At 60.2% G+C, this 56,916-nt stretch carries 54 protein-coding genes, 1 tRNA gene and 1 pseudogene (2 of these 56 running past the window's edge); 26 read left to right on the top strand and 30 right to left on the bottom strand.

Translation table 11 applies throughout. The features are described 5' to 3' along the window. From C8D92_RS12900 to C8D92_RS12880, 5 genes are all read right to left on the bottom strand, one after another. A protein-coding gene (locus tag C8D92_RS12900) for a helix-turn-helix domain-containing protein (protein ID WP_116919581.1) crosses the window boundary here: on the bottom strand, positions 1–381 show its 5' portion. The gene continues 39 nt to the left of window position 1, outside the view; 381 of the gene's 420 nt are visible here — the first part of the coding sequence; the start codon lies at positions 379–381; its stop codon lies beyond the left edge, outside the window. A 136-nt stretch (positions 382–517) separates the two neighbouring features. Further along, a tRNA-Thr gene (locus tag C8D92_RS12895) sits at positions 518–593 on the bottom strand. Between the two features lie 46 nt (positions 594–639). Next, positions 640–1,077: a pilin gene (locus C8D92_RS12890; protein WP_116919580.1), complete on the bottom strand. Its 438-nt coding sequence runs from the start codon at positions 1,075–1,077 to the stop codon at positions 640–642. Positions 1,078–1,151: 74 nt separating this feature from the next. Next, a complete protein-coding gene (locus C8D92_RS12885) occupies positions 1,152–2,363 on the bottom strand; it encodes a serine hydrolase domain-containing protein (RefSeq protein ID WP_116919579.1) in 1,212 nt (403 codons plus the stop codon). Between the two features lie 109 nt (positions 2,364–2,472). Continuing rightward, on the bottom strand, positions 2,473–2,982 hold the full coding sequence (locus C8D92_RS12880; RefSeq protein WP_116919620.1) for a pilin: 510 nt from the start codon (positions 2,980–2,982) through the stop codon (positions 2,473–2,475). 571 nt (positions 2,983–3,553) lie between these two features. Between C8D92_RS12880 and pilB the strand changes: the two genes are divergently transcribed. From pilB to C8D92_RS12840, 8 genes are all read left to right on the top strand, one after another. Continuing rightward, positions 3,554–5,272 (top strand): type IV-A pilus assembly ATPase PilB, encoded by a 1,719-nt coding sequence (pilB, locus tag C8D92_RS12875; RefSeq protein WP_116919578.1) that lies wholly within the window; start codon positions 3,554–3,556, stop codon positions 5,270–5,272. A gap of 5 nt (positions 5,273–5,277) precedes the next feature. Continuing rightward, complete coding sequence (locus C8D92_RS12870) at positions 5,278–6,501, top strand: type II secretion system F family protein (RefSeq protein WP_116919577.1); 1,224 nt, start codon at positions 5,278–5,280, stop codon at positions 6,499–6,501. Between the two features lie 218 nt (positions 6,502–6,719). Continuing rightward, a complete protein-coding gene (locus C8D92_RS12865) occupies positions 6,720–7,598 on the top strand; it encodes a prepilin peptidase (protein WP_116919576.1) in 879 nt (292 codons plus the stop codon). A gap of 191 nt (positions 7,599–7,789) precedes the next feature. Beyond that, a complete protein-coding gene (coaE, locus tag C8D92_RS12860; protein ID WP_116919575.1) occupies positions 7,790–8,407 on the top strand; it encodes a dephospho-CoA kinase in 618 nt (205 codons plus the stop codon). A gap of 225 nt (positions 8,408–8,632) precedes the next feature. Beyond that, on the top strand, positions 8,633–9,682 hold the full coding sequence (locus C8D92_RS12855; protein ID WP_243402443.1) for a hypothetical protein: 1,050 nt from the start codon (positions 8,633–8,635) through the stop codon (positions 9,680–9,682). Further along, positions 9,679–10,404, top strand: a complete 726-nt coding sequence (gene tsaA / locus C8D92_RS12850; RefSeq protein ID WP_116919574.1) for a tRNA (N6-threonylcarbamoyladenosine(37)-N6)-methyltransferase TrmO — start codon at positions 9,679–9,681, stop codon at positions 10,402–10,404. Before C8D92_RS12855 ends, tsaA begins: the two co-directional genes overlap by 4 nt. A gap of 171 nt (positions 10,405–10,575) precedes the next feature. Continuing rightward, positions 10,576–12,426, top strand: coding sequence for a response regulator (locus C8D92_RS12845; RefSeq protein WP_095610868.1), 1,851 nt, complete (start codon positions 10,576–10,578; stop codon positions 12,424–12,426). 63 nt (positions 12,427–12,489) lie between these two features. Next, positions 12,490–12,705 carry a DNA gyrase inhibitor YacG gene (locus C8D92_RS12840; RefSeq protein WP_095610869.1) on the top strand — a complete coding sequence of 72 codons (216 nt, stop codon included), beginning with the start codon at positions 12,490–12,492 and terminating at the stop codon, positions 12,703–12,705. Positions 12,706–13,129: 424 nt separating this feature from the next. Here C8D92_RS12840 and C8D92_RS12835 read toward each other — a convergent pair whose 3' ends face one another. Then, positions 13,130–13,684 (bottom strand): YfaZ family outer membrane protein, encoded by a 555-nt coding sequence (locus C8D92_RS12835; RefSeq protein ID WP_116919573.1) that lies wholly within the window; start codon positions 13,682–13,684, stop codon positions 13,130–13,132. A 356-nt stretch (positions 13,685–14,040) separates the two neighbouring features. On the opposite strand from C8D92_RS12835, the gene C8D92_RS12830 reads away from it, so the two are divergent. From C8D92_RS12830 to C8D92_RS12820, 3 genes are all read left to right on the top strand, one after another. Beyond that, entirely contained in the window at positions 14,041–16,257 is a 2,217-nt protein-coding gene (locus C8D92_RS12830) for a hypothetical protein (protein WP_116919572.1), read from the top strand. 263 nt (positions 16,258–16,520) lie between these two features. Further along, a complete protein-coding gene (locus tag C8D92_RS12825) occupies positions 16,521–17,432 on the top strand; it encodes a glucosaminidase domain-containing protein (protein ID WP_116919571.1) in 912 nt (303 codons plus the stop codon). 264 nt (positions 17,433–17,696) lie between these two features. Beyond that, positions 17,697–18,614: an acyltransferase gene (locus C8D92_RS12820; RefSeq protein WP_116919570.1), complete on the top strand. Its 918-nt coding sequence runs from the start codon at positions 17,697–17,699 to the stop codon at positions 18,612–18,614. Here the strand turns inward: C8D92_RS12820 and C8D92_RS15875 are convergent. From C8D92_RS15875 to zapE, 5 genes and pseudogenes are all read right to left on the bottom strand, one after another. Next, positions 18,604–18,807: pseudogene (locus tag C8D92_RS15875) on the bottom strand (response regulator transcription factor); the annotation flags it as partial. The gene C8D92_RS12820 and the pseudogene C8D92_RS15875 overlap by 11 nt on opposite strands. 1,116 nt (positions 18,808–19,923) lie before the next feature. After that, entirely contained in the window at positions 19,924–21,285 is a 1,362-nt protein-coding gene (locus C8D92_RS12810) for a DUF1329 domain-containing protein (RefSeq protein WP_116919569.1), read from the bottom strand. 34 nt (positions 21,286–21,319) lie between these two features. Further along, positions 21,320–23,170 carry a DUF1302 domain-containing protein gene (locus C8D92_RS12805; RefSeq protein WP_116919568.1) on the bottom strand — a complete coding sequence of 617 codons (1,851 nt, stop codon included), beginning with the start codon at positions 23,168–23,170 and terminating at the stop codon, positions 21,320–21,322. 407 nt (positions 23,171–23,577) lie between these two features. After that, positions 23,578–24,771, bottom strand: coding sequence for a thiolase family protein (locus C8D92_RS12800; protein ID WP_116919567.1), 1,194 nt, complete (start codon positions 24,769–24,771; stop codon positions 23,578–23,580). A 169-nt stretch (positions 24,772–24,940) separates the two neighbouring features. Then, positions 24,941–26,038, bottom strand: coding sequence for a cell division protein ZapE (gene zapE, locus C8D92_RS12795; protein WP_116919566.1), 1,098 nt, complete (start codon positions 26,036–26,038; stop codon positions 24,941–24,943). 233 nt (positions 26,039–26,271) lie between these two features. Between zapE and C8D92_RS12790 the strand changes: the two genes are divergently transcribed. Continuing rightward, complete coding sequence (locus tag C8D92_RS12790) at positions 26,272–26,733, top strand: Z-ring associated ZapG family protein (protein ID WP_116919617.1); 462 nt, start codon at positions 26,272–26,274, stop codon at positions 26,731–26,733. 3 nt (positions 26,734–26,736) lie between these two features. After that, positions 26,737–27,486 carry a Nif3-like dinuclear metal center hexameric protein gene (locus tag C8D92_RS12785; protein ID WP_116919565.1) on the top strand — a complete coding sequence of 250 codons (750 nt, stop codon included), beginning with the start codon at positions 26,737–26,739 and terminating at the stop codon, positions 27,484–27,486. Between the two features lie 264 nt (positions 27,487–27,750). On the opposite strand, the gene hisC is transcribed toward C8D92_RS12785, so the two are convergent. The 10 genes from hisC to C8D92_RS12735 all read right to left on the bottom strand — a co-directional run bounded on the left by hisC (position 27,751) and on the right by C8D92_RS12735 (position 35,499). Continuing rightward, positions 27,751–28,830 (bottom strand): histidinol-phosphate transaminase, encoded by a 1,080-nt coding sequence (gene hisC, locus C8D92_RS12780; RefSeq protein WP_095611595.1) that lies wholly within the window; start codon positions 28,828–28,830, stop codon positions 27,751–27,753. Next, positions 28,827–30,155: a histidinol dehydrogenase gene (gene hisD, locus C8D92_RS12775; protein ID WP_095611596.1), complete on the bottom strand. Its 1,329-nt coding sequence runs from the start codon at positions 30,153–30,155 to the stop codon at positions 28,827–28,829. The genes hisC and hisD overlap by 4 nt, the downstream gene beginning before the upstream one ends. Positions 30,156–30,192: 37 nt before the next feature. After that, positions 30,193–30,831, bottom strand: coding sequence for an ATP phosphoribosyltransferase (hisG, locus tag C8D92_RS12770; protein WP_095611597.1), 639 nt, complete (start codon positions 30,829–30,831; stop codon positions 30,193–30,195). Positions 30,832–30,843: 12 nt separating this feature from the next. Next, positions 30,844–32,106, bottom strand: a complete 1,263-nt coding sequence (gene murA, locus C8D92_RS12765; RefSeq protein ID WP_095611598.1) for a UDP-N-acetylglucosamine 1-carboxyvinyltransferase — start codon at positions 32,104–32,106, stop codon at positions 30,844–30,846. A 15-nt stretch (positions 32,107–32,121) separates the two neighbouring features. Next, positions 32,122–32,361: a BolA family protein gene (locus C8D92_RS12760; RefSeq protein WP_095611599.1), complete on the bottom strand. Its 240-nt coding sequence runs from the start codon at positions 32,359–32,361 to the stop codon at positions 32,122–32,124. An 80-nt stretch (positions 32,362–32,441) separates the two neighbouring features. Then, positions 32,442–32,771, bottom strand: a complete 330-nt coding sequence (locus C8D92_RS12755; protein ID WP_095611600.1) for an STAS domain-containing protein — start codon at positions 32,769–32,771, stop codon at positions 32,442–32,444. Next, positions 32,768–33,421 carry an MlaC/ttg2D family ABC transporter substrate-binding protein gene (locus tag C8D92_RS12750; RefSeq protein WP_116919564.1) on the bottom strand — a complete coding sequence of 218 codons (654 nt, stop codon included), beginning with the start codon at positions 33,419–33,421 and terminating at the stop codon, positions 32,768–32,770. Before C8D92_RS12750 ends, C8D92_RS12755 begins: the two co-directional genes overlap by 4 nt. A gap of 37 nt (positions 33,422–33,458) precedes the next feature. Then, positions 33,459–33,908, bottom strand: a complete 450-nt coding sequence (gene mlaD, locus C8D92_RS12745) for an outer membrane lipid asymmetry maintenance protein MlaD (RefSeq protein WP_095611602.1) — start codon at positions 33,906–33,908, stop codon at positions 33,459–33,461. Further along, complete coding sequence (gene mlaE, locus C8D92_RS12740) at positions 33,908–34,690, bottom strand: lipid asymmetry maintenance ABC transporter permease subunit MlaE (protein WP_095611603.1); 783 nt, start codon at positions 34,688–34,690, stop codon at positions 33,908–33,910. The genes mlaD and mlaE overlap by 1 nt, the downstream gene beginning before the upstream one ends. Beyond that, entirely contained in the window at positions 34,687–35,499 is an 813-nt protein-coding gene (locus tag C8D92_RS12735; RefSeq protein WP_095611604.1) for an ABC transporter ATP-binding protein, read from the bottom strand. The genes mlaE and C8D92_RS12735 overlap by 4 nt, the downstream gene beginning before the upstream one ends. A 263-nt stretch (positions 35,500–35,762) precedes the next feature. On the opposite strand from C8D92_RS12735, the gene C8D92_RS12730 reads away from it, so the two are divergent. The 11 genes from C8D92_RS12730 (at position 35,763) to C8D92_RS12680 (ending at position 43,966) form a co-directional block, all read left to right on the top strand. Continuing rightward, positions 35,763–36,731 (top strand): calcium/sodium antiporter, encoded by a 969-nt coding sequence (locus tag C8D92_RS12730; RefSeq protein ID WP_095611605.1) that lies wholly within the window; start codon positions 35,763–35,765, stop codon positions 36,729–36,731. A gap of 6 nt (positions 36,732–36,737) precedes the next feature. Further along, positions 36,738–37,712 (top strand): KpsF/GutQ family sugar-phosphate isomerase, encoded by a 975-nt coding sequence (locus tag C8D92_RS12725; protein WP_095611606.1) that lies wholly within the window; start codon positions 36,738–36,740, stop codon positions 37,710–37,712. 31 nt (positions 37,713–37,743) lie between these two features. Further along, the gene (locus C8D92_RS12720; RefSeq protein WP_116919563.1) at positions 37,744–38,289 is read left to right on the top strand and encodes a KdsC family phosphatase; all 546 of its coding nucleotides are present in this window, start codon (positions 37,744–37,746) and stop codon (positions 38,287–38,289) included. Positions 38,290–38,299: 10 nt separating this feature from the next. Further along, entirely contained in the window at positions 38,300–38,893 is a 594-nt protein-coding gene (lptC, locus tag C8D92_RS12715; protein WP_165819276.1) for an LPS export ABC transporter periplasmic protein LptC, read from the top strand. Beyond that, positions 38,868–39,416, top strand: a complete 549-nt coding sequence (gene lptA / locus C8D92_RS12710; protein WP_243402442.1) for a lipopolysaccharide transport periplasmic protein LptA — start codon at positions 38,868–38,870, stop codon at positions 39,414–39,416. Before lptC ends, lptA begins: the two co-directional genes overlap by 26 nt. Continuing rightward, complete coding sequence (gene lptB, locus C8D92_RS12705; RefSeq protein WP_116919561.1) at positions 39,416–40,141, top strand: LPS export ABC transporter ATP-binding protein; 726 nt, start codon at positions 39,416–39,418, stop codon at positions 40,139–40,141. The genes lptA and lptB overlap by 1 nt, the downstream gene beginning before the upstream one ends. A gap of 245 nt (positions 40,142–40,386) precedes the next feature. After that, complete coding sequence (locus C8D92_RS12700) at positions 40,387–41,871, top strand: RNA polymerase factor sigma-54 (RefSeq protein ID WP_095611610.1); 1,485 nt, start codon at positions 40,387–40,389, stop codon at positions 41,869–41,871. Positions 41,872–41,990: 119 nt separating this feature from the next. Further along, entirely contained in the window at positions 41,991–42,299 is a 309-nt protein-coding gene (gene hpf / locus C8D92_RS12695) for a ribosome hibernation-promoting factor, HPF/YfiA family (protein ID WP_095611611.1), read from the top strand. A gap of 29 nt (positions 42,300–42,328) precedes the next feature. Then, positions 42,329–42,796, top strand: coding sequence for a PTS IIA-like nitrogen regulatory protein PtsN (ptsN, locus tag C8D92_RS12690; protein ID WP_095611612.1), 468 nt, complete (start codon positions 42,329–42,331; stop codon positions 42,794–42,796). Between the two features lie 10 nt (positions 42,797–42,806). After that, positions 42,807–43,700, top strand: coding sequence for an RNase adapter RapZ (rapZ, locus tag C8D92_RS12685; RefSeq protein WP_095611613.1), 894 nt, complete (start codon positions 42,807–42,809; stop codon positions 43,698–43,700). Next, positions 43,697–43,966, top strand: coding sequence for an HPr family phosphocarrier protein (locus C8D92_RS12680; RefSeq protein ID WP_095611614.1), 270 nt, complete (start codon positions 43,697–43,699; stop codon positions 43,964–43,966). The genes rapZ and C8D92_RS12680 overlap by 4 nt, the downstream gene beginning before the upstream one ends. Positions 43,967–44,093: 127 nt before the next feature. On the opposite strand, the gene yjgA is transcribed toward C8D92_RS12680, so the two are convergent. The 9 genes from yjgA to C8D92_RS12635 form a co-directional block, all read right to left on the bottom strand. Further along, a complete protein-coding gene (gene yjgA, locus C8D92_RS12675) occupies positions 44,094–44,630 on the bottom strand; it encodes a ribosome biogenesis factor YjgA (RefSeq protein ID WP_095611615.1) in 537 nt (178 codons plus the stop codon). Positions 44,631–44,639: 9 nt separating this feature from the next. After that, positions 44,640–46,001, bottom strand: a complete 1,362-nt coding sequence (mgtE, locus tag C8D92_RS12670; protein WP_095611616.1) for a magnesium transporter — start codon at positions 45,999–46,001, stop codon at positions 44,640–44,642. 288 nt (positions 46,002–46,289) lie between these two features. Then, complete coding sequence (locus C8D92_RS12665) at positions 46,290–47,120, bottom strand: carbon-nitrogen hydrolase family protein (protein ID WP_095610749.1); 831 nt, start codon at positions 47,118–47,120, stop codon at positions 46,290–46,292. A gap of 1 nt (position 47,121) precedes the next feature. Beyond that, positions 47,122–51,006, bottom strand: coding sequence for a YhdP family protein (locus C8D92_RS12660; RefSeq protein WP_116919560.1), 3,885 nt, complete (start codon positions 51,004–51,006; stop codon positions 47,122–47,124). Positions 51,007–51,046: 40 nt separating this feature from the next. Next, positions 51,047–52,528: a ribonuclease G gene (gene rng, locus C8D92_RS12655; RefSeq protein ID WP_095610751.1), complete on the bottom strand. Its 1,482-nt coding sequence runs from the start codon at positions 52,526–52,528 to the stop codon at positions 51,047–51,049. Next, a complete protein-coding gene (locus C8D92_RS12650; protein ID WP_116919559.1) occupies positions 52,521–53,135 on the bottom strand; it encodes a Maf family protein in 615 nt (204 codons plus the stop codon). The genes rng and C8D92_RS12650 overlap by 8 nt, the downstream gene beginning before the upstream one ends. Positions 53,136–53,138: 3 nt before the next feature. Further along, positions 53,139–53,618 carry a rod shape-determining protein MreD gene (gene mreD / locus C8D92_RS12645; protein WP_095610753.1) on the bottom strand — a complete coding sequence of 160 codons (480 nt, stop codon included), beginning with the start codon at positions 53,616–53,618 and terminating at the stop codon, positions 53,139–53,141. After that, positions 53,615–54,556, bottom strand: a complete 942-nt coding sequence (gene mreC, locus C8D92_RS12640; RefSeq protein ID WP_116919558.1) for a rod shape-determining protein MreC — start codon at positions 54,554–54,556, stop codon at positions 53,615–53,617. The genes mreD and mreC overlap by 4 nt, the downstream gene beginning before the upstream one ends. 50 nt (positions 54,557–54,606) lie before the next feature. Further along, the gene (locus tag C8D92_RS12635) at positions 54,607–55,650 is read right to left on the bottom strand and encodes a rod shape-determining protein (RefSeq protein ID WP_095610755.1); all 1,044 of its coding nucleotides are present in this window, start codon (positions 55,648–55,650) and stop codon (positions 54,607–54,609) included. 211 nt (positions 55,651–55,861) lie between these two features. On the opposite strand from C8D92_RS12635, the gene gatC reads away from it, so the two are divergent. Then, positions 55,862–56,149 (top strand): Asp-tRNA(Asn)/Glu-tRNA(Gln) amidotransferase subunit GatC, encoded by a 288-nt coding sequence (gene gatC / locus C8D92_RS12630; protein WP_095610756.1) that lies wholly within the window; start codon positions 55,862–55,864, stop codon positions 56,147–56,149. Between the two features lie 44 nt (positions 56,150–56,193). Beyond that, on the top strand, positions 56,194–56,916 hold the 5' end (the start) of the coding sequence (gatA, locus tag C8D92_RS12625; protein ID WP_095610757.1) for an Asp-tRNA(Asn)/Glu-tRNA(Gln) amidotransferase subunit GatA. The gene runs 723 nt beyond the window's last position; only the first 723 of its 1,446 coding nucleotides appear in the window; it begins with the start codon at positions 56,194–56,196; its stop codon lies beyond the right edge, outside the window.

Below are 56,916 nucleotides of genomic sequence, written 5' to 3'. Positions count from 1 at the left end.
GTCAGACATCAAAAGATCGTCAACATCGACGTTAAGCGCTTTCGCCAGGCGGCTCAACATGGTGGCTGAGCCGGTCTTGCGACCAGACTCGATCTGGGACACATACGATTTTCCAACGCCAGCCGAGCGACCCAGGGCCTCCTGCGTGAGACCACGATAGGTTCTCCAAACCCTGAGCGGGTGCTCATCGCCGGAGACCAGGCGCTCCACCACATCGCCCGGAATCAGCTCATCCTTACCTTCCGCAACGTCCCGCATCGCCTCGTGAGCATCGGCAACATCCTGTGCGTCTTCAGCCAACCGAAGCAGCGCCTGATATTCATCATACGGAATCACCGCCCACTCTGGCGCCCCTTCTTTTTCAATCACCTGAACCGTCATTTGTACGCATCTCCACGCCGGTGTCTATCAACGTACTTCCATGTTTACTAATGGTCAACAACGTGTTTACTGAACTTCCAGCGCAGTACTCAAAACAAAGAAGGGCCACCCGCAGGCAGCCCTTCTACTGAATCTGTGGTGCCGGAAGAGGGAGTCGAACCCCCGACCTACGCATTACGAATGCGTTGCTCTACCTGCTGAGCTATTCCGGCGACCGGGCAGGATAGTAGCCAATTGGCGATGGGTCGGCAAGGGGTTTTAGAGGGTGCAGCCCTCCGGCATGAACCGCGCCTCCCAGGTGCCAACCGCCGCCGAGTTATCCACCTGGCAGGTCCACATGCCGTTGGTGTCTCTCTCAAGCCGGATAATAATGCCTGACACTTTCGAGCTGACATTGCCGCCGAGGGTCACCTCGAGCTGCCCCGATCCGTCAGTGTTGAAGCTGGCAATATCGACCGATTTACTGCCGGTGGTAAGCCCTGAGGGCGAATAACCAAGATCTGTGTTGTCGATGGCGGTATTCCCCTCGACCAACTGTTTTTCAACAGCGCTCTTATAGCTGGCAAGCTCGCCATGCGCTCGTGAAACCTGAGAGCTCACCACATAATCCTGATATGAGGGTATGGCGATTGCAGCCAGAATGCCGATGATCGCCAGAACGATCATCAACTCGATTAACGTGAAGCCCCGTTCCATTGCCAATCTCCTCTGGTGCGTTTGTGTAGATGGCAGCAACATACGGGCCAGCTTCACGACTTATTGCCCGGGGATCACTCTTTGTCTGAATAGAAGTCAGCAAGTCGGTTGTAGAACCGCTGATACAGCATCTTCTTGGACTCAAACCCATTCGGCGGCTGGCCGGCTCCCAGCCACACCAGAACCCCACCCCGGTCATCCATCATGACCATGCTGGAGGCACCAGGGAGATGCCCGCCCTGAATGTACACTGGGAACGGGCCATCCTCAGGCTGGTATTGATACGCGGCGTACCCATAGCAGCCTCTAATATTGGTAGGAGAGCACTTGTCGGACTGGTAATCGTAAGAGGTGACGTTCAGCGGCCTGCTGACCAGCATCCCCCGAACTTGCCGGGCCAGAGCGACCGCATTTCCCGACAGCCCCGCAGAAGACGATAGTGCGGCGAAATCCCAATACCTGTAATAATCATCCGACAGGAAGTTGCTGTGCCTGAAATCGTAACGGACCTCATCGTCAAGGTAAGGGCCATCAATGAACCGAATCCCGTGCTCACCGATAGCATATCGCTCTTTGATGTATTCGCGGTAGCCAACACCGGTTGTTTGCTCAATGACAACGCCCAGCAGGCAATACCCCAGGTTGGAATAGGCCGGCTGAGTGCCCGGTTCGTGCTCCAACGTTCTTTCCGATATACGCTTCAGACTCCCGGGACACCATGGGGTTTTGTTTAGCTGCAGCATGTCAGGCATGCCGATAGTTCGATTAAAACCGGAGGTGTGATTCAAAAGATCCTGAATCGTGATGTCGGCAATACGCTCATCCTTTAACTCTCTAACGGGAGGCAAGAACTCCAGAAGCCTGGACTCAAAGCTCAAGCGCCCTTCATCAACCAGTCCCAGAATTGCATCTGCCGTAAACAGCTTTGTGGTGCTGGCATACCGAAAACGTGTTTCCGGTCTCACTTTATCTGAAAAAAACGGCGCCTTCTGCCATCCATTTTCGCAGTGGTGAAGGGTGCCATTAGGCGAAACGTAAGCAACCTGATTGGCGAGACCACCTCCATTTCGACGGACATCAGCTACGACCTTATCCATCCAAGCAGGAGACCCAGTTGAACAGCTGCCTGTCAATTCCGACAAGCTAGCCTCTATTGGATAGATGAAGCGGGAGAAAGCAAGAGGGCGGGCAATAACAAGGTGAGAAAGCCATACAAAAAAGGCCAAAAGCGCCGCAACAACAATCACCCTCTTCAACTTTTTTCGCCGGAACGGCACTAACTTCATGTCAGCTGAGAAACAATAACAGTTATTAAATGAAAATGCCCCCTAGCTTAGCCAGAGGGCATACCAGTAAAAGCTTAGTGCTTAAACTTAATCCTGCCCTAAAGATTTACTAATTCGAGCTGTAATCAGGGACCGCGTCAAGATCGTTAGCAGCATCGGTCAGGCTGTCTGTCTGGTTGCAACCCGCCGGGGTGTATGCTGTATCAACAGTCGTCTCACAAAACCACTCGCCTCCAGTGGTGCGAACCCATTGAAGATTATCTCCATCTATATCCACTGACGCATTGCCACCAAACGTTGCCGTCAAAGAAACGCTCGAATCTGCAAAAGTCGCCGTCAAACCGGCCGTGCCAGATCCACCAGACCCCTGGAGATCCTCTGCCCCGGCAAGCACGTTACTGTTACTCCAACCGAAATTACAGTCAGACTCGCTCAGGCCTTTTAGGAGACAGTCTTCAGTCGCCGTCCGGAGCGCACCGACTTCACCCATCACACGACCGACCTGTGAGCTGGCCACATAAGTCTGGTACTGCGGAATGGCAATCGCGGCCAGGATGCCGATGATGGCGACCACGATCATCAGTTCGATGAGCGTGAAGCCCTGTTGCCCTTGATTCATCTTGATGTTCTTCATGAGAAGACCTCTTTGACGTCGTTTGTTGTCTCGAATCGGCCCGGCTGCCGGTTTGCGTGACCGGTACCGCTTGAGCCTGTCTAGACGCAAGCAGCGACCGTGCCAACTGCAAGATTGTGTTAAAAAATGGCGCCAATTCAGACTACTACCTCAACTGTAACAACAGGTTACCGCTGAATCGTCACCTCGTTGCTGTCGATTATTGGCGGTATGTGACGTTTTTTGTCAGTTCTTTTCGCCGCGGAATCCGCGGAAGGACGCGGAAAAAAGAAGATTCAGCCACGGAAACACACGGAAAGCGCCCTTTAGGCGCGAAAGGAAAGTAGCAGGACGGTAAAATCCAGCCGCACAAAACTCGGAGGGCTTCTCGATACTTTTCCGTGCGTTCTGTGTTTTTCCGTGGCAAACACCATTTCTTTTCCGCGTCCTTCTGCGGATTCCGCGGCGAATAACGGCGGCCAGCCGCTTCGGTACAAGGCCTGCGCCTTTCAATCTACGGCGCGGCCATCTAAACTACTTTTCACACTTATTTTTCCCGATCATTACGACCTTATCTATGCCTCCAGAGAACAAGAACATCCGGCTGACTGGCCTTGCACGACGCTTCGTGGATGATGGTCTGCTGGATGAGGATGCGGCGAAGGATGCGTTCCTTCAGGCGTCCAATAACAAGATTCCGTTGATCACCTATCTGGTCCAGAACCAGTTGGCGGACAGTGGTCGCCTGGCCTATGCGGCGGCGCTGGAGTTCGGCATGCCGGTGATTGACCTGAGCGCGTTCGTCCCGGAGATGCTGCCGGAAAAGATCGTTGACGAGAAGCTGGTCCGGAAGCATAGCGCTCTCCCCCTGTACAAGAGAGGCAATCGCCTGTTCCTGGCGGTCTCAGATCCGACGAACATTCAGGCGCTCGATGAAATCAAGTTCAACACCGGCCTCAGCACCGATGCGGTGCTCGCCGATGACGGCAAGCTCCATGGCCTGATTGATCGCTACCTGGAATCCCAGGAAGAGTCCATGGGCGATCTGGGCGATGATGATCTGGAGGATATCGATGTCGAAGGCGGCGAGGATGACGATGACACCGATGCCGTCAAGCCGTCCGATGTCGACGACGCCCCTATCGTCAAGTACGTCAACAAACTACTGCTCGACGCCATTCGCGGTGGCGCCTCAGACATCCACTTCGAGCCCTATGAGAAGACCTATCGCGTTCGGTACCGGACGGACGGGGTTCTCAAGGAAATGTCGAAGCCATCCATCAAACTCGCCCCGAAGATCTCGGCGCGCGTGAAGATCATGGCCCAGCTCGACATTTCCGAGCGCCGGGTGCCGCAGGATGGCCGCATCAAGATGAAGCTGTCCAAAACGAAGGCGATCGATTTCCGGGTCAACACCCTACCCACACTCTGGGGCGAGAAGATCGTTCTGCGGATTCTGGACCCGACGGCCGCCCAGATGGGCATCGATCAGCTCGGGTACGAAGAAGACCAGAAAGAGCTGTACATGAATGCCCTGAGCCAGCCACAAGGCATGATTCTCGTGACCGGCCCGACCGGTTCCGGCAAGACGGTCTCTCTGTACACCGGTCTCAACATCCTGAACACGCCCGAGCGCAATATTTCCACGGCGGAAGATCCGGCGGAGATCAACCTGGAGGGCATTAACCAGGTCAACGTCAACAACAAGGTCGGCCTGGATTTCGCGGCGGCGCTTCGATCATTCCTGCGCCAGGACCCGGACGTGATCATGGTGGGCGAAATCCGGGACCTGGAAACGGCCAACATCGCCATCAAGGCGGCCCAGACCGGTCACCTGGTGCTCTCGACACTGCACACCAACAGCGCGGCGGAAACCCTGACCCGGATGATGAACATGGGGGTGGCCTCGTTCAACATCGCGACGTCCGTGAGCCTGATCATTGCCCAGCGGCTGGGACGGCGCCTGTGCAAGGCCTGTAAGGAGCCGGCGGATGTTCCCCGTGACGTCCTGATTGCGGAGGGCTTCACGGAGGAACAAATTGAAACAGGCTTCACGTTGTACCGCCCCAAGGGCTGTGATAAATGCAATGGAGGCTACAAGGGCCGCGTTGGGATTTACGAAGTGGTCAAGATCACCGAAGAGCTGGAAAACATGATTATGGAGGAGGCAAGCTCCATCCAGATCGAAAAGCAGGCCCGCAAGGAAGGCTTCCCCAACCTGAGGCAATCGGCCCTTGAGAAGGTGATGCAGGGCGTCACCAGCCTGGAAGAAGCGAACCGTGTGACGAAGGACTAACCACCATGGCAGAGAACGCGGACAAGCTCACGACCTTTGTCTGGGAAGGCAAGGATCGTAAGGGCAACAAGTCCAAGGGCGAGACGATGGGCGCCAACGCGGCTCTTGTAAAGGCCCAGCTACGCAAGCAGGGCATCATGCCCGATAAGGTCAAGAAAAAGCCGAAGCCGTTGTTTGGTGGTGGCAGTAAGAAAGTGACGCCGTTCGACATCGCGATGCTCACACGGCAGCTGGCGACGATGATGAAAGCGGGTGTTCCACTGGTGCAAAGCTTCGATATTGTGGCGGACGGCCTTGACCATAAGGGGCTGCAGGAACTGCTCTCCAGCGTCCGGAACGACGTGGCCTCCGGCACCAGTTTCGCCGGTGCGCTGCGGAAACACCCGAATCACTTTAATGACCTCTATTGCAACCTGGTGGATTCCGGTGAGCGTGCGGGCGCCCTTGAACAGATGCTGGATCGGATTGCCACCTATCTGGAGAAGACAGAGGGACTCAAGAAGAAGGTCAAGAAAGCCATGACCTATCCGATTGCCGTTATCGTGGTCGCGATCATCGTTACGGCGATCCTTCTGGTGAAGGTTGTGCCGCAGTTCGAGAGCCTGTTTCAGGGCTTTGGTGCGGACCTGCCCGTTTTCACGCAAATGGTGGTGAATTTATCGGAGTGGATGCAGGCTTACTGGTTTATCGTTCTTCTCGGAATCGTCGCCACGATTTTCATTTTCAGGGAAGCGCTGAAACGCTCCCCGAAATTCTCTGACTCCGTAGACAAGATGCTTCTCAAGTTCCCGATTGTGGGTGAGATTCTGGACAAGTCCGCGGTTGCCAAGTTTGGCCGCGTTCTTTCCACCACCTTTGCGGCCGGCGTTCCTCTGGTGGATGCTCTGGACTCTGTTTCCGGTGCCACTGGCAATGCCGTGTATCGGGATGCCGTTCTGCAAATCAAAGATGACGTGTCCAGCGGCACCCAACTCCAGGCGGCTATGCGCTTGGCCGAAGTATTTCCGGTGATGGCCGTTCAGCTCACGGCGATCGGTGAGGAATCCGGTAATCTGGATGAAATGCTGGCCAAGGTGGCCGAGCACTATGAAGCCGTTGTCGATGACATGGTCGATAACCTGACCTCCCTGATGGAGCCGATCATCATGTCGGTACTGGGGGTGCTTGTGGGTGGGCTAATCATCGCAATGTACCTTCCGATCTTCCAGATGGGTCAGGTGGTTGGTTAACGCCAACTGATTGCTTCCAATTACTGATATGTCGCCACAGAAAAACACGGACTGACACGGAAAGCGCCCTCTGGGCGCGCAGGACAGAGGCAAGAGAATTCTGCTCTGTTATTGGTGGTGAACATGCCTCTCGCCACTTTTTATTGGTTTCTTGCCTCTTTCCGTCAGTGCTTTCCGTGTCTTTCCGTGGCTAAAACCAAAATCACTAAGATGCCCCAATGTCCCTATTCGATCCCATCCTGACGAACCCCTGGCTTTTCTATCCCCTCTTTTTCATTTTCTCGCTCTGCATTGGCAGCTTTCTGAATGTCGTCATTCTGCGCCTGCCCCGGATGATGGAGCAGGAGTGGCGGGGCCAGTGTGAGATGTTGCTGGAGGTGCCCGAGAGCCAGCGTTCGGATGAGTCGACGGTCACCCTTTCCCGCCCCCGGTCGACCTGTCCGAAGTGCGAGCACCAGATCCGGGCCATCGAAAATATTCCGGTGGTGAGCTACCTGTTCCTACGGGGCAAGTGCGCGTCGTGCGGTACCGGTATCTCGGTGCGGTACCCGATCATTGAGCTGATCACCGCCCTCTTCTCGCTGTTTACCTTCTACTGGTTCGGCTATGGCGCTCCGGCGTTCTGGGCCCTGGTGCTTGTCTGGGGGCTGATCGCCCTGACGGTGATTGACTACGATACGCAGTTACTGCCTGACAACATGACTCTCCCCCTGCTCTGGCTGGGGCTGATACTGAACTATTTCGGCGTATTCACCGACCTCGGGACCGCCCTCTGGGGTGCCGTCGCCGGTTATCTGTCCCTGTGGTCCGTCTACTGGCTCTTCAAGATCGTCACAGGCAAGGAAGGCATGGGGCACGGCGATTTCAAGCTGCTCGCCGCCCTGGGCGCCTGGCTGGGCTGGGAGCTTCTGCCGGCCATTATTCTGTTGTCGTCACTGGTCGGCGCCGTCGTCGGCATCACCCTGATTGTCTTCCGCAGCCACGGGCGCGAAGTGCCCATTCCGTTTGGACCATATCTGGCGGCAGCCGGGTTACTCTGTCTCTGGTTCGGACCAGAGATACTGTCGGCCTGGTATGGGTATCTTGGGGTGCGGTGATAAAGAGAACGATTGTTTCGCCACGGAAAACACAGAAGGGCACGGAAAGCGCCCTGCGGGCGGAAAATAGTGGCAATAGGATAGCGACAACCGTAAGAGGCTAAAGCCTTTCTTGCTACTTCTAACTTGCTACTTTTTCCGTGTCCTTTCGTGGATTCCGTGGCAAATACTCACTAAGGCATGAAACACCTATGAAAACCATCGGCCTCACAGGCGGTATTGGCAGTGGTAAATCGACGGTCGCGCGTTTTTTTCAGGAGCTGGGCGTTCATGCGGTGGATGCCGATGATGTGGCGCGCGAGGTGGTGGAACCGGGGACGCCCGCTCTGGCGGCCATTGCGGATCATTTCGGGAAGGACATTCTCCAGGCCGACGGCGCTCTGGACCGGGCAGCGCTTCGGTCGGTCATATTCGAAACGCCTTCAGAACGGGAGTGGCTGGAAAAGCTTCTCCACCCCATTATCGAGGAAGAACTGACACGTCAGCTCTGGATTCATCCGGATACCCCGGCCCCCTCGGATTATGCCCCGGGGTATACCCTGCTGGTGTCGCCGCTGCTGCTGGAGACCGATCAGCATCATCTGGTCGAGCAGGTCATTGTGGTGGACGTGCCCGAGTCTGTTCAGATCCAGCGAACCACCGCCCGTGACGACAACACGCCGGAGCAGGTGCGAAAGATCATCGACGCCCAGATGCCACGGAACGACCGATTGGCGAAGGCGGACATTCGGATTGACAATGATCGGGACGAAGGCTCGGTGCGTGAGACGGTGAAGGCAATTCACCGGCAACTGACAGAGATAGGGTAGCCACAGAAAAACACTGAAAACACGGAAACGCCCTTCGGGCGAGAAGAATACTCAGAATGGAACATCTAGATCGATGAGAAGGCACCCGTCCGAAGAAACGAAGGACTCGAAACCGCGCGACCACTGCATCCGTCTTCAATGTCAGATTCATTAATGGTTTCCGTGCTTTCTGTGTTTTTCTGTGGCAAACCAAACACCTCCTGGCATCTCCGCTCAAATCGCCAAATGGTAGACCGGCATCCTGTTCTGTTGCTGACCGGCCTGCTCCTCAGTGCGCCTGTTGCGGCGCAGTCTCCGGATAACGCCATCAACCTCGCCCCTCTGAATCCCGACGGCCTCGGTCCGTCTTTTTTCACCTATGAGCCGGACGAGCGCTATTACCCGGACAAGGAGACGTTCTGGCTCAGCCCGTCGGAATGGGTGATCCGCCAGCAATCGGTGCGTTCCAGGCAGGTGCATTCATTGGGCCTGTGGGCGGATCAGACACTGTCCGGAAGTCGACGGGCTGTGCCCGATAATGAAAGCTATCTGCGTGTGGGCTTCGCGACTCAATCGGAGACGGGTGAGCTGGCAAAGATGGAACCGGAAGCCCGCTTCCGGCTGGATCTTCCAACGGTGGAAGAGAAGCTCCGGCTGGTGATCGAGAGCGACAGCGAGGAGAATCTGCCGCTGTCCGAGCGTCAGCGGGATCGGCAACTGACCAGCGAAACCCGCACCGAGGGCGACATTACGGGTGCTCTGCGCTACCTGGGCCGCCTCAGCGACACTGTGAATCTCTCGACGGACGTTGGCATTCGCGGTGGTCTGCCGCTCAACACCTTCGCACGGGTGCGTTCAACCGGCTACTTCAAGCTCGGCCAGCACTGGCTCACGCACATCGACCAGCGGCTGTACTACTTCAATCAGGACGGCTGGGGCGAAAGCACCTGGGTAGCCTTCGACCGAACCATTGGCGAATGGGACTTTCGAGCGGCGTCGGAGCTGCGCTGGGTGCACCGCAACCGGGAGTTCGAGTTCTCCCAGATTGTCAGTGGGTTCCATCGCGCCAACAACCGTTCCACGTTCAATCCGCGTATTGGCATTCTGGGCGAGAGTCAGCCGGGCTGGCGCACAACCGAGTACTTCACGGACCTCAACTGGCGTTACCGGCTCTATGACGACTGGCTTTACAGCGAGGTCATCCCGGCGATCAATTTCCGCCGGGAAGACAGCTTCGACAGTCACAGCTCCCTGACCTTACGAATTGAGATGTTCTTTGCGAGGAATTTCCGATGACGGGCCACTCCCTGACCCTTGAACCCATCGCCATCACGCGCTCCTGCTTCCGGGAAAAATTCGCGGTGCCACGCCAGCCGGGTCAGACACGCCACGCACACGCCGAACTGGTGATTCAGCCTCCCTACAACCGCGAAGAGGCGTTCCGGGGGCTGGACGATTGCTCACACCTGTGGCTGACGTTCCATTTCCACGAGGCCGGCGGCTGGCGCCCGACAGTGCGGCCGCCGCGGCTTGGTGGCAACCAGAAAGTGGGCGTTTTCGCCACGCGCTCGCCGTTTCGCCCGAATCAACTGGGGCTGTCGGTGGTCCGGCACCACGGCCTGGAACGGCGCGGAAAAGAACGGGTGCTGCTCATTCAGGATCACGACCTGATCGATGGCACACCGATTTACGACATCAAACCGTACCTACCCTGGGCGGACAGCCATCCGCAGGCCACCATGCGCTGGTCGGGAGAGGCACCACAGGCCACACACACCGTCCGCTTTTCAGCCGAGGCCGAAACCCGGCTCGCCCACCTCTCACCAACCTCCTACCCGGACTTTCGGCAGTTGATCGCGGACCTGCTCACCTGCGATCCACGCCCCGGATTTCGCCGTGGGGGGAACGAACGGCGCGTTTACGGTGTCCAACTCTATGATCAGGATGTGCGATTCCGTTTCGACGACGACACGGTTGAGGTTCTGGATCTCATTCCTGTTGACCAAGCCCTGGCTTGACGCCAAATCTGTCGTACACTGTCGATATGACAGCCTGATAATGGATCGTCAGGGCGTGATCATCGCCACCAACTGGAATAACCACGGATTCGGCCTGTGCCCTTAAGGATAAGACGCCAATCACCTCTCCGACTTCGTATCGGCTGGCCTCTCGTCTGGTCGCTGACCACGATGGCGGCGTTGATTGCCTCTGCATGGCTACCACTGGCGCCCAGTGAAGTGGTGTTATGGCAGGTGGTCACCGTCGTGCTCGGTATCGCCTGCGTCGGCATCAGTTGGCAACGGCACATCGCCGCCCCCATGCAACAGTTGAGCGAGAGCGCCGCGACCAACGAAACGACGGATGAGGCACTGCTCCCGGTGCAGGAAGAAGCCCGTGCGGCCAGAGAGGAAAGGGACCGCGCCATTGCCGCCAATCTCGGCAAGACCCGGTTCCTCGCCAATGTAAGCCACGAGTTACGCACCCCCCTGCAATCGGTTCTGGGGTGTGCGAGCCTGTTGGAGGACAGCCATCTCGACAGCGAACAGCGGGATTACCTCCAGACACTGCATCGCTCGGCGGAGACCCTATCGGGTCTGGTCGAGGATCTGCTTGATATCTCCAGCATGGAAGCCGGGCGACTGATACTCGACCCGGTCGTCTTCGACCCCCGCACGACTCTGGATGATCTGGTCGCCATGCTCGGCGAGCGGGCCCAGGAAAAGGGCCTGGCCCTTGAGCTTCGCGTGGATGAAAACCTGCCCATCGCGGTTATCGGCGACCCGCTGAGACTGAGGCAGGTACTGCTCAACCTGACGGCAAACGCCATTCATTTTACCGACGCCGGTCACGTCCTGATCAGCGCCGAAGTGCTCGATAGCACACGAGACGCTACCAAACTGCGTTTCACCGTTGAGGATACGGGCATTGGTCTGACGAGCGAGGACATGGCCCGGATCCGGGAACCCTTCTCCCAACCCGACGAACACACGGCCCGTTCCGGTATGGGGGCTGGCTTGGGGCTGACCATCTGCAACCAACTGGTTGGCCTGATGAGCGGCTCGCTCGATGTCCAGAGCGAGCGGGGACAGGGCACCGCATTCTGGGTGGATCTACCCATGCCCCAACCCACCGATGGTCTGTCACAGATCCGTCCGGATGACCGCAGGCTGAACGGCGGCCGCATTCTGGTGATCGACTCCTATGCCCTGTCTCTGAAGATTACGCTGGAGATGCTGGCCCGCCACAACGTCGACATAGAGGCATGCAAATCCGGTAGCGACGCCATCGCTGTCATCCGGCAGGCAGTCGAGATTGGCGCGCCATTCGATGTTGTCATCGTGGATAGCTTCATGCCGGATACGACCAGCGAGGCACTCTGCGAGTCGATTCGCCAGGAACCGGGCTGCTCGGAGACGCGCCTGCTGATTCTCTCAACCACGGTCCATCGCGGCGATGCCCGGCATTTCAAAGGGGCCGGTGCGGATGCGTTCCTGGGCAAATCGCTGCGCGAATCCCGCCTTGCCCCCATGCTGAACCGGCTGATTGAGGACCGTGAGCGCGGCGAGCGCCGGTTCCTGACCCGGTTCTCGATCAACCCCTTACCCGCGGATCATGCACCTCCGCAACTCCGTTGTTCCGACATGCATGTCCTGTTGGTCGAAGACAATCCGGTGAACCGGATGCTCACCCAACGACTTCTGGAGAAGCTCGGCTGTCAGGTGGAAACGGCCGAAGACGGCGACCGGGCCCTCGCCCGGTTACGGACTGAGGCATTTGACGTGGTTCTGATGGACTGTGTCATGCCCCGCATGGACGGTTTCGATGCCACCCGACAATTGCGCATCTGGGAAAAAGCCCATCAACGGCATCCAATCCCCGTCATCGCGCTGAGCGCCAGCGCTATGGCGTCGGACGAGCAACAGGCCCACGTTTCGGGCATGAATGCTTTCCTCGCAAAACCCGTGAGCCTTGAAAAGCTGCATCGGTGTCTGGAAAACTTCTGCCCATCGAGCCAACCAACCCAAACGGCCACGTCCTGAGGCAGCGTATCGCCTCCCTTGTTGTGGCCACTTCGCGAACCGATTGAAGAACGATACACCGCCATGAACGTCACCTGCCCCACGTGCAAGACCGTCCTGGAATGGGACTCAAGCAATCGCTGGCTGCCCTTTTGCTCGGAGCGCTGCAAGATGATCGACCTGGGTGCCTGGTCCAATGAGGAGTATCGGATTCCGGCGGAGACTGCGTCGCCGGATGATCTGGATCAAGGATCCTCTGAGGTGGAAGAGGACGATGATGGGAAGCGGGATTTTCTTTGATTCGCCGCGGAATCCGCGGAAGGACGCGGAAAAAGAGAGCGACGGTTTGCCACGGAAGGACACGGAAAGCACGGAAGCGCCCTTCGGGCGAAACCGAGAATGTCTGAAGGTTTTAAGGTCTGAAGGTTTGAAAGATCGGATCGATCGTTACCTGTAGCCGATGTCTCCGACTTCGGAGTCGTCCGCCGGACGACGGTTCGATATACACCACATTCTGTCTTGTAGGAGCGAGCTTGCTCGCGACATAGTCAGCGTTTTTGGCACTGATACCGGGCGTCAAACCAGTCGCTTGCAAGCAAGCTCCTACAGGTTGGTCCAGGAATCGATCCGGGCCCGCTGGTTGCCTTGGCGGGCAACTCCGAAGTCGGAGACATCGGCTACATTTGCCAGCCGCCACCGACTTTCAAACCTTCTTCCAACCGTCTCAGAAAAACAACCGGATCCCCGCCATCACACCCTCGTCCAGCGTGAGGTCGCCTCGTGGGTCGAGGTCGGTGTTGACGTAGCGATAGCCGCCGAAGATTTCGGCGTTGCGGATCAGGCGATAGCTGGCCTGCGCGTCGAAGCTGGTCATGTCATCGGAATCGCCGAAGGACAGAATGGACGGCGCGTAGTGAAGGCTGCCACCGACGGACAGACCGGGCACGTTGGGGACGTTGACCGTGGCAAAACCACCCACGCCCACGGCACCGCCATCCGCCGGATCGTCATCCCAGCCAATCGCCCGAAAACCGATGCCGGCCGTCGTCGGGAGATTACCGATCGCCGTCTGGCCCTGTGCGTGCAGATCCAGGTTGAGGATGTGGCGACTGCCTTCGTGGTAGGTGTAACCCGCCCCCAGTTGAATCTCTGACTGACGTGGCATGGTGTTGAACTGGCCCTTCACGGAGTCATCCGTCAGGCTGAGGTCAAAGTCGGCCGCCGCGACCGGAGCTGCCAGCCCCAGTGCTAACGACAGTGCAGTAAGGCGACGAAACATAAAGGTACTACCTCGCGTCCGCTGAGTTTTCGCCATGGTATCCGCAGGGCTCGGGTCGCTCAACTGACAATCCGGTAAGTTAAGCTCCAGAGGACGGGTTCTGTTAATTGGTGCACTGTGACGCCGGTTGGGTAATAGTATGATAGGCCTCAGAATCCGCAGAGACCACGCGGGAATACAAGTTGCCACGGAAGAACACAGGAAAGCACGGAAACGCCCTGCGGGCGAACCCCAAAAGGTCTGAAAAAAGAGCTCGGTTGGGTGAACGAAGGACGCCAAACCGACGATATTCAATACTGCCTTTTCCGTGTTTTCAGCGTTTTTCCGTGGCCCTGACTCATCAATGGAGTGTTTCAATGCCACGTCGCCTGACCATCATCATTATGACTGGACTACTCATCACCGGCTGTGGTGGTGGCGACGATGCCATTAAAGATGCTGGCAGCCAGCCCAACAGCTTCCCCGGCAACAAGAATCCCGCCAACGGGTTTTCCGAGCAGAGCACCGGGGACAGCAGTAACAACAGCGGGCTCGAGCAGAACGAAATCCGGGTGACGGTTGAAGTCCCCGGCAGCCTGGCCCCGGACGCCGAGCGGTCCCGCCGTAACCTGCGCCTTGTGCAGCCGGATTCGCTGAGGGTCTATCGCACCAACCACACACTCAACGATCTGGGTAGCGTCGACGTGACGCGTCGCACGGACGATGACGGGTTCACCGTGCTGAAACTCCCCAATGGCCAGCCGCTGGCGCCCAATATCGTGATCGAAGCGACCGTCAACGGTCAGACCCTGCGCGGGCTGGCGACGGATACCGACCGCGACGTCAAGATCAACCCGTTCTCCGAATTCCTGGTTCGGGACGGGCTGGGAGGCTACTCCCAGTCGGACTACCAGGCCGCTCTCGACTGCATCAACAACAACACGGACGACGGCATTCTCTGCCTGAACGCCGTGGCGTGGAGAACGCTGTCCGACCAGATTCACGATTTTGAGATCGCCATTGCGGACAATGCCACGCTCAGCAGTGCCATCACACAACTGCGAGAACGTTCCGATCTGACGCGGTATGTGGACGACATGGCGCAGCTGGCCACGCTGCCACCCGGCTCCGGCGAGACCATTGACGGCGAGAATGTGAACATGAATGCGGTTTTCTTTGGCCTCGAGCTGGGCAGTACGCAACTGATTGCCAGCGGTTCCAATCAGGCGGGGCAATGGGGGCTGCTCCGGGGTGCGGAGGAATCCATTTCAGATGGGGCGAGGGTCTATCCGAGCAAGACGTTCACAAACTTCAGTGGAAGCGGCATTCTGAACATCACCGGCATTTCCACAGACATCCCCTACGAACGGACGACACTGGCCAACTTCCCCAGTGGCAACCTCGACTACCGTGCGCCGGAGTTCTGGACCGTCAACACACACAGCACCTCGCCGGGTGGCGCGACGATTGAAGGCCAGTCCCGGCTTCGTGCCGGCCGGAGTCTGTTCCAGAGCATCACCGGCGAAGGAAGCAGCCAGACCCTGGGCTGGACCCGCAACCCATTCCCGCTGGACGGGCATCTTCTGGGTGGCAAGAGCAACACGAGAGGCCTGGTGGCCAGCTACCTGAGCGGCACGAAAGCCATTGAGCTGGGAGGCCACAGTGGCGACTACACGCGACTGGCAACTCAGGAGGAGAGTTTTTCCGGCATCTTCGACATCAGCCTCGCTCAAAGCGAGGGCTTTGCGGTCACAACGCTGAAGGAGGAATACCGGGTTGTCAGCTTCTCCGCTCAACTGAGCGAGGAGAGCAGCCCCCGTTTTCGTGCCGATTCCTATGTGGGCAAATGGTCTCGCCAATCCGGCACGAACACGGAACAAACCTACAAGCAGACGGCAACAGGACGACGTATTTCGCGAGCCATTGACGGTACGATTTCCGCCAACGATGTGGTCAATTCGAATCGGGCTGACCTCGTTATCAGCAACCGAACGTCTCTGGTCAACGACTCGGAGGGCGGCCTCAATGAACAGGACACTGGTCGGCTGAATCTCGACAGCAATAGCAGCCTGGGTAATGACCTGGAACAGCTCTCGTTAGCGATCGGCGCCGCGTCACCGGATGGCGGCGTGCTCGCGTTCACGCTCGATAACCCCGGCGACGGGACTGGCCTTCTCATGGCGGTCAAGCCGCCCGCAACCGGGAAAGAAATCACCGGCACGTTCCAAGTGCAGGGTGTCATTACAGGCCTGTCCCAGGACGAGAACCGTCTTCAGCAATGGCAAAATGCGCAGTTGGCGATCGTTGCTGGCGGCGCCACCACGTTGACACCATCAGGGCACGATGTGTCCCAGTCACTTGCAGATGGCTCGCTGGACACTCCGTCGGAACTGGCCGGCAACTCACTGAACCTGACCTGCAATGGCTGCGACGATTCATCCGGCCAGCTGCAGTTCACCGGTAGCGGCGTGACTCTCACCGGTTACAGCAACGCCGGCGAGGACGTGATGGTGCTCCAGTACCGGCAAACCGTCGGCAATGAGGAACGGCTGGGATTGCTTCTCGCCTACCGGCGCCAGGAGTCTGCGCGGTAGAAAGTCGCACCGCTGCGACCGCCCCACTGCGGTCCCTTTTGAGCGCTCATTTTCGTTACATAGAACCACTATGCGCCTCAAATGACCGTCAAAATGGACCGCAGTGGGACGATCTCGCCTGGCACGATTTCTACCGCGCAGACTCCTAGCGTCCATCCGACCCGGCCAGGAGTGACATGCTACACTCCACTGTCGCGTCCGGGTCATTTGCTGACTGAGTCCGTGAATGAACCCTTAACCATTTTGGACAGACGGAGCGACTCATGGGAGTAAGCCGTAACCTCCTGGCCCTGATCATCACCCTGGTACTGGCCTTTGTGATCGGTGCGCTGTACACGCCACCTCCGGCCGAGCGCCGTTTTCACATTCAGGAGCGCGAATTTGACGGCATCGCCCAACTTCCGGCTCTCCCCGGATGGAGCACGAACGCCCTGCCCGATTTTTCCCAGTACTCGGATGTCCAGACGAAAAAAGACGCGTTCTTCTCGTTCCTCTATCCACGCATTGTGCTTGCGAACACCCGGGTACTGGCGCTGCGCCATCATCTGATGACACTGGATAACAAAGCGCCTCTCACAGCCGACGACGAAGCATGGTTGACCCGGCAGGCCAAGCGCCTGCGAATTGACACGGAGCTCGCTCCCGAGGCGATTATTCTGGAATTGCGCGAGCATCTGGACGTGATTCCCCCGTCGCTGGTCATGGCACAGGCCGCCAACGAATCGGCCTGGGGTACGTCGCGCTTCGCCCGCAAGGGGAACAACCTCTTTGGTCAGTGGTGCTTCTCGGCCGGATGCGGCATCGTGCCCGCCAAACGCAGTGCTGGCGCCTCCCATGAGGTTGCCAGCTTCTCCTCGCCCTACCATTCCGTACGCGCCTACATTGAGAACCTCAACCGTCACGATGCGTACCAGGGACTCCGTGACGTCCGACTGGCCTCGCGGCGGCGCGGGTATTTCCCGAACGGGGTCGGACTCGCCACAGGGCTTGAGAGCTATTCCGAGCGTGGCCACGCCTACGTCGAGGAAATTCAGAGCATGATCCGATACAACAAGCTCACTCGGTACGATGACCGATACCAGACCCTGCTCGATCGAGGAAACCTGGCCCTGAGGGATGTGCTGACCGGGTCGGAGACGTTGGCGATGGGGGACCAAGCCAAACGAGAAGGATGACGTTGCCACGGAAGGGCACGGAAAGCACGGAAATGCCCGTTCGGGCGAATCCAAAAGGCTCTGACGGCTCGTCGTTAGGCGCGCCGCTGCCTCCTCAGGCACCCAACCCTATTCAGCACTTTAATGCATTCTTTTCCGTGTTTTCTGTGTCTTTCAGTGGCGCTCGCCCTTTTGACACGAATTGGCCCAAACCGCCCACCTGAGATCCGTGCGGCATTCCGGTTTCCATGGCACAATGCCACGCTTTTGGAGTTTTGACGGACCATGAAACAGCTTCCTCCTGGCCCGCTGAAAGGCATTATTGCTGTCCTCGGGATTCTGGCCCAGACACTGATCCTTTTCCCCTTTCTGCTTGTGATCGCCTTTCTGAAACTGCTGATTCCGATTACGCCCTTCCGGACGCTGTGCACCACGCTTCTGGACGGGATAGCGCGGCTCTGGATCGGGTTCAATAACAAGCTGGCCGATACCCTGCACGCCATCGACTGGCAGGTGGAAGGGGCGGACGACCTGAGCCGTTCCGACTGGTATCTCGTGACCTGTAATCATCAGTCCTGGGCGGATATTCCGGTGATACAGCATGTTCTGAACCCCCGCATTCCGCTCCTTAAGTTTTTCCTGAAACAGGAACTGATCTGGGTGCCGTTTCTGGGGGTGGCCTGGTGGGCTCTGGATTTCCCGTTCATGCGACGCTACTCCAAAGAACAGATCGAGAAGAAGCCGTCCCTGAAGGGCAAGGATCTGGAGACCACTCGGGCGGCCTGCGAAAAATTCCGGTACACGCCGGTGACCGTGTTCAACTTCATGGAAGGCACACGATTCACCCCTGAAAAGCAGGCGGCACAGGGCACCCCCTATCGTCACCTGCTAAAGCCCCGGGCCGGTGGTACAGCGTTTGTTCTCGGTGCCATGGGGGATATGCTGCATAAACTGTTGGACGTGACGATCGTCTACCCGGACCGCCGGCACGGCTTCTGGGATTACCTCTGCGGACGGGTCCAGCGGGTGGTCATCCACATTCGGACGGTCGAGATTCCGTCACAGTTTCTCGGTATGGACTACACCAGCGACGAGGCGATCAAGAGAGAATTCCAGGAGTGGATCGCAAGGATCTGGTCTGAGAAAGACGAGCGCATCGAGGCCATCATGGCCGACACGGTCCCGGCAGCGATTACACGATAACGCCGAGTTCCCGGGCCCGGACAATCGCCTGGGTCCGGGAGCGGACCCCCAGTTTGGCGTTGATGCGTCGGGCGTGCGTCTTCACGGTGTGTAGGGATATATGCAACCGGTCCGCAATGGACTGGTTCGACAGGCCATTGGCGATGAGTTCGAGAACGCTCCGCTCCCGATCACTGATGGGCTCATGCATTGGTGTCGCCTCGCCTGAACCACTAGGCTCAAGCTCGAACAGCGGGTAAAGCCGATCCAGCCCCTCTTCAGCCATCAGCTCCGCCAAACGGGTGTGTTCAAACCGGGCCTGCAACTCGGCACGGAAGTCCAATATCGGACTCACAACATGAGCTTCTGATGCCGCTCGAGCCGTCGTGCGGAGTAACGCCAGACCATGGCCAGATCCGGAGTCGAAGCGGCGGATCGTCTCCATCAGTTGGTGATAAAGCGGAATCTGGGGAAACGCGCTCAGATTCAGCCGATCGCCCACGGTGCGGAACGGCCGGAACCCATGACGACCCTGTTGACGGGCAAAGCGGAGCTTGCTGGCCATCAGCATACCGGGAAATAGCGCATTCATCTCGCGTCGTGCGGAGGCGGGCATCAGCGATAAACGACGCATCGCATTGGCGGCCTCACTGGTGTTGTCGGCATCCAACGCCAGTCCACAATGCAAAAGACTGGGCAGTGCAGACCAGACGGATTCGAGCGGCAGCTTGAGAATGCCGCGCTCCAGCCGGGACAATCCGCGAATCGCAACGTCCTCGACACTCCGCGCCCGGGCCACAAATCCCCGGAGGACGCCCTCCAGAACGGTTTCTGGACCCGCATCGTTCGTCGCGACCGCATCGTCTTCGGGTCCCAGGCACGCAATGGCTTCGGTCAGCTCACCACGATGCCAGTGCTGCAGCGCGAGGTTGAGACGTAAGCGGCGCACCTGTTCGGTGGTGCCGATACCAGCCCCTTGGGACGCCACGGTCACTAACGGGTGCGCATCGCCATTATCCAGAGTCCCATTGTCAGCGCGCTCCGGAGACAATGCCTCACCATTAACGGGCGTACTTCCGGTCGACCAGGACGACGACATCGGTCTGAGATCGTTCGGCTCCATAGAGTGCTGAGATTCCATCACGGATGAAGGGTAATACAAACCACGTACGGCGGCAAAGCGCAGAGTGGATGACCCATCAATGGCGAACGCACATTCGCGATGCAAACACACCCCATCAGGCCGATGCGATGGTCAGGGCTGTCCGACCGTACAAAAAAAGGGCCTCCCGAAGGAGGCCCATGTCGTGCTGGTAAAACAGCCGGTCGGTTAGCGCGTGCCCGCCCGGCGCAGAGCCGCAGGCGTGTATTCGCGTGAGCGACGGCTCGTGCCGAAGCTGTAGGGGTTCGTTTCTTCGTTGGTCAGCCCCAGGACCAGGTAACGACCGGACAGTGTGTCGTACAAGGTTTCAATGGCGTACCAGGGCACGTCCACATCATAGAACTGCATGGCGTGGGCTTCCGCCACTCGCCAGAGCTCGCCACGGCCATCATAGTGGTCGATGACCGCCGCCTGCCAGGTGTCTTCATCGATATAGAAGTCACGCTTGGCGTAGATGTGACGCGAGCCGTCCTTGAGTGTGGCACGAACATGCCAGACCCGGTGCAGCTCATACCGCGTGTACTCCTGGTTGATGTGACCGGCATTGATGATCTGATCGTAGCTCAGATCACGGTCAACCAGCTTGTAGGAGTTGTACGGGATGTACATTTCCTTCTTGCCGACCAGCTCCCAGTTGTAACGATCCGGTGCCCCGTTAAACATGTCGAAGTTATCCGAGGTCCGCATGCCATCGGCAGCCGTACCCGGCCCGTCATACGCGACCTGAGGCGCGCGACGCACCCGCCGCTGGCCCGCATTGTAGACCCATGCCCGACGCGGCTCCTTGACCTGGTTGATGGTCTCGTGGACCAGCAGGACGTTCCCCGCCAGACGAGCCGGCGCGGTGATGGCCTGCTTGAAGTAGAACAGGACGTTCGGATCCTGATCCGGATCGAAGTCTTCCAGAGCCGTCCGCCAGGTCAACTCGTCCTGGAACTTGACCACACTGAAGTCCCCATCGGCCGTCGGCGTCACCTGCCCCACGTTCCGGGCCACAGAACCACCCCGGTAGCGGGTGATGTGGTTCCAGATGACCTCGAGACCATTCTGCGGAATCGGGAACGGCACACCGGTGGTGTAATCTTCCATCCCGTTACCGCTGGGGATCAGCGAGGTTTCCGTTGCATTCTCAACGCTGGCGTCGTAGATCTTCTGCGGATAGGCCGCCGAACGCCGTGTCGGGTAGACCGGGATGAAGAAATCATCGTACTGATTGATCATCTTCACCTGTCCCGGCGAGAGCTTATCCGCGTACTGGTCCACATTGGACTGGTCGATGCGGAACTTCTCTTGGTCGTCCGGGTACGGATTCACGTAGATCCCGTCCCCGTCATACCCGCTGGGGGCTTCCTGAAGACCGCCATCCCAGGCCGGAATCGCACCCCCGTTACCGGCTTTTGTCGCGCCAATCGGGGTCAGGGAATCACCCAGTTTTGCCGCCTCTTCCTGAGACACCGCGCCCAGAGCCGGTCCAGCCGCCAGGGACACTGCCAGGATCCCGCCTGTCAGCAGCTTTTTGTTCAGTTTCATTGACACATACCCCATTAAATGAATTCAGGCTCTGTCAGAAGGAGACAGACACGCTCGCCGTTACATTGTCACGATCGGTCAGGTCGTTGTACGGCTTACCGCCGAAATAATTCGTATAGCCGATCGACGCCTCGTAGCGGTTCTGATAGGTCCCGCTCAATGACAGTCCAACGGATTTGCTGCCTTCGATAAAGTTACCCCCCGGGGCCGGCGCATAACCCTGCACATCGTGCGCAAAGGCAATCTGAGGCTCCAGGTTCACGCCGGCGTACACGCCGTTGTACTCCCAACTTGCCCGCATGACGTAGCCCCAGGAAAAGTCGGTCGTGAAGCCTTCGTTGTTGCAGTACTCCGGGTTGAGATTGGAGCCCGGACACGCATCGGCTGTGCCGGCACCTGTCTCAAACGGGATCGTCCCAATCCCAAATGTCCCAGGACGACCGTAGCGCGCTTCATCATAGCCTGGCAGATCGTGAACATACGTCGCGCCGACCTCCCCGATGAACGTCATGCGACTCGCACCCATGATCTGATCAAAGAAATTGACCAGCGTCATCTGAGCCTGGGATACCTTGAATCGGTCGTACCCTTTTACGGGTTGATCCGAAAGATTTGCACCGCCAGCCTCGGAAAGGCGCTGACGTTCCAGCAAGCTAACAGGCTGCCCATTGGGAAGACGGAGTTGCGCCCCGCCGGCGAGCAGCTCGAATGCGTTCCACTGCAGCGGCATATTCGGTCGAAAACTGTATTCCGCGCCGACAGACCAGCCGCCAGGAGCTGTTGTATTGATACTGAGGCCATACAGGTCAATATTCTCCGGGTACTCGATGAAGTAATCCGGAAGCGTTGACGAACCGATGCCGCTGCTAACAATACCGCTCACATAGGGGAGGCGGCTGTTGTACTTGATGTAGTAGAGGCCAAGTTCGGAGTCGTTCAGCGCCGGCACATACCAACGAACAGCCGCACCGAACTGGTCCTTATCATCAGGCTTGCGATCAGCCGCGCGGTCGATCACCGCACCCGCCTGTCGGGCCTGAAACTCCGACACCTGCCCAGCTTCAAAGACCGGACCGCAGCCATCGGGCGCAAAGTCATTGGTTGAAAAGAACGTGCCACAGTCATCCGGCTCGACCTTTTCCCAATCGGTCTGGACGAAAGCCTCCACAGAGACGTTCTGGGTGATACCGGCAGAGGTATAAAGCATTTCAACCGGCAGCAAAGCGTCCTTAAGCTGGGCACCCGGTGCCCGGATGGCATTCACATCCACAGGGTTGATGATATTGACGCCACCCTGGATGAAAGTACTTTCACCCCAGCTCACAACCTGCTTGCCGTAACGGATGCTGACTGGCACGTTCCCGAAATACCAGTCAGAGAAGACGTAGGCATCCAGAAATTCGGCACCAGAGGCATTCTTCTTCGCCTCAGTGTTGAGCGGACGGACGTTACCATTCACGTCCCGATGGCGGTGTTCGTCCTTGAGCTCGAAATCGTAGTAGTAACGCCCACGAGCGAAACCGCCCACACGGGTGAGATAGTCACTGTTCACCCGGTAGTTCAGAAACAGATCGCTCGTGCCTTTGACGATCTTGCTGTAGGTCTTGCCCTTCTCAAAGTTCAGGTTGCCGTCATCATAGTTGGTTGTTGACGCCCCCTTCCCCTGAGCCGCATCGGCCGTGGACAGGTTGCCCCGAGCGATCAGGCGTTTGTCCGGGTCCTCCACCCGCCAGCCCGCCCCGGCCGTCAGCGTGGTATCAAACGAGGCTTCGACGTCCCCCATGTAGAACTGGTAAGCGGCTGTCGGCGTCGACATCGTGGCGGCGACGGCCGCCGCGAGGGGTAGTTTGGCCCACAGATGCCGCTGGTGAGTTTTTCTTGTCATTGGAAGGCTACTCCGTTGTTGTTCTATGTCGCTGCTGAAAGTCTCCGGGACCGGCGATCACGCCAGGCCCCGTGTGAGAGTGACTGTCAAAACCAAGACGTTGTTATCCCAGCACTATAGCGAAGCCACGAACCAGCTTTGATCAGTCAAAAGTATGATTTTGGGTGGCCTCCAGAGCCACCCCGCTGCGGTGGGAATCTCCCACAGTTGGCCTCAATATAGCCACAAAACGGGACTGGGGCCAGTGAGTGTCTTGCCTATGAGTCTGCCCGGTAGAAATCGTGCCCGGCGAGATCGTCCCAATGCGAGGCCATTTTGACGGTGATATGAGGCGCATAGTGGTTCCATCTAACGATAATGAGCGCTCAAGAGGGACCCCAGTGGGACGGTCGCGGCAGCGCGACTGTCTATCGCGCAGACTCCGACACCTCAATCGCAACCGCCGTTGCTTCACCGCCTCCGATGCACAGCGCGGCCACCCCCTTGCTCATTCCCTGGCGGCGGAGCGCGTGCATCAACGTAACGATCAGACGAGAGCCGGTGGAGCCGACCGGATGCCCCTGCGCGCAGGCGCCGCCGTGGACATTCACCTTCTCAGGGTCCAGCGAGAGCTCTCGGATGGGCATCATGGCCACCATCGCAAATGCTTCGTTGATCTCATACAGATCCACCTCGTCCGTCGACCAGCCCGCCTTTTCCAGGACATTACGAATCGCATCGACCGGCGCGCAGGTGAACTCGGAGGGATGCCGGGAATGCGTCGCATGGGCGACGATCCGTGCCATGGGTGTCAAACCGCGGCGCTCCGCCTCGGCTTCGCTCGACAGCACCAGCGCGGAAGCGCCATCGGAAATCGAAGAGGCGTTGGCCGCCGTTACCGTGCCGTCCTTTTTGAACGCCGGACGCATCTGCGGAATCTTGTCGAGATCGGCGGTCATCGGCTGCTCGTCATTCTCGACAACGGTCTCTCCCTTCCGGGTGCTGACGATCACCGGCACGATCTCATCGGCCAATGTGCCCTGCTCGATCGCCGCCTTTGCCCGCTCCAGTGAACGGATGGCGTACTCGTCCATCGCCTCGCGCGAGTACCCCTTCTCGTCCGCCATGTCCTGGGCGAACGCGCCCATCAGGCGGCCGGTTTCCGCGTCCTCAAGGCCATCAAGGAACATGTGGTCCTGAGGGGCCGCCCCCGGCCCCATCCGGTAGCCCTTGCGGGCGTCCGTCAGGATGTAGGGGGCGTTAGACATGCTCTCCATCCCGCCGGCCACCATGATGTCATTGGTCCCCGCCTTGATCAGGTCATGGGCGAACATGGCGGCCTTCATACCGGAGCCGCACAGCTTGTTGATGGTCGTCGCGCCAGTGCTGTCTGGCAGCCCCGCGCCGCGCATCGCCTGGCGGGCCGGCCCCTGCTTCAGCCCCGCGGGCAGTACGTTGCCCATGATGACTTCCTGCACATCCGTCGGCTGGAGCGAGGCACGCCGAACCGATTCCCGGATACTGATCGCGCCCAGATCGGTGGCACCCACGGGCGACAGACTGCCCTGAAACCCACCCATTGGCGTACGGGCGCCGCTGAGAATTACCACGTGGTTGGTCATTGGTTCTCTCCTACGTTGTGTCACAGAAAAAAGAGGGCTGAACGTTTTAAAGTCTGAAGGTTTTAAAGTTGGGAGGGATTGCGCCCCAGAGGCTTATCCGCCTTAAAACATTCAGACTTTAAGACCTTAAAACCTTCTTTTTTGTCTTTCCGTGGTTATAAAACGATTTTTAAGCCCGATGCGGCGCCTCGAGGTATTCATGGCTCTGCATCTCCAGCAGCCGCGATTCGGTCCGCTCGAACTCGAAACCCAGCCGCCCGCCGCTGTAGAGCTCGGTGATCGGCGCCTCTGCCGACAGGATCACCTTGACGTTACGGTCGTAGAATTCGTCCACCATGTTGATGAATCGCCGCGCGAGATCGTCCGAATCGGCGTGGAACACCGGCACATTACTGACGAGGATGGCGTGGAACTCCCGCGCAAGTTCGATGTAGTCATTCTGACTCCGGGGCCCGTCACACAGTTCCCGGAACTCGAACCAGACCACGTCGTCCGCGTGCGCCCGGGCCTTGATGGGGCGGCCGTTAATGTCCAGGTCCAGGTCGTGGCAGGCCGCTTCGACGGCAAGCCGGTCAAAACTCTCCCGCAGGCTCGCGTCCGCTCCGTCATCAAGCGGGTGATAGAACAGCTTGGCCTGCTCAAGGGTCCGCAGCCGGTAGTCCACGCCACCGTCCACATTCACCACATCCGTGTGTTGGTTCAACAGGTCAATCGCCGGAAGGAAGCGGGCACGCTGAAGACCATTTTCGTACAACCCGTCCGGCACGATGTTGGAGGTGCAGACCAGGGTCACGCCCCGCTGGAACAGCCCATCCAGCAGCGTTGCGAGAATCATGGCGTCGCCGATGTCCGAGACGAAGAACTCGTCAAAGCAGATTACCGTCGCTTCGTCGGCAAACCGGCGCGCAACGACGTCGAGAGGATCACTGGTGTTCTGCAGATTCTTCAACTCATTGTGGACCCGCTGCATGAAGCGATGGAAATGCACACGCATTTTGCGGTCAAACGGCAGACTCTCATAGAAATTGTCCATCAGGTACGTCTTCCCGCGACCCACGCCGCCCCAGAAGTACAGCCCCTGGACCGGAGTCTCCCGCCCTTTGCGCAAGGCCCGCCGGAATCGCGCCAATGGACGCTGGCGTTGTTCTTCAGCCGCAATGAGGGCATCGTGCAGGGATTGCAGGCGCTTGACCGCGTCTTCCTGTGCCTTGTCCGGCTCAAAACCGGACCGGGCCAGATCGTTCTGGTAGCGTTCCCAGGGCGTCATGACTGCGTGATTGCTCCTTGCCAGACCATGTGGACGAAAAAACCGCTATTGTCTCCCAATCGCCGGTGTTTGACCACATTACAGGACTGGCGCGGCCAGTGATTCGGTCCTTACACCTTTGTCGGGGCGCCACCCCATCAAGCCCCCGTGTGCGAAGCGCCTCTGACTTTGTATACTCAGGGACTCCAGTGGTCGCCGACCACGCCCGCAACCAGATCAACTCCAGGGGTATTATGAGCACCATCATGATCGTCGCGATTGCCATCGGCATCCTCATTGCCGGCCTGGTCGCCGGCTACTTCATCGGCCGCTCAGGCTCCGCCGGTGGCCTCCAGCAACGCCGGCTGGAGCAACAGATTGACGAGCTGCGCAGCGAGTACACGCGGTACCAGGCCCAGGTGAACGAGCATTTCGTCGAGTCGGCTCATATGCTGCGCCGATTCAATGACGCCTACCGTGACATCAACCGGCACATGGCACGCGGCGCCAGCCGCCTGTGCCATGACGAGGACTGGACCGACGAATTCGCCCTGGAGAGCAACGCACAGGCCCGGCTCGGGCGGAGTGCGGACGACCCGGAACCGCCCCGCGATTACGCTCCGAAAGCCGATCCGGAGGAAAAGGGCACGCTCGCCGAAGACTACGGCCTGGACAATGAACCCGAGGACACTGAGCAGACACCGCCGAGGCAGTAACCCATGGCCCACCGCGATGACATCATTCGCCAGACAGAAGAGTGGCTTCAGCCGGACGCCTTCAAGGACTACAACCCGAACGGCTTGCAATCGGAAGGCAAGGCGGATGTGCGTCGGATCGTGTCCGGCGTGACGGCCTGCCAGGCGTTTCTCGACGCAGCAATCGAGGACAATGCCGATCTCGTCCTGGTCCACCACGGTTACTTCTGGAAAGGCGAAGACCAGCGCATCCGGGGCATGAAACAGCGCCGGCTCAGGACGCTCTTGACTCATGACGTGAACCTGCTGGCCTATCACCTGCCGCTGGACGCCCATGAAACACTGGGCAACAACCGTCAGCTCGCTGACATTCTCTCATTTCAGCGCGCTCGGCCACTGGCGCCCGGTGGCCTGGTCTGGATTGGCGAGCTGTCTGAGCCAATGACGCCAGAGGCGCTGTCGGCACACTTGTCGCAACGGCTCGGCCGGGCACCACTTCACGTTGGCACCGGTCCCGACCGGATCAGGACGATTGCCTGGTGCACCGGCGCCGCTCAGGGCTTCATCGACGAGGCCCTGGCCGCCGGAGCCGATGCGTATGTCAGTGGCGAGATCTCAGAGCCAACAACACACACCGCCCGTGAGTGCGGCATTCACTACTTCGCCGCCGGCCACCACGCCACGGAGCGCTACGGCGTGCAGGCCCTGGGTGAGCGATTAGCCGAGACGTTTGGGATCGAGCACCGGTATATCGATATTGATAATCCGGTGTAGTCGGGGAGGTTTGCCACGGAAAGACACGGAAAGCACGGAAGCGCCCTTCGGGCGGAAACGAAAAGACTCTGGAAGCCGTAGGTTGGGCTGACGCAGGAAGCCCAACAAAGCTTCGTGACTGCCACCAGGCAACATCGGTATGCTCGATTGACACTGTTGGGCTTCCTGCGTCAGCCCAACGTTCAAACTTTAAAACCGTTCTTTTCCGTGTTCTTCCGTGCCTTTCCGTGGCCAAAAAACAATCAACCTCTTTCCCCGAACCGCCTAGCGATACTCCCGATCAAACCGCTTGAGAATATCCCCCAGCGTCGCCAGCAACCGACCGTTCTGCTCCGGGTTGCCAATGGTGATGCGCAGGAAGTTGCCGATGCGCGGTTTGTTGAAATGGCGCACGATGATGCCATGTTCCCGCAGATGCCCGGCAATGTCGGCGCCTTCGTGGTCGGGGTGTTCCGTGAAAACGAAGTTGGCACTTGACGGCAGCACACGGAAGCCAAGAGCCTCAAGCCCCTCAGTCACCCGGCTACGCTCGGCCATGACGGCCTTGCGGGTGCTCTGAAAGTGCTCCTCGTCTTCATAGGCGGCGATGGCGCCGGCCAGGGCCAGCCGGTCGATCGGGTAGGAGTTGAAGCTGTTCTTGATTCGTTCCAGCGCCTCAATCAGGTCGGGATGACCCACGGCAAAGCCGACCCGTAAACCCGCCAGCGACCGTGATTTGGACAGCGTCTGGGTCACCAGCAGGTTGGAGTACTGATCGACAAGACCAATGGCGGTCTCGCCGCCAAAGTCGACATAAGCTTCATCCACGACCACCACGACATCAGGGTGGGCCTTGAGGATCGTTTCGATGTCACTCAGCGGCAACAGACGCCCCGTGGGGGCGTTGGGATTCGGAAAAATAATGCCGCTGCATTCCCCCTGGAACATGTCGGGGTGAATCCGGAAATCGTCATCCAGCGGTACCGGCTTGGGCTCAATACCATAAAGGCCGCAGTACACCGGATAAAAGCTGTAGGTCACGTCCGGGAACAGCAACGGCTTACCATGCCCGAACAGCCCCTGAAAGATATGTGCAAGCACCTCATCCGAGCCGTTGCCGACAAAAACGTGATTACTGCGGACACCATGGTAACGGGCGATGGTCCCCTTCAGCGCGTCGCTGGAGGGGTCCGGGTACAGGCGCAAACCGTCGCCCAGTTGACCGGCAATCGCCTCGTTCACACGCGGTGACGGCCCATAGGGGTTTTCGTTGGTGTTCAGCTTCACCAGATCCGGCATTTTCGGTTGCTCGCCCGGCACGTACGGCACCAGGTTGTGAACAAACGGGCTCCAGTAACGGCTCATTCGCTGTCTTCCTGTTCGTCGTTCCGAATCCGATACTCCGCCGACCGGGCATGCGCAGTCAGCCCTTCACCCCGCGCCAGCACCGAGGCAATGCGACCTGTACGACTGGCACCTTCCCCGGAAAACCCGATGATTGAGGAGCGTTTCTGGAAATCATAGACGCCCAGCGGTGATGAGAAGCGGGCCGTGCTCCCGGTGGGCAGCACGTGATTCGGCCCGGCGCAGTAATCACCCAGCGCTTCGGCCGTGTACCGGCCCATGAAAATCGCGCCAGCGTGCCGGATGGCAGGCAGCATCGACTCCGGATCGGCCACGGATAGCTCAAGGTGCTCTGGCGCAATGCGGTTGGCGACATCGGCCGCTTCGTCCAGATCCGCCACTTTGATAAAGGCACCACGGTCCCGGAGTGATGTCGCAATGATGTCGGCCCGCTCCATCGTCGGCAACAGCCTGCGAATGCTCTCTTCGACACGATCCAGATAGTCTGCATCGGGACTGATCAGAATGGACTGCGCCTGCTCATCGTGTTCGGCCTGCGAGAACAGATCCATCGCGATCCAGTCCGGATCGGTCCGTCCGTCTGCAATGACAAGGATTTCCGATGGTCCGGCGATCATATCGATCCCGACCGTTCCAAAGACCTCACGCTTGGCTGTGGCGACGAAGATATTGCCTGGCCCCACGATCTTGTCCACTGGCGGCACCGTCTCAGTGCCGTAGGCCAGCGCGGCAACGGCCTGGGCACCGCCAATGGTGAATACCCGGTCAACACCGCCCACGGCCGCGGCCGCCAGCACCAGCTCATTGACCACGCCTTTGGGTGTGGGCACCACCATGATGATCTCTCCCACTCCCGCCACACGGGCCGGCATGGCATTCATCATGACGGACGACGGATAGGCCGCCTTTCCGCCCGGCACGTAGAGACCGGCGCGGTCGAGTGGACGAACCTGCTGGCCCAGCACCGTCCCGTCCGACTCCTGGTACTGCCAGGACTCGGATTGCTGTTTATCGTGGTAGCGACGAATGCGCTCCCCCGCCTGCTCCAGCGCCCAGCGCTCCTCCTCAGGCAGGTTCGCCAGTGCCTGTTCCAGGCGCTCGCGGGGAATCTCGAGGTCACTGAGCTGACTCGCCGATACCTCGTCGAACCGTTCGGTAAGCTCAAGAACGGCGGCATCGCCCCGGGTCCGCACGTCATGGAGGATGTGACGCACCGATTCCCCGACCTGATGATCGACACTGTCGTCCCAGGCTAGGAGTTTGCGGAGTGCGGCGTCAAAGCCATCGGCACCCGCTGTCATGCGCTGTATGGACACATCCGTCATGGGTAACACCTCAAATACGAAACAGGGTGTGACAACATCAGGCGCTGGCGGCAACAGCCGCGCCCATCTTCTCAATAATGGGGTGAATATCGCGATGTTTCATCTTCATCGACGCCCGGTTGGCAATCAGGCGCGTGCTGATATAGCTGATCAGCTCGCGGGGCTCCAGGCCATTTGCCCGCAACGTGTTGCCCGTGTCCACTATGTCGACGATTTCATCGGCGAGACCCAGAATCGGAGCAAGCTCCATCGCACCATACAGTTTGATAATGTCCGCCTGACGACCCTGGGAGGCGTAGTGCTGGCGGGCGAGATCCACAAATTTTGTGGCCACGCGTAGACGGCCCTGCGGCGCGCCACCTTCTTTCGGGCCGGCCGTCATCAGCTTGCAACGGGCGATATTGAGGTCGAGCGGTTCATAGAGCCCGGCGCCACCATGCTCCATGAGCACGTCTTTGCCGGTCACACCGAGGTCCGCGCCGCCGTACTGCACATAGGTCGGCACATCCGTCGCACGGATGATCAGCAGCCGTACCCGCTCGTCCGTGGTTGGAAAGACCAGCTTGCGGGTCTTTTCGATGTCATCCACCGGCTCAATGCCGGCCTCTGCCAGCAGCGGCAGAGTCTCTTCCAGAATCCGGCCCTTGGACAGGGCGATGGTGATGCTCTCACTCATAATCTCTTCCCGTCAGGCCGGCAGCCGGCGAATGCTGGCTCCCAGCAACTGCAGCTTTTCCTCGATGCACTCATAGCCACGATCGATGTGGTAGATCCGATCCACCTGGGTTTCTCCCTCCGCCACCAGGCCCGCGATCACGAGGCTGGCGGAGGCCCGCAGGTCTGTCGCCATGACGGGGGCGGCGGTCAGCGCATCCACACCGGTGATAATGGCCGTGTTGCCTTCGAGGGAGATGTTCGCGCCCATCCGGATCAGTTCCTGAATGTGCATGAACCGGTTCTCGAACACGGTCTCGGTAATCGAGCCAGTCCCTTCCGCCACGCTGTTCATGGCGGCGAACTGCGCCTGCATGTCCGTCGGGAAGGCCGGGTACGGCGCCGTCTTGATGTTGACCGCTTTCGGGCGGTTGCCCTTCATGTCCAGAGATATCCAGTCGTCGCCGGTGCTGATGTCCGCGCCCGCCTCATCCAGCTTGAGCAGAACAGACTCAAGGATGTCTTCCCGGGTATCCTTCAGCCGCACCCGACCGCCTGTGGCCGCCGCCGCGACGAGATACGTCCCGGTTTCGACCCGGTCCGGCAACACACGGTAGTGGCACCCATGCAGACGCTCGACACCATGGATTTCAATCGTGGCAGTACCCTGACCCCGGATGTCAGCGCCCATGGCGATCAGGCATTCCGCCAGGTCCACCACTTCCGGTTCTCGCGCGGCGTTCTCGATGATGGTTTTCCCTTCGGCGAGGGTGGCCGCCATCATGAGGTTTTCCGTGCCAGTAACCGTCACCGTGTCGAGGAAGATGTGAGCGCCTTTGAGCCGGCCGCGACGAGTCGCCTTGATGTAGCCATTCTCAACGCGGATTTCCGCCCCCATCTGCTCCAGACCGCGCGTGTGCAGGTTGACTGGTCGGGTGCCGATGGCGCAGCCACCAGGCAGAGAGACTTCCGCATGGCCGAAGTGTGCCAGCAGCGGGCCCAGCACCAGGATGGACGCGCGCATGGTCTTGACCAGTTCGTAAGGCGCGTGGAACTCCTGAATCGCGTTGGCATGGATCTCGACGCTCATCTTCTCGTCGACCATCACCTCCACGCCCATGCGCCCAAGCAGCTCGATCATCGTGGTGATGTCGTTGAGATGCGGCAGGTTGCCGACCGTGACCGGCTCATCCGCCAGCAGCGTCGCGGCCAGGATGGGCAGGGCCGAGTTCTTCGCCCCTGAAATCCTTATCTCGCCGTCCAGGGGGTTTCGACCCCGAATCAGTAGTTTATCCACGGTGTCGGTCCTGTATTATTGACGCTCGGCCCACTGCTCCGGGGTAAACGCCCGGATGGTCAGCGCGTGAATGGTGCCATCGGCCAGCTCATCATTCAGGGCACCGTAAATCAGCTGCTGCTTCTTGACCGGCGTCATTCCTTTGAACCGCTCGCCGACGGCGACCACCAGATAGTGGTTGCCTTCGTTTTCAACATGAATCTCGCAATCCGGCAATTCCTGACGGACTCGCTCTGCCACCGCTTCAGGCTGCATCGCTTACCTCAAACTCTGAATATGGAAAACCCGGATTGTATCGAACTTGCGGGTGGGATGGATAGGCAAAGCCCATGGCGTCAAAGCCCCCGCCCCTCAACCAGGCCGGGAATGGTGTGCGCCACCCCGCCCATCCGGGCCATCGCACAGAGATCGTCGCTGGCGCCCAGACAGCGCAGCGACACCCCCTGACGAGCCGCCGACTGCTGCCAGCGCAAAAGGAGAGAGACGATAATACTGCTGGCGTTGTCCAGACCGGAAAGATCGAGACGGCAGTCATCACCAGTCACCCCGGCAATGGCTCGCTCGCCCTCCTCGCGAAGACGCACGACATCGGACGCCCCAACCCGCCCGGCCAGCAAAAAGCGGCCGTCACGATCCACCGTCAGGCTGGGCGCGTGACCGGTCATGACTCTTCCACTTCGTTTTCGAGACTCAGATCCTTGACGGTCTCATTCCAACCATCAATCACGGCCTGCACATTGCCGCGCTTGGCCTCCATTTCCTGAGCGAACCGGTCGCGGAAGGCCAGGCCGATGTTCACGCCCTCGACGATGACGTTTTCCATTTTCCAGGTGCCGTTGTCGTCACGGTGCATGGAATAGGCGACGGGGTAACGGTTACCGGAATCGGTTTCGATTTCAGTCAGGACAGAGGCCCGATCCGCAAAGTCCGGCTTCATATCCACCTCGGTCACCGTGATCGAGAACTGGCCGGACTCCACCAATGCCCGAGCGTAGGCATCGAAAAGACTGCGCTTGAACGCCCGCACGAACTGATCGCGCTGCTCCGGGCTGGCCTGACGGGCGTATCGACCCATCACGCGGGCGGCAATGCGGCGGAAATCGACAAAACCGGAAAGCGCCTCTTCCATGCTGGCGTAGAAGGCCTCCGGGTCCTCCTTGTACAGGTCGCGGTTCTCGTCCAGCTTCTGAATGAGTTCCTGAGAGCTGTCCTCAACATACTGCTGCAACTGCGCTTTCTCGTCCGCGTGCACCATACCGGCCATACCGAACAGCCAGGCACAAAGCACAACAAGACTTCGGGTCATCATGGTCATGGGCCTTCTCCTACCCTCGCTTCAGGATTTCTCGCGACTACTGGCCGGTCGCAAAGTTACTGATCAGTCGTTCCAGGTTCAGGGCGGACTGCGTGCCGTAAAAGGTGTCTCCATCGGCCATGGTCTGCTGGTCCGCCCCAATGGAAATATCGACGTACTTCTCACCCAACAACCCGGATGTGCGGATGATCGCGGAACTATCGGTTGGAATGATCCGGTAGTCCTCCCGGATTTCCATGGCGACTCGGGCCTGATACGTCTTGGGGTCCAGCGTGATGGCGGACACACGCCCCACCGTGACGCCGGCCATCGACACCATACCGCGCTCGGAAAGACCGCCGATATCGTTGAAGTTGGCGTACACCGTGTAGGTGGCATCTGCTGATCGGGGCGTCAGACCGCTGACCTGGAGCGCAAGGAACAGGAGCGCGAGGATACCCGCAAGCACGAAACTCCCGACCACCACTTCCATTGTTTTCTGTTGCATCAGAAATCTCCGAACATGACGGCTGTCAGTATGAAATCGAGACCAAGCACAGCCAGGGACGAGTAAACAACCGTCTTGGTCGTCGCGGTGCTGATTCCCTCGGATGTGGGAACGCAGTCATAGCCCTGGTGAACCGCGATCCAGGTGCAGACCAGGCCAAACACCACGCTTTTGATGATGCCATTGACCACATCGTCCAGGAAATCGACGGACGACTGCATGTTGGACCAGTAGGAGCCCTCAAAGACGCCCAGCCAGTCGACACCAACGAGCATGCCACCCCAGATACCGACCACTGAAAAAATCATCGCCAGCAGCGGCAGCGTCATGAAGCCCGCCCAGAGCCGCGGCGCGATGATCTGGCGCAGCGGATCCACACCCATCATTTCCAGGCTGGAAAGCTGCTCCGTGGCTTTCATCAGACCGATTTCCGCGGTCAACGCCGATCCGGCGCGACCGGCGAACAGCAACGCCGTGACCACCGGCCCCAACTCCCGCACCAGCGTCAGGGCAACCATCTGCCCGATCGCCTGCTCAGACCCATAGTCGGAGAGAATGTTGTACCCCTGCAGCCCCAGCACCATTCCGATAAACAGGCCGGACACAACGACAATTGCCAGCGAAAGAACGCCAACCCGGTAGATCTGCTTTACCAGCAAAGGGAACCCTGTGCGCGGCTTCGGCGCGGCATACAGCACGCCCCAGAGCAATGACGCCGCCCGCCCGATGGCGGCGAGCAGATCAAACGCGCCACGCCCCAACGAGGCGACCCGGTCGATCACAGAGCGCCTCCCCGGCGTACATCGGACGCCATGTCGGGAGCGGGGTAGTGAAAGGGAACGGGCCCGTCCGGCTCGCCATTGAGGAACTGACGAACGCGCTCCGAAGAGTGACGCTCCAGGCTCTGTGGCGTGCCCTCGCCGACCACGCGGCCATCGGCAACGATACAGGCATAGTGGCAGATGCTGAGCGATTCCGGGACGTCGTGTGACACCAGCACACTGGTCAACCCCATGGTGTCATTCAAATTCCGGATCAGCTCCACCAACACCCCTTTGGCAATCGGGTCCTGGCCGGTAAACGGCTCGTCGTACATGATCAGTTCCGGGTCGAGCGCAATGCTGCGGGCCAGCGCCACGCGCCGGGTCATACCGCCGGACAGCTCGGAGGGCATCAGCCAACGGGCCCCGCGCAGCCCGACGGCTTCAAGCTTCATCAAAACGATATCCCGGATCATGTCTTCCGGCAGGTCCGTGTGCACCCGCAGGGGAAAGGCGACGTTCTCAAAGACGCTGATATCCGTGAACAGCGCGCCGCTCTGAAACAACATGCCCATCCGCGCCCGGAGCGCATACAGCGATTTGCGGCTCAGTTCATGAACCGGCCGACCATCCACATGGATCGACCCGCTGTCCGGGCGGAGCTGTCCACCGATCAGCTTCAGCAGTGTCGTCTTCCCTGTCCCACTGGGCCCCATGATGGCCGTCACCTGACCACGCGGGATGTCAAGGTTGATGCCATCAAAGATGGTCTTTCCACCGCGCTGGAACACAAGGTCGCGGATCTCGATGTAAGGCCGCGATTCGGTCATGACATGGTCCTGATCCCTATCAACAGAGGCGTACAGTATGACAACTCCCCACAGACCTCAATCAGGTTTAACTGACCGTTCTGATCAAACCATCTGAACAACCGGGCCGATGTTGCCACCGCTCATCCTGTACCGCACAATTCGCCCTCCTACGCCGACCGGAACGCGGCAGGGGGTGACCGGGTGCAACCAGCATCCCGTCTGTTTCATTCGCTGGCCTGACATTACGGTATCGTCACACCACTGGATTCGAGAGCGTCTGCATGTCACTGCTTCCCTTCATTGGGGCCATTATCGTCGGTCTGATTCTGTTGATCTGGAGTGCTGATCGGTTCATCGAGGGCTCAGTAGGCATTGCCAGCAATGCGGGCATGCCGCCCCTGCTGATCGGGCTGACCATCGTCGCCTTTGGCACCTCCGCACCGGAAATGCTGGTCTCCGCTACGGCGGCGCTGACCGATGCGCCCGCCATGGCCGTCGGTAACGCCATTGGTTCCAATATCGCCAACATCGGCCTGGTCCTCGGGATTACCGTCCTCGTCTCACCGGTTCCGCTGCGCCGGGCTGTCCTCAAGCGAGAATTTCCGATCCTGCTCGCCGTTACCGGCGCGGCGCTCCTGTTCCTTATGGATCTGTCACTGACACCGATCGACGGCCTGATGTTTCTCGTCATGCTTGTGGTCGCCCTGACACTTCTGGCAAAAGGCTCAGAGAGTGGGGAGTCCCCCGAGTTTGTTGAAGAGCTGGAGGAAATGCCCGAACTGGACACCAGACGGGCCGTGATGTGGTTTGCCGTCGGGCTGGTACTGCTGATCGCCAGTTCCCGTATGCTGGTGTGGGGCGCAACCGAGCTGGCCCTGACTCTGGGCGTCAGTGAGCTGGTCATCGGCCTGACCATCATTGCGATCGGCACCAGCCTGCCTGAGCTGGCGGCTTCGGTGGCCAGCGCCCTGAAAGGCCATCACGACGTGGCACTGGGCAACATCGTCGGCTCCAACCTGTTCAATCTGCTGGCAGTACTTGCCATGCCGGCCCTGCTGAACCCGCTGACCATCGACCCGGAAGCGTTGTATCGGGATTATGCCGTTATGGCGGGACTGACCGTGCTGCTGGCGATTTTCGCCTACAGCATGCAGAAGAAGGGCAAACTGGCGCGTTTCGAGGGTGGTATACTGCTGGTCATTTACATCGGCTATTCCATTGTGCTCTATCAGGCAGCCCGGGGAGGTTAAGCAAGGATGTCGACGCCAAGGAGCTACCGCCAATCCGCACAACAGGCCATTGCCATTCAGCGTGAGGCCATCGACGCACTGACCGAGCGCATCGACGAGCGCTTCGACAGGGCGTGCGACACGATCATCGCATGCCGGGGACGCGTGGTCGTGACCGGGATGGGCAAGTCCGGTCACATCGGCAAAAAGATTGCCGCCACTCTCGCCAGCACCGGTACGCCCGCCTTCTTCGTTCATCCCGGGGAGGCCAGCCACGGCGATCTCGGCATGATCACCGGCCAGGACGTGGTGCTCGCCATCTCCAACTCCGGCAACACCTCTGAAGTGCTCACCATCCTGCCGCTCATCAAACGCATGGGGGCGCCGTTGATCAGCATGACGGGCAACCCGGCGTCCACACTGGCGCGGGAGGCCGTCGCCAATCTGGACATCAGCGTGCCACAGGAGGCCTGCCCGCTCGGCCTGGCACCGACGAGCAGCACGACCGCGACGCTGGTGATGGGGGACGCGCTGGCCGTTTCGCTACTGGAAGCCCGGGGCTTCAGCGCCGAAGACTTCGCGCTGTCCCATCCGGGCGGCAGTCTTGGGCGACGCTTGCTACTGCGGGTCGATGACATCATGCACACCGGCGAGCGAATTCCTCGCGTTTCGCCGGACACGCGTCTGAGCGGCGCGCTTCTGGAGATATCCCGCAAAGGCCTCGGTATGACGACCATTGTCGATGACGACGATCACCTGATTGGGATCTTCACCGACGGCGACCTGCGCCGCACCCTGGACCGCAACGTCGACGTGCACACCACCCCCATCGCCGATGTTATGACGCGCAACGGACGAACCATCGGACGCGAGCAGTTGGCAGCGGAAGCGCTCAATATCATGGACGACATCCGCATCAACGCCCTGCCCGTGACCGATCAGCACAATGTGCTGGTGGGGGCCATCAATATGCACGACCTGCTGCGCGCTGGCGTGCTGTGACAGGAACCCAACTACCGAACAAGGAGTCGCCATGGAGCGTCCACTGCCTGAAGATCTGATCACCAAGGCCGCTGACATTCGCCTGCTTGCCCTGGATGTCGATGGTGTCATGACGGACGGCAAGCTGTATTTCTCCGCTTCCGGCGACGAGATCAAGGCCTTCCACAGCCTCGACGGCCAGGGCATCAAGCAGCTCCAGAGCGCCGGTATTGCGGTGGCGGTCATAACCGGTCGTCAGTCACCGCTGACCGAACGCCGGATGCAGGACCTGGGCATTACTCACCTGCGTCAGGGCCGGTCGGACAAGGCGGCTGCGTTGCGGGAGTTGCTGGATGAACTGTCACTGAGCCCGGACGCCGTCGCCTATATGGGCGACGATCTGCCGGACCTTGGCGCCATTCGCCTGGCGGGGCTGGGCGCCAGTGTTCCGAATGGCCACTGGTACGTCCGTGCGCAGGCCGACTTCTGCACGGAGACAGCAGGCGGGGACGGCGCAGTACGCGAGCTGTGCGATCTGATCCTGCAGGCCCATGAGGCGCTGGCCGACATCCACCAGACCTACGAAACCATGGTCTGAGGGCGCCACCATGTCGCTGCGCCAGCAAATACCCCGACTGCGCCACCTGCTGATTGTTGTCATTGCGATGGCGCTGGTTGCCCTGCTGTGGCAAAGCGATGAACAGAGCCACCCCGACAGTGCTGCAGACCTGCGGGGCCCGGACGAGCCGGACAGTTTTGTCGTCAACGGCGTTTTCCGCTCCTATTCCGAGGATGGTGCTCTCAAGAGCGAACTCCACAGCGAACGCATTGAGCAGTTCGATAACCGCAAGGTGGCCCACCTGATGTCCCCCCGTGCGGTCATCCGAAACACCGGCACCGAGCAACCCTGGGTGCTGGAGGCGGCAGAAGGACGCTACGAACGCAATCAGGAACAACTCCACCTCTCGGGCAATGTCGCCATTACCCGGCCGCTGGATGACGGCGCCCAGGCTCGGCTGAGCAGCGACCGGCTGACACTGGATAACCGCCGCCGCATTGTGCACACTGACGCCCCGGTCGTGCTGGACTCCCCCCGTGGTGTGACGCACGCCGTCGGTCTCAAGGGCTGGATTGACGACCGGGTTCTGGAGCTTCAGTCACAGGTAGAAGGACGTTATGACCTCCGCTCGTCATCGCCATGACCCATTCCCGCGCGTCGGGGCCCGACTTCTTATCGCCCTGCTCGGCCTGATGATGCCCGCCCTCGCCGGTGCCTTCGATCTGCAATCGGACGCGCCGATCCGGGTGAACGCCGACCATGCCCGGATCGACGAAGGCGCTGGCGAAGCGACATACACGGGCAATGTCATCGTTCGCCAGAACGAAACGACACTAACGGCAGAGAAAGTGGTCCTGCATCGCCAAGACGGTGTCCTGAAACAGATTGAGGCGACCGGCGAGCCCGCCCACTACACCCAGCCCGCCCGCAATGACCGCCCGAAAACGGATGCCGAAGCCCACGTCATCATCTATTCGGCGGGGGACAACCGCATCCTCCTGCGCCAACAGGCCGTCATTCGCCAGGCCGGCAATGTGTTCCGCGGTGAACGCATTGATTACGACACGGCCAAACGGGTGGTCACCGCCACCGGCAGCGACACCAATCCGGACGGGCGCGTGGAGATGATTATCCAGCCGGGCAACCAGAGCGGGGACAATCGCTGATGGCGGTCCTGCGTGCGAGCAATCTGGCAAAGAGCTACAAGCATATCAGTGTGGTCAAGGACGTGTCCCTGGAGATCCGCAGCGGCGAAATCGTTGGGCTTCTCGGCCCCAACGGCGCAGGCAAGACCACCTGTTTCTACATGATCGTTGGACTGGTTCCGGCGGATCAGGGTCGGGTCCGGATTGATGACCGGGACCTGACCGCCTACTCCATGCATGGCCGCGCCCGGGCCGGCATTGGCTACCTGCCTCAGGAAGCGTCGGTCTTCCGCAAGCTGAGCGTACGGGACAACATCATGGCCATTCTTGAAACCCGCAAGGACCTCAAACGACGGGACCGGGACGAGAAGCTGGAAAGCCTGTTACAGGAGTTTCATATCACCCACATCCGGGACAGCCTGGGAATGGCCCTGTCCGGCGGCGAGCGGCGGCGCGTGGAAATCGCCCGGGCATTGGCCACGGAACCGGCGTTCATCCTGCTGGACGAACCGTTCGCGGGTGTGGACCCGATTTCGGTCAGCGATATCAAGCAGATCATCCGCCACCTGCGAGACAAGGGCATTGGCGTGTTGATCACGGATCATAACGTCCGTGAAACGCTGGATATCTGCGAAAACGCCTACATCGTCAGCGAGGGCCATATTATTGCCTCCGGGGCAGCCGACGACATTCTTGCCAACCAGCAGGTCAAGGATGTCTACCTGGGTGATGAGTTCCGGTTGTGATGTCTCAGGCGGGGTCTTGAATCGCCAGATTGGACACAAATGACTAGACTGACAGTGCAGATATTGTCATTGGGGTGGCCATGCCAGTAGACTTCGGCAAAGATTTTGCTTGCCGCGCCCATTTTCCGGCGCGGATTTCCATGAAAGCTCATGCGGTACAGGGACCTTGCGTCTTCCGCCCGGTCAATTTTTTGATCAGACGAGACACAAAGCTCCATAGAACTGTCAGGACCTGATAGATGGTAATGAAAGCGTCTTTACAGCTGAAGCTGGGCCAACAACTCACCATGACGCCCCAGCTGCAACAGGCCATCCGCCTGTTACAGCTGTCCACGCTGGATCTTCAGCAGGAGATTCAACAGGCGCTAGAATCCAACCCCATGCTGGAGAATGGCGAGGACGATGAGGCCGATGCCGCCAGCGAGGACACGGATCGCAACGACGACTCATCGGACAACGAGAGCGACTGGGACGACGCTCCCGAGCCAACCGCCTCTGCCGGTGACAGCAGCAGTGAGATTCCCGATGACCTGCCGGTTGACACGGCCTGGGACGACATCTATCAATCGGCACCGGCGCCCGCCCCCCGGGCCGAGGACGACGACACCGATTTCGAATCCCGCAACTCGGTCAGCGAGACGCTCCAGGACCATCTGCACTGGCAGCTCAACCTGACCCCCATGTCCGAGCGGGATCGCGCCATCGCTCACGCGTTAACGGACGCTGTGGACTCTCATGGCTACCTCACCATGCCGCTGGAAGAGATCCATTCCGGCCTGACGAATGAGGAGGACGAGGACCCACTCGAGCTGGATGAGGTCGAGGCGGTGCTGCGCCGGCTCCAGCATTTTGATCCCGCTGGCGTCTATGCCCGGGATCTTCAGGAATGCCTGATGATCCAGCTCAACCAGCTTCCGCCGGAGACCCCCTGGCTCGGCCAGGCTCAGCGCGTGGTCAGTCACTACATCAGCCTGCTCGGAAACCGCGACTACACGCAGTTGCTGCGCCGGAGCCGCCTCAAGGAGGATCAGCTCCGGTCCGTTCTGGAACTGATCCAGACCCTTAATCCGCGCCCGGGCGACGTGCTGGATTCAGGCGAGCCGGATTACGTCGTCCCGGACGTCGTCGTCAAGCGCGACAAAGGCCGCTGGCGCGTTGAGCTCAACCCGGAGATTGCCCCGCGCATTCGGGTCAACGCGACCTACGCCGCCATGATCCGCCGGGCAGACAGCAGTTCCGACAACACGTACCTGCGGGATCAGCTGCAGGAGGCCAAGTGGTTCATCAAGAGTCTCCAGAGTCGTAATGAAACGCTTTTGAAGGTGGCGACCCGTATCGTCGAACACCAACAGGGCTTTCTGGATCACGGCGAGGAGGCGATGAAGCCGCTCATTCTCTCCGATATTGCCCAGGCCGTGGAGATGCATGAGTCCACCATTTCACGGGTGACCACCCAGAAGTACATGCACACCCCCCGGGGCATTTTCGAACTCAAGTACTTCTTCTCCAGCCACGTGAGCACGGATGAGGGCGGGGAGTGTTCGTCCACGGCAATCCGTGCCATGATCAAGAAACTGGTGGCCGGGGAAACGCCAAAGAAGCCTCTCAGCGACAGCAAGATTGCGGCTCTGCTCGGAGATCAGGGCATCAAGGTGGCACGGCGTACCGTCGCCAAGTATCGCGAGGCCATGCATATTCCACCGTCGAACGAGCGTAAGCGTCTCGTTTGACGGGGTGCGGAGCCGGCTCGTGTGAGACGAACCGGCACTCGAAAATACCGCCGGGTAGGTCCGGCGGTGGAGACGCAGGCCAGACTCGGCGCTGGCTCGCTCGACAACAGGAGAAGCGTATGCAACTCAATATCTCAGGTCACCATGTTGAACTGACACCCGCACTGAAAGATTACGTCTCCGAAAAGTTCGAGAAGCTCGAACGTCACTTTGATCACATCAGCACCTGCCAGGTGACCCTGGCTGTCCAGAAACAACGTCAATTCGCCGAGGCCACTTTCCATGTGGTCGGTGGTGATATTCACGCCGAGGCCGAAAGCGGCGACATGTACGCGGCCATCGATGCTCTGATCGATAAGCTGGATCGACAGATTCTCAAGCACAAGGAGAAGAAAGTTGATCGCATGCATGGCGCGGCTGGTCGCTAAACACGCTGTCAGGGGATTGCAGTCCACTCATGACGGAAACCTCTTTATCCATTGAGTCCATCCTGGCCCCGGAGCTCACCCTGTGCGGTGTGCCCGGGACCAGTAAGAAACGCATTCTGGAGCTGATCGCCGAGAACGTGGCGCGTCAGTACCCGGAACTGGAATCCACGCGGATCTTCAACAATCTGATCAGCCGGGAGCGCCTCGGCAGCACGGGCATTGGAGAGGGGATCGCCATTCCCCATTGTCGCCTGGAGAATTGCGACCGGGTGGTCGGTGTCCTGATGACCCTTGAGGATGGCATCTCGTTCGACGCCATTGATCATCAGCCCGTGGATCTGGTGTTCACCCTGATTGTGCCTCGGGAGGCCACCAGCGAACATCTGGAGTTACTGAGCCAACTGGCGGAGACCTTCAATAATCGCACCTTCTGTGAGCGCCTCCGTCAGTGCGAAGACTCGGAGAGCCTCTATCGCGAAATGACCCGATCGTCCTGAGAGGAATCTCATGAAACTGATCATCGTCAGCGGCCGCTCCGGCTCCGGCAAAAGTACGGCTCTGCACGTCCTCGAGGACCTGGGCTATTACTGTATCGACAACCTGCCCATCGGGCTGCTGTTTCCCCTGACCGAACAGGCAGCCCAGGCCTCCCCCAAGCGGCTCCGTCATATTGCCGTGAGCATCGACGCGCGAAACCTCGCGGATGAGATCAGTGACTTCGAGACCATTCACGAGCGCCTGGGGCAGTCCGAGATGCAGGTAGAGACCATCTTCCTGGACGCCTCTGACCCCTCACTCCTGCAGCGTTTTCACGCCACCCGACGCAAGCATCCACTGAGCGATGAACGCACGTCGCTCCGGGAAGCCATCAATCACGAGAAACGGCTGCTGGAACCCATCGCGCGACTGGCGGACCTGCACATTGATACCACGGAGCTGTCGATGTACGAGCTCCGGGACATGGTCCGCCAACGCATCGTCGGGCGCCGTGAACAGGAACTGGCATTGCTGTTCCAGTCCTTCGGCTACAAGCACGGCGTGCCGCTGGACTCGGACTATGTGTTCGATGTCCGTTGTCTGCCAAACCCCTACTGGCATCAGAGTCTCCGACGGTTTACCGGCCTCGACCCGGAGATTCAGCAGTTTCTGGGGGAGCAGAGCGCGACAACCGACATGCTGGCGAGCCTGACCGGGTTTATGGAGCAATGGCTACCGGCCTTCCGGCACAGCAATCGCAGCTACATGACCATTTCGATCGGCTGCACCGGCGGTCAGCACCGCTCGGTGTATGTCTGCGATCAGTTGGCCCGCCACTTCGAGCAGCAGTACAGCAACGTCCAGATCCGCCACACGGAGCTGCCCCACCTGCATACCACTCAGCAGGGGACCGGCTCGTCATGATCGAAACGCCCATCACCATCATCAACAAACTCGGACTCCACGCCCGGGCCGCGGCAAAGCTGGTCAGCACGGCGTCGGAATACAACAGCGACGTCAAAATCCGCAAGGGCGAGCAGACTGTGGATGGCAAGAGCATCATGTCCGTCATGATGCTCGCCGCCAGTCAGGGCACCGAGATCGACCTGATTATTGACGGCGACGATGAGGAGGAGGCCCGGGAGGCGCTGGTGGCGTTGATTGACGATTATTTTGGGGAGGGGGAGTAAGCCCCGCAACCGACTGTGGTCGCCACGGAAAAACACGGAAAGCACGGAACAAACAGCCCAACCAACGACTGACTGTTCGCCCGCAGGGCGTTTCTGTGTTTTCCGTGCCTTTCCGTGGCCAACCCCTTCAGTTCTCCTGCTCGTCGATGCACTCCCGCAGATACCGGAACAACTTCTTCGCCTGCCCGATGTTCCTGTTGTCCTGCCGCTCCTTCTTGGCGTTGCGGACCAGGTTGCGCAGGTGCTGGACGTCGGTCTCCGGGCAGTAGGCAATGAACTCGCTCATCGCCTCATTGCCCTCCCCGATCAGCCGTTCCCGCCAGCGTTCCGCCAGATGGTGGCGCCGGGTGTGTTCGGCGCTGCCGGCATCGAGTGCTTCGATGCCACGAATCAGGTCGTCGAGGTGCTCCTCCTCCCGCATCAGTTTGCCGATGTACTGGAGGTGGCGACGTCGAGCCTCACGTTTGCGGATCCGCTGGGACTCGGCGACGGCATCCCGCAAGCGGTCGCTCATCGGCATGCCCGCTGCCTGATCCACCTGCAGCTCGGTCAACCGGCGACCAAGCCGCTGTAACTCCTCCATATCCCGTTTCCGCTGGGTCTTGCTGACCCATTCCGTGCCCGACTCTTCAGGGTCGTCCGGGCGATCGTGTTCGTCGCTCATGGTGTCTTTTTATCCATAAAAAATCGTCGCGAGGCCGAGAAAAGACAGAAAGCCCATCACGTCTGTGACTGTCAGCAACACCACCCCGCCGGCCAGAGCCGGATCGATATTGCGTTTCTTTAGAAACAGCGGCAACAGCGTCCCCACCACTGAAGCGATGGATAGGTTGATGATCAACGCCAGCCCGATCACCAGCCCGATGGTGGGTTGACCAAACCAGGCTACCGCCACCCCGGCAACAATGACCGAAAACAGCAGGCTGTTGAGAATGGTCGAGAGAAACTCCCGGTTCAACAGCCAGCGCAGGTTGTCCCGGCTGATCTGCCCCAAAGCCATGCCCCGGATCACCAGCGTCAGGGTCTGACTGCCGGCGATGCCGCCCATACTGGCGACAATGGGCATCAGAACCGCGAGCGCCACCACTTTCTGGATGGTGCCTTCAAAGAGACCGATCACTGTGGCTGAGGTGAAGGCGGTCACCACGTTCACACCCAGCCACACGGCGCGACGCCGACTGGTGCGGAAGATGGGAGCAAATGTGTCCTCGTCCTCATCGAGACCGGCCAGGCTCATCAGCGAGTGATCGGCATCCTCACGAATCACGTCAACGACGTCGTCGATGGTGATCCGCCCCAATAGCTTGCCATTATCGCCCACGACCGGCGCGGAAATCAGGTCGTACCGCTCAAACAGGGTGGCAACGCGGTTGTCCGGCATGGTCACGGGAATGGGTTCCACATCGGTGTCCATGATTTCACGGACCGTCGCGCTCGGGCTCGATACCAGCATCCGGGTCAGCGACATCACCCCCACGTACTCATCCTTGCGGTTGACCACGATCAGGCTGTCGGTCATGGGCGGCAGGCTCCGGTGACGGCGCAGATAACGCTGCACCACATCAATGCTGATGTCCGGACGCACCGTCACGGTGTCCGTGTTCATCAGGCCGCCAGCCGTGTCCTCCGGGTAGGACAGGACTTCTTCGACACGCTCCCGGTCCTGGGCATCCATGGTGTCCAGGACTTCCTGAATCACCGCATCAGGCAGCTGCTGAAGCAGGTCTGCCAGGTCGTCCGATTCGAAGTCCTCAATCACCGCCGCCAGTTCCTGCGCATTCAGTTTGCTCAGGAAATAGCTCCGGATGTCGTCATTCAGGTACTGAAGGACATCCCCTTCCAGGTCCTTGTCTACCAGGTTCCAGAGGACCGCACGCTGGCGCGGGGGCGAGGATTCCAGCAGGTGAGCGATATCACTGGGACTCAGGCCACCATTGAGAATCCGCGCCACCTGTTGCAGCGCGCCACTGTCCAGCGCTTCTCCCAGGGTGCGGAGCCGCTGACGGGCCTGACTTTTCTCCAGGATATCGGACATGGATCACCCACCTTCACGGGGACTTCGACGAAACGCCCGTATTATAGCGGACTTAGCGAGCCCGGGTGATGATTGGTTGTACGGATAGGCGAAGAATCGTGAGCAGACGAGGGAAATGATACCGATCTGCCACGGAAGAACACGGAAAGCACGGAAACGCCCTTCGGGCGAAAAACGACACGGCACGTCACAATCGAGCTTCTCTCACGCGCTGAGAACGAGGGCGGCTTATGACTTGCGACTTTTCGTCCGTGCTTTCCGTGTCTTTCCGTGGCCAACACTCTCTTGCTACAAACGCCGGTGCCCCCACACCGGCATGCGCTCGCGCAACCCGGCCAGGGTCTGTGGATCGAGATCGGCCGTTCGGATGTCCGGGCCCTCGTCGGCCTCAGCAATGACGGCACCCCAGGGGTCCACGATCATCGAGTGACCATAGGTCCGACGCTTGCTGGAGTGCCAGCCCCCCTGGTCCGGGGCGACCATCCACACCTGATTCTCGATGGCCCGGGCCCGGATCAGCGGGTGCCAGTGGGCGAAGCCGGTCTGATAGGTGAAGGCGCTGGGAAGGGTCACCCACTCCGCACCCCGTTCCCGCAATGCCCGGAACAGCTCTGGAAAACGCAGGTCGTAGCAGATCGCCAGCCCAAGGCGCCCGACCGGGGTATCGATGACTTCCACCGACTCCCCCGGCTCAAACGTGTCCGACTCGCGGTAACGGCCCTGCGCATCCGACACTTCCGCATCGAAGAGGTGGATCTTGTCGTAGCGAGCCACTTCCTGTCCCTTGTCATCAAACACGAAACAAGCCGCCCGGACCCGGTCCTCAATCGGGCTGCCGTCGGGCCGCACAGCGGCGGGCAGCGACCCACCCACAATCCAGAGTCCCAGACGACGGCTCTCGCTCGCCAGGAAGTGCCGGATTGGGCCATCGGGTGAGATCTCCGACTGGCCCCGTTCCAGCATCTGACGTGTGCTCAGCACCGCAAAATTCTCCGGCAGCACGGCCACCCGGGCACCCGCATCGCGGGCTTGTTCCAGCTGGCGGCTGGCGTCGGCGAGGTTGGTTTCAGGTTCGTGTCCACTCACCATCTGGATGACAGCCACACGCTGATCGCTCATATCACTCCCCACCTGTGTCGAACACCGTCTTCATGTTCACCCGGGGCTGATCCCAGGTGCCCTGAACCGAGTAAGTTGCGCTGGTCAGCTTGCTTAACGGATCCCCCAACAGTTTATCAAGAACGAACAGGGCACCACCGATCGGAGCGGACGCGCCCATAAGCACCGCCGCCAGAGGCAGGTTCTGGGTCAGCGGCAGGACGACCACCAGCTCCATGTCCAGCGCCTCGGTGGCCAGATCCGTCCGGCCGGTCAGACGGAATGCGCCGGAGGGCCCGGCAATCTGCATTTCCGGCTGCCAGGTCAGTTCCCCACCACGGATCAGCGCCTTGCCGGACATGGCATCAAACGTCACGCCCGCTTCATAGAGATCCGAAAAGTCCAGCTGCAACCGCCGCCAGAGCGTGTCAGAGTTCAGAATGCCAAAGACGCGGAACATCTGGGCGGTGTTGCCCTGCTCCAGGATCGCCCCGTTCTCAAGGCGAAAACTCAGATCTCCCCCAAGCTCCGCAACATCAAGATCCGCGGGCCCTCCGGGCCAGTTCAGACGGAGTTCCGCGCGGGTTTTCTCGCTGCGCACCGGAATACTGCCGTCAATCCAGGCGCTCAGGTCCGCCAGGTTCTCACCGCTGAAGCGACCGTCGAGCCGTGTACTTTCGTGCATCCGGTCTGACGACAGCGCCCAGGACAGCTCCCCCTCGAACGCCATGGAACCGGTCCGTACGGTCAGCGGATCAATCGTCAGCTGGTCCGTCCCGGTACGCATCTGCAACGACCAGCGCCCCATGTTCCGACTCCCCTGCTGCAACTGCTCAACCGTCAGGTCGACATCCGGCCAGTCGGCGACGGACAGCGCCAAAAACCGGGGCATGGTGTCATCCTCAGTTGCCGAGGCCCGGCTGGCATCATCCCCGGCGCTCAGCGCCAATCGGTCGAACCGGGCATCGACGGCTTCCGACGGGCCATCCGGTATCGAGATGGTCCCGCTCATGTCCGGACCGGACAGTGCCAGCTCCCAGGACTCTGACAAACGCTCCGCTTCGATGCCAAGCCGCTCGAACGAGAGATCTCCCGCCACGAACTGCCCCACCGAGAGACTGGCGGAGCGCAACGCGGTGCCGCCGGACGCGTTGTCCGACGTCAAGCGCGCCAGGGCGCTCCGCCAGTCTGCGACATCCAGTGTCTCCAACTGCCCGGTAATGCGCACGCCGGCGCCCTTCGGCGCTTCCACCATTCCGCCGCCCACGGTCATATGAACCCACGGTGGTCCGGTTTCTGGAAGGCGCGCTCGCACGCCCAGCCGTTCGGGCCAGTCCACCGACAGCCGCCTCGCCTTCGACGTCGACCAGTCCAGCATCAGATCGATGGGAGCCGCCGCTCCCCGCGCCTTGTCCAGTGGCGCCGGCCAGTCAACCTGAACACCATCCAGGCCAGACGACAACCTCATCCTCGGACCACGCCCGCCCCCGGCCTCCAGGACCGCATCGTAAGCCATACGCCCTTCCAGCCCCGGCAAGGCCCGGCCCAATTGATCGCTCAGTTGACCCATGTCGATCGCGCCCTGCTGGTGCAGCCGGAATGCTTCCGGCGAAGGCCGTGCCAGTGTGACCCTCACAGGCTCGCCCAAAAAACGGGCTGACAGATCGCCGGCCCGGAAGCCATCATCGGACCGGTACCGGACGGTGCCGGTCAGGGACTGCCAGGACAAGGCAGGATCGGGCCAGCGAATGGCCATGCCATCCGGAGCAAACGTCAGGTCCAGATCCGGCGAAGCGTCGTCCGACAACGGCAGCGTGAGAGCCACATCGGCCGAGAAGGGGCCACTGAACGCCAGATTCCGGAGCGGCGTCAGGGACGAAGACAGAGGCGAGGCCAACAGCCACTGACGGGCTGCGGCGCCGTCGAACCGCCCCCCGGTTTCAACGGTCACAATGGCCGGATCCGGCCGGCCATCCACACGGATCAAAGAGGGTTTGAGGGCAAGATCCCCAGTCTGGGCCTGATCAACGCGAATGCGTGCCTGACGACCCTGAACAGCAATATCGGCATCGGTGCCGACCAGAGCGGGCCAATCGTTCTGATAACGGATACGGGCGTCTTCCAGGCGGTACTGCATACTGCTGGTGAAGCTGCCATCCGGCGAGCCCGGAGTGATATTACCGTGGCCATAGTACCGCCCCTCAGCAATTCGCCCGCTTTCCACGGCGCCTGTCAGCCAATCGTAGAATTCGCGGTCAATCACTCTCGCGGGTAGAAAATCCGCCAGCATGGCGGCCTGGGCATCGCGTGTGTCGATCCGCATCGACAGCACATCGTCACCGGGGTTGTTCAGTCGCAGGTCAAACGCACCCTGGAAGGTGGTGCCCTGCTGGTAATCCATGTCGATCCGGTCGGACCATACCCGGATGTCTCCCTCGTCAATCGTCCAGCGTACCTGCGACTCAACCTGCCGGAACGTCCAGGGCCCCCGAAACAGCTTGGGAAAACTCAGGGTCATATCGCGGGCATCGGCGACGACCGTCCCGCTCCGGGCAGTCATACTCAGGCGTCCATCCAGATTCTGCACGCCCGGCGCCCCATCGTGGGCACGGACGGACACGGCGTCCAGGCCGGCACCGAGCGTGAAACCGCCATCTGGCGCAGGCCACTGCGCCCGCACGTCGGTGAGGTGTCCCCCGGGCCGGTAGTTCGCCAGGGTGTCGCGCAGCGATTGCGGCATGGGCGCCAACGCTTCCGCCATGGCCATTACCAGACCCGCCGGCAACTCACTGAACCAGAGTTGATCACGGGCTTCGCGACGGGCCCAGAAGGCATCCACGGGGCCACCCTTGCGCCCATCCCACTGCCAGGTCAGCTCTTCAATCACCATTTGCCCCGGGCCGGACGAAGCCGGAACCCACCCAATCTGCGCCGAGACGGATTCAATGGGGGGGCGGTCCTCACCGTTCCGCCGGAGCTGCAACCAGGGCATCTCCAGATTCGCATTGACGCGCTGGAGCGCACCATCGGTGTAATGCAGCCAGCCCTCGCCGCTCAGATCAAAGCCCGCCACCTCCAGGCCTCGCCAGCTGTACTCCTGCATCAAAGGATCAAATAACCGGCCGGAATCGACGTCGACAAAGAGACGGCCATTGAACTCCCCCCGGAAGAACCGGTCTCCTTCCAGGTGGAACCGCAGGAGCTGAGTGGTGGAACGGGGCTTCATGACACGCCCCCAGGCGCGGAAAGTGCCCTGATGAAAGCCGAGCACCAGCCGGGGAATGAAAAACGTCTGATCCGGCTGGCCAGGAACGGCCAGACTCAGGTCGACCTGATTGATTCGGATTGAGGGATTCGACAGCCATTCGCCAGCCCGGCTGATCAAGCGCTTGATCCGCGGCTCGGTGCGGATGATCTCGCGGATGGGCAGCTTTTCAGGCCGGACCAGTCGAACGCCGTCCACACCGAGATTACCGCCTCGGGACTGGCGAATGGTCAGGTCCAGGCCGTCTGCCGACAGGTCCCGGAACACCAGCCGGCCCGCCAGCAATGACCCCACAACATCCGGACGAATCCGCAGTCGGCGCAGGGTCAGGGCCCGCTCGGTCGGCTCCTCTGTGTCCATCAGTCGCAGTCGGTCGACCCGCACAACCGGGTCAAGCCCCTCCCAGCTGCCCCGGAGCGCCTCAATCCGCACGGGTTGGCCGAGCTGATCGGCCAGTTGAGTCGTCAGCGTGTCACGATAGCGGTCGATCTGACCGACCAGCTGACGCCCCAGTCCGACATACAACGCCAGCAACACCAGCGCGGCCAGCACCAGCCACCAGACAAGACTGCTGATCCGGCGAAGCCAGCGCAGTGCCATCGGCGGGCGAACAGGATCGGTAGCCGAAGAGGATCGGGTCATTCAAAGACCTTTCAGGACCGGTTACGCGTCAGTGCGATTCCTACAGGAGAACCACATCATACTGCTCCTGACTGTAGAACGGTTCCACCTGAAATCGAATCGTCTTGTCGATGAACGTTTCAAGATCGGCCACGTTATCGGATTCCTCATCCAACAATCGGTCCACGATCTTCTGTGAGGCCATCACCAGATACCCCCCAACGTCATAGGCACGATTGACCCGCATAATTTCCCGGAACACCTCATAGCACACCGTTTCGGCCGTCTTGAGGAATCCACGCCCCTCACAGATCGGACAGGGCTCACACAGCACCTGTCCGAGGCTCTCGGTGGTGCGTTTACGGGTCATCTCCACCAACCCGAGCTCAGAGACGCCGGTGATCTTGGTCCGGGCATGATCACGCTCCAGCATTTTCTCCAGCATCCGCAGAACCTGACGCTGGTGCTCCGAGTCCTCCATATCGATGAAGTCGATGATGATGATCCCCCCGAGGTTGCGCAGGCGCAGCTGACGGCTGATCGCCCGCGCGGCCTCCAGGTTCGTCTTGAAAATGGTTTCTTCCAGATTCCGGTGGCCGACGAACGCACCGGTGTTGATATCAATGGTGGTCATCGCCTCGGTCTGATCGATGATGACGTAGCCGCCGGACTTGAGCTGGACCTTTCGACTCAGAGCCTTCTGAATTTCGTCCTCGACACTGTAAAGGTCGAACAACGGACGCTCTCCCGGGTAATACTCGACCATGTCCGCAATTTCGGTCACGAAATCCTCGACGAACGCCATCACGCGCTGGTGACTCTCGCGCGAATCAATACGGACCTTTTCCGTTTGCGAGCGGACAAGGTCCCGGACAGTGCGGATGAACAGCGGCAGATCCTGATAGATCACACTCGGCACCGGGCTGGTCCCGGCCCGCTCGTTGACCGAGCGAAGCACGCGGTGCAGGTACTCCAGATCCGCACGCAGATCCTCTTCGGGCACGCCTTCCGCGGCAGTCCGAATGATATACCCACCCCGCTCATCGCCCATGGCCTCGGCACAACGCTCAATGTGAGTGCGCAGTCGGCTGCGCTCGTTGTCGTCCTCAATGCGCTGGGACACACCAATGTGGCTGGCGTCGGGCATGAACACCAGATACCGGGAGGGGATGGAGAGCTGGGTCGTCAGGCGGGCGCCCTTGGTGCCGATCGGATCCTTGGTGACCTGGACTACCAGCGACTGCCCTTCGCGCAGCAGGGAACGGATGTCCGGTACACTTCGGGAGGACTCCTCCGCGGCGCCGTCACCGTTTTCGGGCACGGACACATCGGAGGCATGGATGAACGCGGCCCGTTCCAGGCCGATATCGACAAAGGCCGCCTCCATGCCCGGCAGAACGCGGACCACTTTGCCACGGTAGATATTGCCCACGATGCCCTTCCGGCTCGTGCGCTCAATGTACGCTTCCTGCAGCATCCCGTTTTCAACCAGGGCCACCCGTGTTTCCACGGGGGTCACGTTGATCAGGATTTCCTCACTCATTCCATTCTCCGGTTGTTGTCTGCCACACCTGCCAGACCGGCATCCCAGACCACGCCAGCAGATCCGCTGTCTCGGTGAGCGGCAGGCCGACCACGTTGCTGTAACTGCCTTCGATGGCGCTGACGAAAACGCCGCCGCGCCCCTGAATTCCGTAGCCTCCTGCCTTGTCGACCGGTTCGCCCGTCTCCCAGTAGGCGACCATCTCGTCTTCCGACAGTTCCCGGAAACAGACGCGGGTCGAGACTTGTCGACTTCCGGTACCCTCCGGTCTGGCCAGCGCCACGCCGGTCAGCACCTCGTGTTCACGCCCGGACAGGCGCCGCAGCATATCGAGCGCATCGTTCCGGTCCACGGGTTTCCCGAGGGGCTCACCATCCAGGACCACGGTGGTGTCCGAGCCCAGAACCCGGTGACCGGGGTGCTGGCGATAACCCGCCTCAGCCTTTTCACGGGCCAGGCGCTCAACGTAGTCAGAGGCGGGCTCACCCGGCCGGTGGCTCTCATCAATATCGACCGGCGCAACCGAGAACGTCAGGCCGATCTGGTGCAGCAGATCCCGCCGACGTGGCGAGGCCGAGGCCAGAATCAGCGAATCGGAAACAGACATACCCTACCCCAGTTTCAGGTTCAGACGGTCCAGCACCGCGCAAACAAATGGCCAGACGAGCGCCCCGGTCAGCGCCGGCAACAGATAGCTGAACCCGGGCGTGCCCGACCCCAGGACCTGATCCGCAAAATGGACAGTCATCTGGTTGATTCCCAACAACAGGAACACCATGAGACACTGCTGAGGCAACGGGAACATCCGCAGCCGCTGATGCGTGGTGAGCACCAGGAAGGCGATCAGTGCCATGGCAAACGCGTTGACGCCCAGCGTGCTGGACTCCAGAACATCAAGCATCAGGCCCAGCAGCCATGCCACCAGCACGCCAAAACGTCCCGGCGCCCGGAAGGTCCAGTAGAACACGATCAGCCCAAGCCATTCCGGCCGGAGCACCAGCCACTGGACCGGGAACAGCGAGACACTGAGAACCATCGCAGCGACGACGCTGACGAAAAACACCGGATAGCTGATGACCGACAGACTCATCCTTCAGCCTCCTGTTCCATACCGCCCGCTTTTGTCGCCTCGTCCCCCGGGGTGGTCGGTGGCGGCGCCGGCGACTCGTTCTGGAACAGCACCAACACCAGGTCACTGGTATTGAGACCTGCCGCCGGCTCTGCCTCGATTTCCGAGAAGGCCGCCCCGGGCCGGCTTTCGATGCTCGCCACCCGGGCGACGGGATACCCTCGCGGAAACCGACCGCCCAGGCCGGAGCTGACCAGCAGGTCGCCCTCACGGATGTCAGCGGTGTCCGGAACGTGCATCAATTGGAGCGTGTCCTTACGCCCCGTACCCAGCAGCACCGCCCGGACGCCGCTTCGCAGCACCTTGACGGGCACCCCGTGGCTGCTGTCAGAGACCAGCAGTACGCGGGAGGTCAACTGGTTCACTTCAATAACCTGCCCCATCAGTCCATCGGCATCGATGATCGCCTGCCCCTCACCGACATTGTCGCGAGCGCCCTTGTTGATGATGAGCTCATGGGAGAACGGATCCGGCGTGACGCCGATGACGTCGGCGACCAGCACGCTTTCATCCAGCTCGCTGGCGGCACTTTCCAGATGGCGCAACGCCCGGTTGTCGGCGGCGAGCGTGGCGTATTTGCTGGAACGGCGCTCCAGAACCAGCAGGCGGGCGCGGAGGGAGTCGATTTCAGCCAGCAGCTCTTCGCGACTCGAAAACGCATTGTCGCTCCACTCACCAACGGCCTCCGGCAGGTGCCCGAGCCACACAATCGGCGACAGCATCGTTCCGAGTACACTGCGCACGTCATCGACACGCTGGAAGCGCGCATCCGCCACCATCAGCACGAGAGACAGCAGGGCCACCGCCATCAGGCGCATTCCCGGCCAGGGTCCCTGTGCGAAGATGGTCTTGATAGCGTTACCCTCCGTCTGAAACAACAACGCCGCTGAGACGGTCATCCGCAGCGGCGATCAGGCATCCGGGCTTCCACTGTGGAAGCAGCCGGCAGTCAGTTTTCGTGGGAGAACATCCCGATACCGCCCCGGTCGATCATCTCAAGCGCCTTGCCACCGCCGCGGGCCACACAGGTCAACGGTTCTTCGGCAACCACAACCGGGAGGCCGGTCTCTTCACTGATCAGCTTGTCCAGCCCGCGCAATAGTGCGCCACCGCCGGTCAGCACAATACCACGCTCGGCAATGTCCGATGCCAGCTCGGGTGGGGACTGCTCCAGCGCGCTCTTGACGGTCTGGACGATCTGCGCCAGGGATTCCTGAAGCGCTTCGAGGATTTCGCTGCTGGTCAGGGTAAAGGCCCGTGGCACGCCCTCAGCCAGATTCCGGCCCCGCACATCAATCTCGCGCTCCTCCTCGCTGTGGAACGCGGTGCCGATTTCATGCTTGATGCGCTCGGCCGTGGAATCGCCAATCAGACTGCCATACTGGCGCCGGACGTAGGTGGCAATGGCTTCGTCAAACTTGTCACCGCCCACACGAACCGATTCGGCGTACACAATACCGTTCAGTGAAATAATGGCGATCTCCGTCGTACCACCACCGATATCCACAATCATTGAGCCGCTGGCGTCTTCCACCGGCAGGCCAGCGCCGATGGCGGCCGCCATCGGCTCTTCAATCAGGTACACCTCGCGGGCGCCGGCCCCCATGGCGGACTCACGAATCGCCTTACGCTCCACCTGGGTGGACTTACTTGGCACACAGACCAGAACCCGCGGACTCGGCGTGATGAAGCTGTTCTCATGCACTTTGTGGATAAAGTGCTGGAGCATTTTCTCCGTGACGACAAAATCAGCAATCACGCCATCCTTCAACGGGCGAATCGCCGTGATATTGCCCGGCGTACGACCCAGCATCCGCTTGGCTTCGCCGCCCACGGCCGCCACCATCTTCTGGGCGTTATTGGTCCGAATCGCCACGACCGAGGGCTCGTCAAGCACTATCCCCCGATCACGGACAAAGATGAGGGTATTGGCCGTGCCCAGATCAATGGAGAGATCGCTGGAGAACAGACCGCGGATTTTCTTGATGAGCATTGGCGTCGTCTTAACCTGAGAAGAGCTGTGGTGAAATGAATGCGGGAACTTTAGCAGCGGGCCCCGCTTCGGGCAAGATGCGACGCGGCGCAACAGAGGCCCTTGAAAGCCTCGGAAGCCGTTCATCGCACGCCACAATCTGTTAACATTCCATGCTTTCTCCCACGCACCTGACTCAAGCGTGACAAGACCGTAATCATGGAGGCACCCCGTGGCGATTTCCCGCGACGAAATTGAAAAGGTGGCCCTTCTGGCCCGCATCAAGACCAGCGACGAGGAAGCCCGGTCGCTGGAATCCAACGTCAGCAACATCCTCGACCTTGTGGATCAGCTCCAGTCAGCCGATACCGATCAGGTGGAACCGCTGGCTCACCCGCTTGATGCTGTGGGACAGCTGCGGGACGACACCGTCACGGAAACCAACCAGCGGGCCGCCTTCCAGCGCATTGCGCCGGCTACCGAGGATGGCCTGTACCTGGTTCCACAGGTTATCGAGTGATATCAAACCGCGATTCTTTCTGACCCAGAACGGACACCCGGACCATGCACGACAAAAGCATTGCCGAACTGGCCCGAGACCTGGACGCAGGCCATTGCTCCAGCGTGGAACTGACCCAGCAGTTCCTCGACCGGATTGAGCAACAGGACCGCCACCTCAACAGCTTCATCACGGTCACGCCCGAGGCCGCGCTGGCGGATGCCAAAGCCGCCGACGAGCGCCGGGCCAACGGCAGCGCAACGCCGCTGACCGGCATTCCCTTCGCCCACAAGGACATCTTCTGCACCAATGGTGTGGCAACAACGTGCGGCTCGAAAATGCTGGCCAATTTTGTGCCACCATACGACGCGACAGTGACCTCCCGACTGCGGGACACCGGCGCCGTCTGCCTCGGCAAGACCAACATGGATGAGTTCGCGATGGGCTCATCCACCGAAAGCAGTTATTTTGGCGCGACACTCAACCCCTGGGGCGACCAGCGGGTGCCCGGCGGCTCGTCAGGCGGCTCATCCGCCGCGGTGGCTGCCCGACTGATTCCAGGCGCGACCGCCACGGACACAGGCGGCTCCATTCGACAGCCCGCTGCCCTTTGCGGGGTCACCGGCCTGAAGCCAACCTATGGCCGGGTGTCCCGTTACGGCATGATTGCCTTCGCCTCCAGCCTTGATCAGGCGGGCACCATGACCCGCACGGCCGAGGACAGCGCCCTCATGCTGAACACCATGGCGGGCCACGACCCACGGGATGCCACCTCGGTCAGCCGGGCC

Source organism: Tamilnaduibacter salinus (assembly GCF_003096655.1).
Lineage (GTDB): Bacteria > Pseudomonadota > Gammaproteobacteria > Pseudomonadales > Oleiphilaceae > Tamilnaduibacter > Tamilnaduibacter salinus.
This window is presented reverse-complemented; position numbering and strand designations above follow the sequence as displayed.

What these genes read in the sequence shown, in the direction of transcription:
- lptC (WP_165819276.1), top strand. Translation starts at nt 38,300, where the DNA reads ATGTCGCTGCGCCAGCAAATACCCCGACTGCGCCACCTGCTGATTGTT.
- C8D92_RS12855 (WP_243402443.1), top strand. Translation starts at nt 8,633, where the DNA reads ATGGTAGACCGGCATCCTGTTCTGTTGCTGACCGGCCTGCTCCTCAGT.
- C8D92_RS12735 (WP_095611604.1), bottom strand. Translation starts at nt 35,499, where the DNA reads ATGACCGAATCGCGGCCTTACATCGAGATCCGCGACCTTGTGTTCCAG.
- C8D92_RS12730 (WP_095611605.1), top strand. Translation starts at nt 35,763, where the DNA reads ATGTCACTGCTTCCCTTCATTGGGGCCATTATCGTCGGTCTGATTCTG.
- C8D92_RS12750 (WP_116919564.1), bottom strand. Translation starts at nt 33,421, where the DNA reads ATGACCATGATGACCCGAAGTCTTGTTGTGCTTTGTGCCTGGCTGTTC.
- yjgA (WP_095611615.1), bottom strand. Translation starts at nt 44,630, where the DNA reads ATGAGCGACGAACACGATCGCCCGGACGACCCTGAAGAGTCGGGCACG.
- C8D92_RS12800 (WP_116919567.1), bottom strand. Translation starts at nt 24,771, where the DNA reads ATGACCAACCACGTGGTAATTCTCAGCGGCGCCCGTACGCCAATGGGT.
- C8D92_RS12880 (WP_116919620.1), bottom strand. Translation starts at nt 2,982, where the DNA reads ATGAATCAAGGGCAACAGGGCTTCACGCTCATCGAACTGATGATCGTG.
- C8D92_RS12725 (WP_095611606.1), top strand. Translation starts at nt 36,738, where the DNA reads ATGTCGACGCCAAGGAGCTACCGCCAATCCGCACAACAGGCCATTGCC.
- C8D92_RS12830 (WP_116919572.1), top strand. Translation starts at nt 14,041, where the DNA reads ATGCCACGTCGCCTGACCATCATCATTATGACTGGACTACTCATCACC.
- C8D92_RS12785 (WP_116919565.1), top strand. Translation starts at nt 26,737, where the DNA reads ATGGCCCACCGCGATGACATCATTCGCCAGACAGAAGAGTGGCTTCAG.
- coaE (WP_116919575.1), top strand. Translation starts at nt 7,790, where the DNA reads ATGAAAACCATCGGCCTCACAGGCGGTATTGGCAGTGGTAAATCGACG.
- C8D92_RS12845 (WP_095610868.1), top strand. Translation starts at nt 10,576, where the DNA reads ATGGCGGCGTTGATTGCCTCTGCATGGCTACCACTGGCGCCCAGTGAA.
- C8D92_RS12790 (WP_116919617.1), top strand. Translation starts at nt 26,272, where the DNA reads ATGAGCACCATCATGATCGTCGCGATTGCCATCGGCATCCTCATTGCC.
- zapE (WP_116919566.1), bottom strand. Translation starts at nt 26,038, where the DNA reads ATGACGCCCTGGGAACGCTACCAGAACGATCTGGCCCGGTCCGGTTTT.
- C8D92_RS12890 (WP_116919580.1), bottom strand. Translation starts at nt 1,077, where the DNA reads ATGGAACGGGGCTTCACGTTAATCGAGTTGATGATCGTTCTGGCGATC.
- hisD (WP_095611596.1), bottom strand. Translation starts at nt 30,155, where the DNA reads ATGACGGATGTGTCCATACAGCGCATGACAGCGGGTGCCGATGGCTTT.
- C8D92_RS12870 (WP_116919577.1), top strand. Translation starts at nt 5,278, where the DNA reads ATGGCAGAGAACGCGGACAAGCTCACGACCTTTGTCTGGGAAGGCAAG.
- C8D92_RS12665 (WP_095610749.1), bottom strand. Translation starts at nt 47,120, where the DNA reads ATGAGCGATCAGCGTGTGGCTGTCATCCAGATGGTGAGTGGACACGAA.
- hisC (WP_095611595.1), bottom strand. Translation starts at nt 28,830, where the DNA reads ATGAGCCGTTACTGGAGCCCGTTTGTTCACAACCTGGTGCCGTACGTG.
- C8D92_RS12805 (WP_116919568.1), bottom strand. Translation starts at nt 23,170, where the DNA reads ATGACAAGAAAAACTCACCAGCGGCATCTGTGGGCCAAACTACCCCTC.
- pilB (WP_116919578.1), top strand. Translation starts at nt 3,554, where the DNA reads ATGCCTCCAGAGAACAAGAACATCCGGCTGACTGGCCTTGCACGACGC.
- C8D92_RS12820 (WP_116919570.1), top strand. Translation starts at nt 17,697, where the DNA reads ATGAAACAGCTTCCTCCTGGCCCGCTGAAAGGCATTATTGCTGTCCTC.
- C8D92_RS12680 (WP_095611614.1), top strand. Translation starts at nt 43,697, where the DNA reads ATGATCGAAACGCCCATCACCATCATCAACAAACTCGGACTCCACGCC.
- C8D92_RS12885 (WP_116919579.1), bottom strand. Translation starts at nt 2,363, where the DNA reads ATGAAGTTAGTGCCGTTCCGGCGAAAAAAGTTGAAGAGGGTGATTGTT.
- C8D92_RS12635 (WP_095610755.1), bottom strand. Translation starts at nt 55,650, where the DNA reads ATGCTCATCAAGAAAATCCGCGGTCTGTTCTCCAGCGATCTCTCCATT.
- tsaA (WP_116919574.1), top strand. Translation starts at nt 9,679, where the DNA reads ATGACGGGCCACTCCCTGACCCTTGAACCCATCGCCATCACGCGCTCC.
- C8D92_RS12760 (WP_095611599.1), bottom strand. Translation starts at nt 32,361, where the DNA reads ATGCAGCCTGAAGCGGTGGCAGAGCGAGTCCGTCAGGAATTGCCGGAT.
- hisG (WP_095611597.1), bottom strand. Translation starts at nt 30,831, where the DNA reads ATGAGTGAGAGCATCACCATCGCCCTGTCCAAGGGCCGGATTCTGGAA.
- hpf (WP_095611611.1), top strand. Translation starts at nt 41,991, where the DNA reads ATGCAACTCAATATCTCAGGTCACCATGTTGAACTGACACCCGCACTG.
- C8D92_RS12865 (WP_116919576.1), top strand. Translation starts at nt 6,720, where the DNA reads ATGTCCCTATTCGATCCCATCCTGACGAACCCCTGGCTTTTCTATCCC.
- rng (WP_095610751.1), bottom strand. Translation starts at nt 52,528, where the DNA reads ATGAGTGAGGAAATCCTGATCAACGTGACCCCCGTGGAAACACGGGTG.
- C8D92_RS12700 (WP_095611610.1), top strand. Translation starts at nt 40,387, where the DNA reads ATGAAAGCGTCTTTACAGCTGAAGCTGGGCCAACAACTCACCATGACG.
- C8D92_RS12650 (WP_116919559.1), bottom strand. Translation starts at nt 53,135, where the DNA reads ATGTCTGTTTCCGATTCGCTGATTCTGGCCTCGGCCTCGCCACGTCGG.
- C8D92_RS12810 (WP_116919569.1), bottom strand. Translation starts at nt 21,285, where the DNA reads ATGAAACTGAACAAAAAGCTGCTGACAGGCGGGATCCTGGCAGTGTCC.
- lptA (WP_243402442.1), top strand. Translation starts at nt 38,868, where the DNA reads ATGACCTCCGCTCGTCATCGCCATGACCCATTCCCGCGCGTCGGGGCC.
- mlaD (WP_095611602.1), bottom strand. Translation starts at nt 33,908, where the DNA reads ATGCAACAGAAAACAATGGAAGTGGTGGTCGGGAGTTTCGTGCTTGCG.
- lptB (WP_116919561.1), top strand. Translation starts at nt 39,416, where the DNA reads ATGGCGGTCCTGCGTGCGAGCAATCTGGCAAAGAGCTACAAGCATATC.
- C8D92_RS12720 (WP_116919563.1), top strand. Translation starts at nt 37,744, where the DNA reads ATGGAGCGTCCACTGCCTGAAGATCTGATCACCAAGGCCGCTGACATT.
- C8D92_RS12755 (WP_095611600.1), bottom strand. Translation starts at nt 32,771, where the DNA reads ATGACCGGTCACGCGCCCAGCCTGACGGTGGATCGTGACGGCCGCTTT.
- ptsN (WP_095611612.1), top strand. Translation starts at nt 42,329, where the DNA reads ATGACGGAAACCTCTTTATCCATTGAGTCCATCCTGGCCCCGGAGCTC.
- C8D92_RS12835 (WP_116919573.1), bottom strand. Translation starts at nt 13,684, where the DNA reads ATGTTTCGTCGCCTTACTGCACTGTCGTTAGCACTGGGGCTGGCAGCT.
- rapZ (WP_095611613.1), top strand. Translation starts at nt 42,807, where the DNA reads ATGAAACTGATCATCGTCAGCGGCCGCTCCGGCTCCGGCAAAAGTACG.
- C8D92_RS12660 (WP_116919560.1), bottom strand. Translation starts at nt 51,006, where the DNA reads ATGACCCGATCCTCTTCGGCTACCGATCCTGTTCGCCCGCCGATGGCA.
- C8D92_RS12825 (WP_116919571.1), top strand. Translation starts at nt 16,521, where the DNA reads ATGGGAGTAAGCCGTAACCTCCTGGCCCTGATCATCACCCTGGTACTG.
- C8D92_RS12840 (WP_095610869.1), top strand. Translation starts at nt 12,490, where the DNA reads ATGAACGTCACCTGCCCCACGTGCAAGACCGTCCTGGAATGGGACTCA.
- mreC (WP_116919558.1), bottom strand. Translation starts at nt 54,556, where the DNA reads ATGACCGTCTCAGCGGCGTTGTTGTTTCAGACGGAGGGTAACGCTATC.
- mreD (WP_095610753.1), bottom strand. Translation starts at nt 53,618, where the DNA reads ATGAGTCTGTCGGTCATCAGCTATCCGGTGTTTTTCGTCAGCGTCGTC.
- mgtE (WP_095611616.1), bottom strand. Translation starts at nt 46,001, where the DNA reads ATGTCCGATATCCTGGAGAAAAGTCAGGCCCGTCAGCGGCTCCGCACC.